This is a genomic window from Streptococcus parasanguinis (assembly GCF_019929185.1).
GTDB classification, from domain to species: domain Bacteria; phylum Bacillota; class Bacilli; order Lactobacillales; family Streptococcaceae; genus Streptococcus; species Streptococcus parasanguinis_O.
Map to the genome: position 1 here is coordinate 1 of NZ_JAHZPC010000008.1, position 57,671 is coordinate 57,671.

A 57,671-nucleotide genomic window follows, 5' to 3' on the forward strand; every position below is an offset into this window, starting at 1 on the left:
CCTACTCAACTGTGCGGAGGTGGGACGACGAAATCGAATTCTAACGAATTACCGATTTCTGTCCCACTCTCTTTTTTATTTTTGTTTCAATTCTGTTCGCAGGGCTTCTTGCTGCTCTTTTGTCAGATGAACGCCCTTACTTGCAACAATCTGGCTAGAGACTTTGTTGGCAAATCTTAAGGCTTGCGTCATATCTAAGCCTTCTAAACGAGCGGATATGAAGGCTCCCACATGGCTATCTCCAGCGCCTACTGTATCGACGACTTCTGTTGGAAAACCGTCTGCCTCATACCAGTTGCCATCATAGGCAACCGCTCCTTTTTCACCCAAGGTGACAATGACTAATTGTCCCGTTCTCTGATACAAGTATTCGATGGCTGGCTGGATCTCTCTGCATCCTGAGAAAGCCAGTGCCTCAGCCTCATTAACATGGAGAATCGGATGCAGATCATAAATTGCTTCCAGTCGATCCTTTGGAATCAAGAGTCCACGTGGCCCAGGTGCGAAAATCACCTGGCCCTCTAGTTGCGAAACAGACTGGACTAATGCAAGACCAGTTGGCTCCTCGACTTCAAGGCCACACAAGTAGATGTATTCAAACAAATCTGTCTCGATCTCTTTTAGCCACTCTGCTTGGAAGCTATACTCCACTCCGTGGTCCGATAAGAAGGTCCTCTCACCATCAGACTCTACAAAGCAGTAACAGCAACCATTGGCCCCTTCTAATGAGATGTTAGAGGAAATCCCTAATTGTTTCAACTCTCTCCGAATAAAATCACCATATATTCCAGAACCGACTGGCGAGACAAACTGGTAGGGTTGCGACAAAAAATGAAGGATATTAACGACATTAAAGGCACAACCTCCCACAGACCATTGCTGGTGATCAATATGGGCATCTCCTTCACGACTTGGCAAACGATCCAAGTAAATCATCACATCACAAACTGTAGAACCAATAATTAACGCAGCTGTCATCTTTTTCTCCTTACTTTGCCTTCTATTATACCAGAGGAAAGATAAAAAACAACCAACCCCATGTGGAGTGGTTGCTTCTCTTTTTAGTCACGATAAACAGGTTGAGGGCCAAAGGTTTGGGAAACCGGCATGATTTCAATCCGATTGACATTGACATGCTTGGGCTGTTGGATCAACCAAGCTACGGTGTTAGCAATGTCTTCAGGCTGAATGGCATGGGCATCACGATAGAGGGCTTCTACCCGTTTTTCGTCTCCTTTAAAGCGAACAGAAGAGAACTCTGTCCCTTCACAAAGACCGGGTTCAATATTGCTGACACGAATCTTCTTGCCAGCTAGATCCGCCCGAAGATTGAGGGAGAATTGCTTGACAAAAGCCTTGGATGCCCCGTAAACATTGGCCCCTGGATAAGGCACAGTTCCTGCTGTAGAGCCCAAATTAATAATATAGCCATCATTTCGTTCCACCATCTGAGGCAAGATTTTCCTTGTCAGATAGGTCAAGCCGACAATATTGGTCTGAATCATGGTCAGCCAGTCTGCGACCTCTGCTTCATAAGCTGGGGCGAGGCCTAGAGCCAAGCCAGCATTATTAACCAAAACATCCACTCTCTCCCAAGCTTTTGGTAAACAGGCAAGTGCATGATCTACCTGAGAAAGATCCGTCACATCCATTTGCAGGGGATAAAAGGTTTCTCCCAACTCTTCTTGGAGGGCCTGTAATTTTTCAATGCGTCTAGCTGATCCGATCACACGGTATCCATCTGCTACTAAGCGACGGCAAATCGCTTGACCAAAGCCAGCTGAAGCTCCTGTTACTAAGATCGTTTCTGACATGTCATTACCTCCATGGATTGTAAAAACGTCCCTGATTGAGAAAGATCAGGACAATACTCAAGACCAGAACAGCCAAGGCTGATAGAATCATCCCATAATCTTTCATTTCCATGGCTTGATGAGAATACCAGGTCCGCTTTTTATTTTTACCAAAGCGACGTAATTCCATGGCCGTAGAAATGCTGTCAATTCGTTCAAGTGAGCTAAAGATTAAGGGAGAGATGATTTGTAAATTGCCTTTGATCCGCTGGATCAGCTTGGCCTTTTTGGACAATTCCACCCCTCTAGCTTCCTGAGACAATTTAATCGTTTGATATTCTTCTTGTACGTCAGGAATGTAACGCAGAGTCAAGCTGACAGAATAGGCAATCTTGTATGATACGCCAATTTGGTTGAGGCTTGAAGCAAACTGACTAGGATGGGTCGTCATCAAAAAAATCAAGGCTAGAGGTATGGTACAGACATACTTAAGAGCTAGATTAAAAAGATAAAAGAGTTCCTGCGAGGTGATACTATAGGAACCCCACCCCTTCATCAGTACCGTTTTTGCCCCATAGATCTCTACACCATACTGAGGGGCAAAGAGATAGACCATGACAACATTTAACAGTGCAAAAACAAGAGCAAATACAAGTACAAATGAAATATCCCGAAATCGAATTCGAGCTGTAGAGAATAACAGCAAGGCGCCCACACCAATTCCTAGAAGGAGCCGAGTATCATAACTCAACATGGCGGCAAGAGATACAAAAAGAAGAAAGAGTAACTTACTCGCACCTGAAAGGCGATGAAGAAAACTCGTCCCCTCATGGTAGCCGACTAATCGATGATTCATGATCTACTCCTTTCTGTTGCATATAAAACTGCGTTAGCGCCAAGGGATCCATTCCTAATCGATTGGCTAAGGCAAAAATCGAAGTTTCTTTGAGATTAGCCTCTTGTAAAATATCCGGATGAGTGAACAGCTCTGCAGGTGAGAGATCAGCTAGAATTTGTCCGTCTGATACCACAAGTGCACGATCAGAATAATCCAACATCAGTTGCATATCATGGGTAATCATGACAATGGTATGGCCTTTTTCTTGCAAGCTATCTAGAAATTCCATGATGTCAGTGTAATTGCGCTGGTCCTGACCTGCTGTCGGCTCGTCCAAGACCAAAATTTCTGGTCCTAAAACTAGTATAGAGGCGATGGTCACCCGTTTCTTTTGCCCATATGAGAGGGCAGAAATCGGCCATTTACGAAACTCATAGAGACCACAAGTTTTCAGTGCTTGATAGACACGCTCCTTAATATCTTCTTCCGATATCCCCCGCAAGCGCAAACCTAGAGCGACTTCGTCAAAAATCATATTGGTTGAAATCATTTGATTGGGGTTTTGTAGGACATAGCCTACTCGCTCAGCCCGTTCCTTGACACTCTCCTGCTTGATATCTTCACCTCTAGAGGTGTATTGCCCATCTGTGGTAATGAATCCACAGATGGCTTTCGCAAGAGTTGATTTCCCTGCCCCATTCTTCCCGACAATCGCTAAGCGCTGCCCTTTCGGAATCGTGAGGGATATATTTTTTAAGATCGGATGATTTTCTTGATAGGCAAAGGAAATCTGTTCCAACTTCAATAGTTCTTCTGCTTCACCAGTTTTAGTAAAGGTCGCTTCTGGAATGGAACGATTCACACCAGTAAGCTCGATATCTTCTAGACGATCTAGATGCTCCAATTGATCAATATCCTGTCCTAGCTGGCGAAGAGTTGTTAAATACAGAGGTTCTCGAATACCATTTTCAGCTAGAAGTGTCGTTCTCAACAACTCATCTGGTCGACCATTAAAGAGAACTTGTCCTTGATTGATCAAGATAACCCGATCGACAGGACGATAGAGTACATCCTCTAAACGGTGTTCGATAATAATGGTGGTCGTCCCCTGTTCTTCATGAATCTGATCAATCAGATCAATAATATCCTGACCCGACTTGGGATCTAGATTAGCCAGTGGCTCATCAAAGAGCAGGATCGGACTTTCGTCAATCAGAACACCTGCTAAGCTGACCCGTTGTTTTTGCCCACCGGACAAATCTTGTGGCCGATGATCCAAGAGATTCATCAAATCTAAGCGTTCTGCCCAACTCTGCACACGCTCTTTCATCGTTCCCAGCTCCACCATGTCATTTTCAAGGGCAAAAGCCAAGTCTTCTGCGACACTCAAACCTATAAACTGGCCATCTGTATCTTGCAAAACCGTACTGACCAAGTGAGATTTCTCATAAATACTGAGATCAAAGGCTTCTTTCCCCTGAATGAGGAATTGCCCACTACTGGTTCCCTTATAGATATTGGGGATAATCCCATTTAAGCACTGGCCAATAGTTGACTTGCCAGAACCAGATGGCCCAACAATCAGAACCTTTTCCCCCTTATAAATGGTTAAGTTGAGATTTTTCAAGGTTGGTTCAGACTGTGCCTTGTATTGGAAGGAAAAATCCTTCAGTTCAATCATTGCTTCTTTCATTTAGTTTGCCTTTTCCCAAAAGAGCGCAAATTGGATGGCTAACTCCGCGATGCGATCCTTGCTATCTAAATCTTCATGACTAGATAAGGTTCGGATATCCCATTTTTCTTCCGAGAGGTGGTCAGCTGCATAGAAGAAATGGCAGAGCTCAAAGCCCCTATAAGCTGCTAAGGCTGCCACTGCCGAACATTCCATATCCACACAGATGGCTCCCGCTTCCTTTCGTCGCTTCATCTTGTCAATGGTTTCCCGGTACGGTGCATCTGTCGTCCACACTTTTCCTGACTGATAAGAAACCTTGTGACTGTCCAGAAAGGCTTGGAAGAGAGAGAGGTTTTTCTTGTTTACTTCCACTTCATCACTAGCCGGAAGATAGTGGTAACTGGTCCCCTCGTCGCGAAGAGCAGCCGTTGGAATGATGATGGAAGTCGCTTCGATATCACGGTCTAAAACCCCACAGGTCCCAAAGAGCACCAGTTTTTCCATCCCAAATTGAATCAAATCCTCTATAATCCCCACACAGGAAGCAGCCCCAACGGGTGCATTAAAGGCAGCAATTTGTTGGTCTTCAATAGTGATCCCATAGACCAGGACTTCAAAGTTGGCCATGGAGGTTCTTGCAATGACCTCATGATCGTAATTCTCAAGGAGGCGCGCAAAAGTTACTCTTGAAAAGCAAGAGATGACTACTTTGGGAAATCCTTCAATTGGTTGGTGTAAGTCTTGTGGATTGATAATCGCCTGTCGATTGGCATCAAATTCTTCTAACAGCATTTCGTGCACCTCTTTCATTCTACTTCTAGGCCCCTATTATACCATAATTAGCCTAGTCATTGGTTTTTGATCAAAGGAAGGGCATAAAAAAGAACCGCTCCCAGACGTTAGATTTTTCGGATCAAATGTCTGAGGGATAGTTCACTGCGATATTGTTACTTGTTTTCCAATTGCGCTAATTCTAGCAACCGCTCTTTGGACAATTTTTTGATTTCAATTTGACTAGCATCTAGCAGCTGGAATTCATCTGGCTCTAGCGCTTCTATAAGTTTCTTCAGAGCAAGAGAGCCAATTGGATGGTAATTTTCTGGCTTATCCGGATCTCCATCGATCGCAACCAATAGAACTCGCCAATCAATGATACCCGCTAAGCCCACAATTTCTACATATTCTGCAGGAACATGTGGCACGCTTGGCAAGACCGTATCCGTATCTTCTGTCAAGCTATAGCTAGCTAAAAATGCTCCTGTCTCCTCCTGTTGATAAAAACGGACTTGACTGAAATAAGCTGCACTATATTGAATCTTCTTGATAAAGGCAGAGTAGGCTTCTAGTGGATGGACATGGTTCAAGACTTCCTGAACTGTATCCCGATCCAAATAGACTGGATGAGCGAAGCCTTGTACTTCAAACTCTTTTAGATCTTTTTCTTTCGTCAAATTACCCAGCGTTTCTAGGATAACGACTTCATAATCAAAATGGAAAATAGAATCGGGAGTATAGCTCACGCTATCGCTGGCCACAATCTCCGTTCCTAATACTTCTGCGAGCCGACTAAGCCATCGAAGGGCCAACTGCCAATCTTCTTCTATCGCAAAAGAGGGCACCTGAATCTGATAAGACTCTTCCTCATCAAAATAGCGTAACTGCAGAGGAAGACCGCTCTTACCAAATACGATACAGTTCAAGCCTTCAAAATCATTTAAGGGACGATGAAGGGTGGCAGGATCATAGTTGTAGGTTGTCAACCCTTCCACTAATTTAAGAACTTCCTGTGCTGCGAGTACTTTCTGATAGCCAAATAAGCTCTTTTTATTTTTGATTGAAAACACGATACTCATTTGTTTTCTCCTTTGTGAAATCGCTTACCTAAAGTATAGCACAATTTTCAATCAATTTCCATATAAAAACAGCCTGAGCTTTCAGGCTGTTTGTTTCCATTATGCAGGTGCCCCATCAAGTGTCTCACCGATAAGGGCCAAACGCTCAGCAACCTCTGCTTGTGACAAGTTGTGTTCTTCAACATAACGATTGCGAGGGTGAACCCGGCACTCATGCGAACATCCGCGAAGGTACTTGTCTTCGTTTTCTTCTGAAGTCAAGATCCGACGGTTACAGAAAGGATTTCCACAGTTGACATAGCGTTCACATGGTGTTCCATCAAACCAATCTTTTCCAACTACACTTGGATCGACATGGTTGACATCGACTGCAATCCGCTCGTCAAAGACGTACATTTTCCCATCCCACAGTTCGCCTTGAACTTCTGGGTCTTTCCCGTAAGTGGCGATTCCGCCATGCAATTGACCAACATCTTTGTAGCCTTCACGCACCATCCAGCCAGAGAATTTCTCACAGCGGACTCCACCTGTACAGTAGACGACAACGCGTTTGTCCATGAATTTTTCCTTGTTATCACGGACCCATTGTGGCAATTCACGGAAGTTGCGGATGTCTGGACGAATAGCCCCACGGAAGTGACCAAGATCGTACTCGTAGTCATTCCGAGTATCAAGGACAACGGTATCTTCGTCGAGAAGAGCTTCTTTAAACTCTTTTGGAGACAAGTAAGCACCTGTTGTTTCAAGAGGATTGATGTCATTATCGAAATTATCATCCTCTAAACCAAGGTGGACAATCTCTTTCTTATAACGGACAAACATCTTCTTGAAAGCTTGCTCTTCTTCCTCATCAATCTTGAACCAGAGGTCTTCCATCCCTGGAAGGTTGTGAACGTAGTCCATGTATTTTTGTGTTGTTTCGTAGTCACCAGAAACAGTTCCATTGATTCCTTCGTCAGCGACTAGGATACGTCCTTTGAGGCCGATTGATTTACAGAAGGCCAAGTGGTCGGCTGCAAATTGTTCTGCATTTTCAATGGGGGTATAGAGGTAGTAGAGTAATACGCGAATAGGTTTTGCCATAATATTCTCTTTTCTAAGATTAAATTATCAGAATTTTTCATTCAACTATACCAGTATACTCTCCCAAGAAAACGAATGCAATTTATTTGACTGAAAAATAAAAGCCTGGTTTCCCAGACTTTTATACGACGAAACCAGGGTTCCAACTTCCTACTCTTCCTTTTCCATCTGATCCAGATAGGCTTCATAGCGTTTTTTCTCTACTTTTGCAAGGAGCATTACAAGGGTATTCATCCCCCATACAATCGGAAGATTCAGGAGAAATGTGATAGGAAGCACCAGCAAAAATTTTGAATGGAAGGGATTGGACTGATAGACAGCTTGGTTTAATTGAAAATTTTGGGCCCAGATGAACAAGGAGAGAATAAAGGTTACTGCTACAATTCCCGTCACATTTAGATAGCTATAACTGATAAATCTCACACCCAATCGTTGACAGCGAATCGAATAATACAATCCTGAGACGATGAGTAAGGCTACCACCATGATTGGACTGAGCCCCACCTTAGATGTAAAAATGGATCCCACAGTAAAAACAGTTAAGGCAAGGAAAAGAAAACCAGCCGTCTCAGCACCAGCCTTATTAGCTAAGCCTTCTTCTCGTTCATCTATGATTTGTTTGTTCAGCAAGTGTAATCTCATCTCTTCCTCCTTATTCTTCATCCTCTAACTCTGCCTCGATCTTCTCTTGTTTTTTCCGATTGATAAGAGCAAGTGGTTTTTCAAGCAGATCTGTCAGGATGGCAAAAACGATGATTTCTAATAAAATTTTGATCAGATACTTGGGACTCAAGATAAAGCTCGTTGCCTCTCGCTTTCCAATCACATCCATGGCTATCATCAGCACAGCAAAGACTAGACCTGACCCAAGGCGACTCAACCAGCTATCTTTTTCTAACACATCTCGGATATCAATCCCTGAACTGATCCTTCTTAGCAGAGCATAAGCCCCCATGGCAATCAGAAGGAACATCTCAGGGAGATAAGCGACTAGGTCTAAGTCCAGGATACTGGATTTCACAAAGGCAGATAGGGCAATAAAGCAGGTCATGCCAAGGACAAGTTCTCCTGCGATTTTTCCATCCAGTAGCATGGTCCGTTCATCTTTTACAATTGGTTCTTTTTTTTGTTTCATATGTTTCCTCTTTCTATTATTAAAACTGTTACTCCCAGAACAGTTGATCCAGCGTCTTATCCAAGGTCTTACAGATGGCAAGGCAGAGGCTGAGGGTCGGATTGTATTTCCCTGCCTCGATCAGGCCAATGGTCTGGCGTGTCACCCCAATGGCATCTGCAAGATCCCCCTGGGTCATATCATGTTCGACCCGGGCCATTTTTAATTTGAGATTTTTCGCCACAGGCTTTTCCTTTCTTATTTTTATAGCTCTATTATACACTATATTTTCTATTTTGCAATATATATCTTACATTTTGTAAAAAATATTTTTTACAAAACAAAAAAAGCCTGGTTTCCCAGACTTACTCTTCTGCACATTTAATCTTTGGTCAAACTTCCATCTTTTGTTTGAGTCCGTGCATAAGCGATCAAGAGAAGAGAACCTGCAACAGCCACTGTTAATGCATTAAAAGAACCCGCAACAACACCTTGTAGGAAGACTTTATTGGCACTTTCCTTGTAGATCAAGACATCTCCAACCGGAGCAATCAAGCCCCAGATCACAAGGTTGGATACGATTTGAACGATGTTAAAGACAATTAATTCTTTCTTTGTCACTTCCCCTTTGAATTCACCGATTTGTTTGCGGAAGAAACCAACAAAAAGTCCAAACAAACCACTTGAAATGATCCAAGTCCACCAAAGACCACCTGACATAGCATCCTTAATGGCATGACCAATCAAGCCGATTAAGAAACCGACAATCGGACCAAAAACTACACTAAAGAGAGCTTGAAGGGCATATTGCAACTGAATGCTCGTATTCGGTGCAGGTGCAGGGATTTGCAACATAGCAATCACGACAAAGAGGGCTGCTCCAACCCCAATAGCTACAACATCTTTAATTGAAAATAATGATTTCTGTTTCATTCTGATATCTCCTATTAATTTTCCATTTTTCTAATCTCGATATTCCAAGAAGCCCCAACTCCTACATTATAGGCCTTAGCAAAGGATCCCTGGTTGATGGCAAGACCAACACGGTAGAGGGAATTGATATAAAGGATTGGCTGTCCAATCCGCACGTCGGCGAAAGACTTGCCGTAGGTTACTTGGTTTTGGTAAACCAGCATGTCATTGTTATAGATGGTCACTTCAAAGCGTTCCCCAAATTCAGGTTTCAAATGATTGAACTCTTCTCGGGTAATCGAAGTCCAGAGAGAACCAAAGCGCACATCCAAGATGTCAACTGCTCCTTTGACAAGATTGTCCTCCATAACCGTTTCCACCACTGGGATTTCTACAATGTGTTCGACACTGAGTTCTGGTCCCACTTCCTCAAAGCTGATATGGCCACTGGCTAACTTAGCTCCTGTATAGGCATAGACATCACGCCCATGGAAGGTATAAGAAAACTCTGTATTGGCCCGGCGGTTCTTCACCTCTGAAATCTCACGGATAGCAACAATCCCTACATGTTTCTTGATAAAAGAGAGAGTTCCATTATCCGGAGTGACAATGTATTGATTTTTCGCCGTTTTAGCTACCACACTCTTTCGTTTGGAACCGACCCCCGGATCGACCACCGAAACAAAGGTCGTCCCTTCTGGCCAGTAATCTACTGTCTGAAAGAGACGGTAACTCCCTTCAAAGATATTGTAGGGGGTAATATCATGAGTTAAGTGGTGAATTTTAAGGGTTGGCGATTCTTCTAAAGCAACCCCAATCATAGCGGATACTGCTCCATCCACCAAACCAAAGTCTGACTGAAGAACTAGTAAATTATTGTGCATCTTTATCTCCTTTTTTGACCAATAATGGAAGAAGGATTTTCGATAGTCCCCATCCTAATCCAGCACCCAGTATGACTGTGAGGACAAACCAAGTGATGGTCGCTAGATCTGGTGATACCATCACCCGATTGACATAGTCTATCGATTTACCACGATCCAGTAACGACATGCGGTAACTGGCTGGATAGAACCACATCATAAGAATGGGCCCTGTTGTCGCAAAGGCAAAAATAACAAAAGACAAGGCATTTCGTAAATTCGAGCGAAAACGACCACTTGAGGCGACCATCTCCGCAAAACTTCCGGCGATCAAGGCTGGAATAAAGGCACCTGCACCATGACGCGAAAAGAGGAAGAAGGATCCGATCACGCAGCCAACTATAAAGATAGATCCAACTCCTTTTATTTTTTCTAGATAATAGCGGTAGATCGTCCCGCTAAACAGGGCTGAAAAGGCAGGAGCATAAAACATATTTCCTTGATGATCGACCAGATTTCCAACTAAGACCCCCAGTCCAATCGCAAGAAAATAGAGGAAAGTGAAGGCTCCAACTTGTTTTATTTGATTCACATTTATTCTATTCATTGGATACTGATCCTAACGGTGGCTAATTTTCTTCGAAAGGAAGTCCCCGATAAATTGGACCAGAACGATCAGAATCAGGATCAATAAGGTCGCCACAAAGATGACATCATTGTTAAACATATTTTTCCCGTAGTTGATGGCCAAGGTTCCTAATCCTCCAGCACCAACGGCACCCGCCATGGCGGTTTCTCCAATCAAGGAAATGATGGTCACTGTTGTCACACGGATCAAATCAGGAAGCCCTTCACGAAGGTAGACACCGACAATATCCCAGAAGGTTGCCCCACTGGCTTGTGCTGCTTCAATCACGCCTCCATCCAACTCGGACAAGACTACTTGGACTTGGCGGGCAAAGAATGGAAAGACAGCCAAAGACAGCGGAACAAGGGCTGCTGTAGGACCAATGGTATTTTTCAAGAGCAAGTAGGTCAAGGGATTAATAAAGGCCAACAAGATAATGAAAGGAATGGCGCGGAACAAGGAAGTAATCTTATCCAAAATTTGGAAAACGATTCTATTTTCGATGACACCACCTGGACGGGTCAAGACTAACAAAAGTCCTGTCACCAAACCTAAAAATCCACCAATAATGAAGGAAATAACGGTCATGTAAAGAGTCAAGTAAATAGCGGTTCCCCATCCATACTGGCCAGACCACCCTAATTTATAGACATTTGGTAAATATGTTTGAATTAACTGGATCATGCTTTTCTCCCATCTTTCACAATAGTCACGGAAACTCCTGCATTTTCTAACTCAGCTTTGGCCGTTTCCAGATTTTGATTTTCACCTGATAAGATGACCACCAATTCTCCAACAGGCGTGTTATCAAGGATCTCGATGTTCCCAAATAAAATGTTGGCAGATACTTGGTACTGCTTGTAAATATCATTGATGATGGCTGTATCTGTCACAGAACCTGCATACTTGAGATGCGCCAAAATCGAATCATCAGGCAAGTTCTTAACAATCGCTTGTTGATTGATTTTTACCATGGCTTCATCGATTCCTGTTGCAACTGTGATAAAGTCTTGCGTCAAAGCATTTTTCGGATTCGAGAAGATATCTAAAACAGACCCTTCTTCAATCAGTTCGCCATTTTGCATGACAGCTACCCGGTTGGCAATATCTTTGACAATTTGCATCTCATGGGTGATCAAGACAATGGTTAAGCCAAGTTTTTTGTTTAACTCTTGCAACAAAGCTAGAATTTGTTTGGTCGTCTTTGGATCCAGGGCTGAAGTTGACTCATCTGAGATCAAAATCTTTGGATCGTTGGCAAGGGCACGCGCAATCGCTACCCGTTGCTTTTGACCACCAGACAATTGTGCTGGGTAATTCTCTGCACGGTCAGATAGACCAACCAGTTCCAACAATTTCGCCACTTTCTCATTCTTTTGTTCTTTGTTTAATTTAGAATGTTTAAGAGCAAAGGCTACATTTTCTGCGACAGTCATTTGAGCCATCAAGTTGAAGTGTTGGAAAATCATTCCGATATCCCGACGTTTCTCCCGAAGGGTAGCCGGTTTTAAGGTCACCTGATCTTGATAAATCACATCACCATCAACAGTGATGGTTCCGGCACTAGGCACTTGCAAGAGATTGATCACCCGAACCAAGGTCGATTTCCCAGCTCCGGAATACCCTACAATCCCATAGATATCGCCTTCATTAATATGAATAGTCACATCTTTGACGGCTTGGATCTGACGTTTCTTTTGCTGGAAGGTCACATCAATGTGGTCCAGCTGAATCATTGCTTTACTCATAACTTGCTATTAACTCCTTTATCAATTCAATATGGGTATAATAATCGGCGATTTTCACATTTTCGTCGCCCCCATGATCACGGCTATTGGCATTGCCAATTCCAAAGGCTGCCATCGGTACCTGTAAAGCCTCAAATACCGTATGCATGGGCCCTGTCCCCGCTGTTGTTGGAAGAATAGAAACTCCTTCTGGATAGAAATCTTTGGCCAACCGAATGACATTTAAAATCGATGGGGCACTCATATCACTTCGGTAACTCATTTCACCGAGAGTATAGACCAATTCGACCTGATCATAGCCATTTTTCTTCAATTGCTGCTTGATCTTTTCTAAGACATCCTTGGGATCCAGTCCAGGAACCAAACGCACCTCCATCTTGGCACGTGCCTCTGCCGGAAGAATCGTTTTAACACCTTGTCCTTGGTAACCAGAGCCAAAACCTTCAATATTCAGGGCTGGTTCAAAATAGAAACGGCGTAGGAATTCTTTTCGGTCTTCCTTCAAGATTGGAAGGCTTAGACCATAGGTTTCCGCTACATCTTCTGGTCCTTTGTTGGCATATTGCTCGATCAAAGCTAGCTCGCGTTCATTGGGTTCTTGGATCTGATCGTAAATCCCATCCACCAAGATTCGGCCTTCTTTGTCACGAAGACTGGCGATAGCATTTAACAAATACCAAGAAGCAGAGTCCACCACGCCACCATAGCTGGAATGGATATCCACTTCTGCACTCTTCACCACCATATCAAAAGTGACGATCCCCTTGCTACCACCGGAAATTTCCAACTGACCCTGATTATTTCGTGTGCCTTGTTCCCAGACTAGGAGGTCTGCCCCACGCAAGTGTTTCTTGTGTTTGGCCAAGTATTTATCCAAGTCAGTCGATGCAGACTCCTCTGCCCCTTCGATGATAAAGGTGATATTGACTGGCAAATCGCCACTTTCACGAATGTATTTTCGAAGAGCTGTGAGACGAGCTGTGATATGCCCCTTGTCATCATCAACCCCTCGACCGTACATGGTTCCATAATGAACAGATAAGGTGAAGGGATCTCCCGTCCAAGGTTGATCTCCATCAGCTGGTACCGTATCATAGTGGTTATAAAAAATGATGGTTTTGGCTTCAGGATATGGCGAGAAAAATTTGGCAATCACAAAAGGTGCTGTATAGCTATCATCCACTTCGACTTTGGCTCCTGCAGCTGTAAAAATTTCTCCCAAATAGTTGGCTACTTCCTTGAGACCAACTTGTTGGGCAAAGATGGATTTTTTTGAAATCAAGGTTCGCAACACTTCAAAATAATGTTGTGCGACCTCATCATTTTCAAATTTACGGATTTGTTCCGCTTCTGTTGCAAAAGGCATGCATTCCTCCTAATACACGATAAGAGGTAGAGAATTGCTTCTCCACCTCCTTCATACACTTGAGATCAAATCTTAGAAGACTGGTTGGTCCATTCCTTCTGAAGATTCTTCGATCACTTTCTTCACATTGTCTTTGTGATAGGCTTTGATGATTTCTTTGATTGCTTTTGCTTTATCAGATTTTTCCCAATCTTTCTTAGCAGCGATCACGTTGTACCATTGTTTTGAGTTGTTGTCTTTCTTTTCAACATAGATAGCTTTTTTGAAATCAACGCCTGCTTCACGAACGAAGGTATTGTTGATGACTGCAGCATCTACTGATGGAAGAGCAGATGGTGTTTGTGAAGCATCCAATTCAGAAATCTTCAAATCTTTTGAATTTTCTTTGATGTTTGACACGTTTGCCAATTGTCCATCCTTAGTATCCAATTTAATCAAACCTGCTGATTGCAAGACATACAAGGCACGGCTTTCATTTGTTGGGTCATTTGGTACAGCGATTGTTCCACCTTTAGGAATTTCTTTAATTGAAGTGTATTTGTTTTTACCGTTTTCTGTACCAGAGTAAAGACGGATTGGAGCGATGTACGTATCTGCTACTGCAACAAGGGCCTTGTCGTTTTTAGAGTTCCAGTTATCAAGGAAGTTGTAGTGTTGGAAAGCATTGATATCCACGCTACCATCTTTTACAGCCACGTTTGGTTGTGAGTAGTCTGTAAATTGAGTGAATTCCAATTTGATCCCTGTTTTAGCGTCATCCAAGTTCTTTTGAACTTGATCCCAACGAGCTTTTTCAGTGTCGCTCAAAGTCATAACACCCACTTTTACAGTTGTTTCACCATCTTTGCTAGATGATTTTGAAGAACCACATGCTGCAAGAGCAAATGTTGCAATAGCTGCAAGAGCTGTTAAACCAAGAATTTTTTTCAATTTCATTTTGAAGTCTCCTTTAATTATATATTATTCTTTAATATCTTTTGCTTCTGGTAGATAAACTCCACCAAAGTATTTTTTAGACAGTTTTTCAAGGGTTCCATTGTCATAGAGTTCCTTGATACGTTTGTTGACAAATTTTTGAAGGTCTTTATCTTCTTTTGCAATAATTGGATACACATAAGGTTGTTGGTCGCTTGGAAGCTCGATAACCTTCAAGTTGTCATAGCCTTGATCACGAATGATAGTATCTACTGAGATCCGTTCGAAGATCTTGTAATCTGTACGACCATCCGCTAAATTAGCCATGATGGTTTGAATGGTTCCATCTGTGTATTGCAAGTTAGTTGGATTATCTGAATGTTTTTTATTGTAATCTTCTAATTGTTTAGCAGTAGATGTTCCTTGAACAACTTCTGTTTTCTTGCCACCAATGTCATCCAACGATTTAATAGAAGAATCTTTTGGTACGACCAACACTAATGGATTACGAGCATATGGATTTGGATAGAGGTATTTTTCTTCCCGCTCTTTTGAGTAACTAATGTTGTTGGCACCGATTTGGAAACGGTCACTATCTAAGCCAGCAAAGACTGAAGACCACTCTGTTTTGTTAAAGTTTACTTCATATTTGTCTGAACCTTTGAAGATTTCACGCAAAACTTCGATTTCATAACCGGTTAGCTTGCCGTCTTTTTCTTCGTAAGAGAATGGTTTGGTTGTTCCAACAGTCCCAACTTCAATGGTTTTCTTACCACTGGCTGATTTACCAGATGAACATGCTACTAAAGCACTGGTTGCAAGGACTGCAACTAATCCTAAAGCAGAATACTTAATCACTTTTTTTAGATTCATAGGATCTCCTTATTCGTTTCAGGCACATAAAACGCCATTTTAAAAGTATTTTTTAATTTTATCAAAAAAGCATTTACTTGCCTAATATATATTTTTTATGGAGGTGATAGTTTTTCTTTATCACACTTCTTTGGCCTTAAAATATCGCAATAAAGCTTGCGCATTTTCAACATAATAGGGAACCGATACCTCAAAGGCTGCATCATCGATGGTCATGTGATCATGATGGAGGTCTGGCGCATCCGGCTCTCCATTCGAACCGATAAAGGCAAAGACTCCAGGAATTCGCTCTTGGTAAAAGGCGAAGTCTTCTCCAGCAGTAGAAGGATTTGCTGGAATCACTTCAGCCAAACCTTGTGAAGCTTCCCAAACCACCTGCGTCAATTCCTCATCATTAAAGGTAACGGGCGGGGTCACACCCCACTCAAAAGCCACATCTACTTCCAGACTTTCTGCAATGTGTCGAATGATAGAAATAAAATGTGCCTTCAAGTCTCTTTGCACACTCGGATTAAAGGAACGAATGGTTCCTTCAAAATAGCCTGATTTTGGGAGCACATTCCAGGTTGAGCCCACATCCAGGTGCGTAATGGACAAAACAGCTGTTTCAAAAGGAGAAACGGTCCGTGAAATTAATAATTGTAAGTTCTGAACCATGGTTGTGACAGCCGTTACAGTGTCAACTCCCAAATCCGGTCTCGCAGCATGGCTACTAACCCCTGTCACGGTAACCTTGAATTTCTCAACCCCTGCCATCATAGCTCCAGCATTCAAGGCAAGTTGCCCTGCTTTTAGCTGGGGAATGTTGTGAAAACCAATAATTCCTTGAACATCCTCCAACAGTCCTGTTGCCAAAACATCAGAAGCACCTTCTGAGATTTCTTCTGCTGGTTGAAAGATCAAGCGTATGGTTCCTTCAAGCTGATCTTCTTTTTCCTTGAGAAGAGCTGCTGCTCCTAGAAGACTGGTTTGATGAAAATCATGACCACAGGCATGCATGACGCCTGGATTCTGACTTTGGTAGGGCAGATTCGTTTGTTCCAAAATTGGAAGGGCATCGATATCTGCTCGAAGTGCCACTACCGGTTGGCCGGAGCCAATTTCTGCAATCAGACCAGTTTTTAATCCACTCTCTAAAATACGAATCCCCAACTCTTCTAAACGCTCTTTTAGAAAGGCGGTTGTCTGGTATTCTTGACCAGACAATTCTGGGTGTTGGTGGATATAGTGGCGAATCTCTGCTAACTCTTCATAAGAAAAAGACACAAGCCTTCATCTCCTTTCAAACTTAAAATTATTTTATCACTAATAGGTGTTTCCGTCTAATTCTTGTTTCTTGGGTTTTGATATAGTTTCAAACTATAGACAAAAACACTCCTAGATTCCTATCCTAGGAGTGCCAACTTCAGCATTAAGAAAGATTTCCCTCGAATTTTTCCATAAAGCTATCACTATTGTAGGCTTTTTCTACTTCCCATTTGCCATCTTTCTTAACAAAGGTCAACTGGTAGTCGTACCGATCCGGCGTCGTCAAGGGACGATCTGCAAGAGAAGCCATCATTTCCTCTCTATAGGCTTTATTTTGAGCCTGATTCGCCTCGATGATACCTGGATAGTCTTTTCGATGTTCTTGATAGAAGGTCTGCATGTGGTTTAAAATCGTCTTTTCCATGCTGACTGTCTCAGGATTCAAGCTAATAACTACCTTGTCTGGGAAGTATTGTTTGACCTTATAGGTTAATTTCGCGCGCTTAGCATTTTCCTTTTCATAAGCATCGATAAACTGGTTCACTTCTTCTTCAGAGAATTGGTAATCATGTAGTTTACGAGTAAAGTCAGCCGCAAATTTCGCACGGAAATCACTGGCTTCCTTTTTCAAATCAGTTCCCAAAACAAAAGCGTCATCCTTTTTGACCTTTCGTTGGCCACTGAAGTAAACTTGATTGATGTATTCATCTGCTAGAATAGTGGAAGCTTCCACCTTGTCCTCATACTGAGAAGAATCCACCGCAAATTTTAAAGGCTTGGATTTTTTATCAGAGCTATAGGTTTTTCGTTCATACTGCACTTCGTACTTCTTGCCTTTTTCGACTGGGAAGACAATATAGCCGGTTAATTTTTTATCCTGGGCCAACTGATCACTCTTGAGCAATTGGAAGGCTTCCGTTTGGTCATAAATTCCTGACTGCAATTTGACCTTGTTATTCTCCGCATCGTAAATGGTGATATCTGAATCTGACACGTTAATAGATTCTTTAGCAACATTCTTAAATTCTAATTGAAGGGCCAAATAAGTGCCGTTTTCTGAGTCATTGAGGACAGGCGGTTTGATGTATTGCCCTCCTTTTAGGCTCAGCTCTACTTGACCGTCAGATGCAGAGCTTTTCGCTGCTTTTTCTGTCTTTGCTTGCTGCGAATTTGTCTTTTGAGCACTGATTCCACAAGCCGCTAAACTCAAGGTCGCTACAGCAAATAGGGTCCATTTAAAAATCTTTTTCATCCTCATCTCCTTAAAAAAGTTTTGTTCTATTTTAACATCTTTTTCTAGCGATGTATACGCTATATAGTGATAACTCTCCCTCAGAGGGCGAGGATTACAAAAAGGCCAAGACCTTCGTCTCAACCTTTTAACTAAAATATGATTGGTTTTGGTTTTACAAGATTCCTTTTTCTTTTTGAATCATGAGATCCTTGAGGGAAATCAAGAGGACCGCAAGGAGGATCATAGCCATTCCGATAAAATCAATGGCAAAGAAATGTTCATTCATAATGATAAAAGAAAAGAAAACTGCTGAAATAGGTTCCATAGCTGCAAGAAGACTTCCTTTAACTGCACCGATCAGACTCGTTCCTTTCAAAAAGACAGTATAGGCAAATATGGTCCCAATCACCACCAAGCCAACTAAGCCCATCAGATTGTCCATGCTATATTGGCCATGAAAGAGTCTTCTTCCTGTGAAGGGAATCATCACAAGTCCTGGAATGAGCATACCGATACCAATCACCAACATACTTCCCCATTTTTGAATTAATTGAATCGGCAGAATAATGTAGAGGGCATAGGCAAAGGCAGAAACCAGTCCCCAAACTAGTCCTTTAGGAGTGATGGCTAATTGATTTAGTTGACCATGGGTTGCAATGAGAAAGGTCCCTGCGATCGCTAAGACCATGGAAATGACCTCAGATACTGTCGGAGCTACTCGGTCCTTAACACAAGAATAGGCCAAAACTACAATGGGACAGAGATATTGAAAAACAGTTGCCGTACCTGCATTAGTCGCATCAATCGCTTCTAGATAAGTCAATTGGGTCATTAACAACCCTAAAAAAGCAAATAAGAGCAAGGGAAGGTAGGACGAGCGGTCTCTTAGAAAGGCCTTTACTTTTTCCTGGTCTGCTAGATAAGCAAGAAGCAGCAGCACAGCCCCTGAAAACACTAAACGAATCGTTGTCAAACCAATTGCTGTAAATCCATGAGCCAGTAGGTACTGGCCACAGGCTCCTGACAAGCCCCAAGCGATCCCAGCGATCAAGGTCATGAGTGTTCCTTTCATCGTCTTTGACATAGTCCCCTCCTAAATCTGTTCCTTACTTTTATTGTATCATAAAAGGCCGAAACGAAACGTTTCAGCCTCATATATTTCATATAAATTTATTCGCTTATTCAGGTTGAACCAAGATCTTGATTTGAGATTTATCTTGTGTTAATTCAACAAATCCTTCTTCAACGATATTTTCCAATTTAATTTTCTTGGTAACCAATTTTTCAGCAGAGAAGTAGCCTTGTTCCATCAATTCCAGCACTTTAGGGAAGATATGACGGTAGGCAATAATTCCTTTGAGAGATTTTTCTTGGATAGCAAATTCATTTGGATTGATGCTGGCTTCACGTTCCCAGATAGATACGACCATACATTCCCCAGCTTTATGAACAGCTGCAAGGGCTTGACCTAAAACAACTGGAACTCCAGTAACTTCATAAGAAACATCTGCTCCACCACCTGTTAAACGATGGATGGCTTCGACGATTGTTTCTCCTTCTTCTGGGCGAACAACGATTGCTCCCAATTCTTCTGCTTTAGCTTGGCGTTCAGGAGACAATTCAACCGCATAGATTTTTGATGCTCCTGCTGCACGAAGGGCTTCAACGATCAAAAGACCAATTGGGCCTAAACCAAAGATAACGGCTGTATCCCCAGCTTTCAATGCAGATTGACGAACGGCATACACAGCAACAGCAGCAGGTTCTGTAAGAGCAGCTTGTTCATAGCTCAAGCTATCTGGAATCACATGAACCAAATCTCCATCAAGGACACAATATTTGGCAAAACCACCATCTGCAGCAAGGCCGACAAAGTTCAAGTTTGGATCAAGGTTATAGTCACCGATTAGGTTATGTTTTGCCAAAATTGGTTCAATCGTCACGCGATCCCCAACTTTGACACGAGTCACATCACTTCCGACTTCTACAATTTCACCAGAGAATTCATGTCCCAAAGTAACCGGTGCTTTTTGACCAGAATACACATGTTCTTCAGTTGGGATGAAGATCGGTCCATCCAAATATTCATGCAAGTCCGTACCACAGATCCCTGTGAACTTAACTGCCACTTTTACTTGATGTGGTTGTACTTCAGGTACTTCCACTTCTTCGATACGAACGTCTTTTGCTGCATGCCAGCGAGCTGCTTTCATAGTAGCCATATGATGATCTCCTTGTTTTCACCTTTTTTGTTTTCTTTTCAGGAAACTTTATATTTAAAATTGTAAACGTTTTCCTTTTGTTTGTCAAGGAAAAACTGAAGATGAAAAAGAGCAGCCATTTGACTGCTCCTTCTTATTTCTTCTTGATTCGTGAATTTTCAATTCTCCAGCCTACCATCCAACCAAGGACGAGGAGATAATTTTCAAGCGCACCGATCCCATTGACTGGCAAATGATAGTTGAGATAAGCAAATAAATGATTCGTCCCAATTCCAATCCCACCTAGGATCAAAGCCAATAGAACCGTCCGAAGGTAAAACCAATCGTATTTGAGATTGACAGCAATGAGAATCACAAGAACTGCCACATTCCAAATCCCAATCTCCCGCTGCCAACCGACAGAAACACCATATCCCGAATGACTTCCCATATAAGATGGAAAGAACAGCTGGAAGACAATCGCTCCAGACATGGCGATGATAACCAGGACAAATAAGACTCTTAAAAATTTGTTCATGTAACTCCTCCTAATGCCAGTTGATATGTAATGGTCTTTCCTATTCTAACACAATTTTATGGATAGTAAAAACCAACCTCTCGGCTGGTTCTTTATCTATTACTCTTCTTTCAACTTCGCCAATTCTTGGGCAAGTAACTTGAGGGCTACTTGTGGGTTGGCTTGGCCTTTGGTTGCTTTCATGAGGAATCCTGTGAAGGCCTTGTCCGCGTTCCGTTTCCCTGATTTAAAGTCGGCTACGGCTGCTTCATTATCTGCGAAGACTTGGTGGATGATAGGGATCAAGACTTCAGGATCTGAAATCTGTACCAAACCAGCTTTTTCTACGTATTCACGTGCGCCACCACCGTTTTTCGCCAAGTGAACAAAGACTTTCTTGGCAATCTTAGAAGAAATCGTTCCATCTTCGATGATGGCAATCATTTCGACCAAATTTTCTGGTGTCAATTGGATTTCTTCCAACGTTTTGCCTTCTGCATTCAAGAATTGTGCCACTTCACCTTGGAGCCAGTTAGAGACTTGTTTGGCATCGCCACCAAGGACCACAGCTGCTTCAAAGAAGTCAGAAGTGACTTTCGTCGCTGTCAATTGGTTGGCATCATAGTCAGACAACCCAAGCTCTGCCACGTAGCGAGCCCGACGGTCTTTTGGAAACTCTGGTAACTCCGTACGCATTTCCTCAATCCACTCATCTGAGATTTCAAACAAGGGAAGATCTGGTTCTGGGAAGTAACGGTAATCCGCCGCTCCTTCTTTGACACGCATAAGAATGGTACTCTTGTTGGATTCATCGTAACGACGCGTTTCTTGACGAATGACACCACCTGAACGCAAGATTTTCGCTTGGCGCTCCACTTCGTATTCAAGACCTTTACGCACGTTTGAGAAAGAGTTCAAGTTTTTCAACTCCGTCTTGGTACCAAATTCCTCTTGACCGTATGGGCGAAGGGAAATGTTGGCATCCACCCGCATCGATCCTTCTTCCATCTTGACGTCTGAAATGCCAGTGTATTGGATGACTTCTTTGAGAGCTGTCAAATAGGCGTAGGCTTCTTCTGGAGAACGCATATCTGCTTCAGATACGATTTCGATCAATGGAACCCCTTGACGGTTAAGGTCTACATAAGAGAAACCGTCTGTTCCGTGCGTGTTCTTACCAGCATCTTCTTCCAAGTGGGCCCGTTCAATCCCAATTTTCTTAGTTGAGCCGTCTTCCAATTGCACTTCAATCCAACCGTTGTAACCGATTGGCTCGTCAAATTGCGAAATTTGGTAGGCCTTTGGATTATCAGGGTAGAAATAGTTCTTCCGGTCAAAGTGCATGTGCTGATGGATATCCATATTCAGCGCCAAAGCAGCCTTGATACCAGCATCCACAACACCCTTGTTCAAGACAGGAAGCACCCCTGGGAAAGACCAGTCAATCACATTGGTATTGGCATTTTGCTCGTTCCCAAAGTGAGCAGAGGTTGGTGAGAAAATTTTTGAGTTTGTATTCAATTCAACGTGGACTTCAAGTCCGATGACTGTTTCAAAGTTCATTAATTGTCACCTCCGAAAATAAGGGGTTGTTGCTTGTGGTAATCCGTCGTAGCTTCAAAGGCAGCTGCAGCTTGGTAGATAGTTTCTTCAGAATACTTAGGACCAATCAACTGCAAACCAACTGGAAGACCTTGCGCAAAACCTGCAGGAATCGAAATTCCTGGAAGACCTGCCAAGTTGACTGGAATGGTCAAGAGGTCAGCCAAGTACATGGCAACCGGATCATGGTTGAGCGAATCCAAATCAAAGGCTACACTTGGAGCTGTTGGTCCAAGGATGAGGTCGTAATCCGCAAAGACTTTTTCGAAGTCTTGGATAATAAGGCTACGAACTTGACCAGCTTTCTTGTAGTAAGCATCGTAGTAACCAGATGACAAACTAAAGGTACCCAGCATGATCCGGCGTTTAACCTCATCACCAAAGCCTTGGCTACGAGTGTTCACATAGATGTCATCCAAGTTCTTGGCATCTTCCGCACGGAAACCATAGCGAATCCCATCGAAACGTTGCAAGTTTGAAGATGCTTCAGATGAAGCGATGATGTAGTAAACGGCAACCCCATATTTAGAGTGTGGAAGGCTAACTTCTTCGACAGTTGCTCCCAATTTTTCAAAGTGTTTGGCCGCATTAAGGATGGTTTCTTTGACTTCTGGGTCGATCCCTTCCCCAAGATATTCCTTCGGAAGGGCAATCTTCATGCCTTTAATGTCTTGCCCAATTTTAGAAGTAAAGTCTGCTACACGAACAGGTGCAGAAGTTGAATCCTTGGCATCTTCACTGGCAATGACATTGAGCAATTGGGCATTTTCCTTAACCGTTGGTGCAAACGGTCCGATTTGGTCAAGCGAGCTACCAAAAGCAATGAGACCAAAACGGGAAACTGTTCCATAAGTTGGTTTGAGACCAACAATCCCGTTAAAAGCAGCCGGCTGGCGGATAGAACCACCTGTATCTGAACCAAGGGACAAACGGACTTGACCTGAAGCGACAGAAGCTGCTGAACCACTAGAAGATCCACCAGGCACCTTGCTGTGGTCCCAAGCATTCTTGGTTGGCCCATAGTAAGAAGTCTCACCAGATCCACCCATGGCAAATTCATCCATGTTGGTCTTCCCGATGACAATCATATCTTTTGCTTTGGCATTGGCAACAGCTGTCGCATCAAAGATTGGCTCGTAGTTATAGAGCATTTTTGATGCTGCAGTGGTCAAGATGCCATCTGTTGAGATATTGTCTTTGACTGCGAGTGGAATCCCTGACAAGAGGTTGTCTGCATCGATTCCTTTTTCATCAATGGCCTTAGCTTGCGCAAGGGCAGCTTCTTCGGCCACCGTTACAAAGGCATTAACCGCTTCTTCACGCGCCTTGATATCATCAAGCGTCGCTTGTGTCAATTCGGTTGCTGAAATTTCCTTAGAGACAAGGAGGTCGTGCAACTCTTCAATGGTTTTATGGTTGAATGACATTAGGCATCTCCTCCATCTTCTAGGATAGCTGGTACCTTGATGTAATAGTTATCTTTTTCAGGTACATTTTTAAACAAGCGGTCACGGTCCGTCCCTTTTTCAGCAACATCCGGACGCAATACGGTCTTGCGATCCGCCATGGTTGTTGTTGGGGCAACACCTGTTGTGTCCACTTCTTCCAACAATTCCACCATGTCGACAATTTTCGATAAGGTTGTCGCAAACTCAGCTGTCTCTTCTGGAGAGAATTTCAATTTTGAAAGATTGGCAACGTGGGTTACCTCTTCTTGCGTAATTTTCATCTTGCTTCCTTTCGTGAAATGATGATTTTTCAATACCCTCTATTTTACCATAATTTAGCCCAATTTGCTTGCCTTAGAAAAAATCTGTAGGACTTTTTTGTCGCTACAGATTCTTCATTTATATTTCTTTTCCGCCGAATTGCCCCATCTCCATCAGAGTCTCTTTCCAGACTTCCTGGACGTTAGAATCGAGGTAAGAAGAGGCCAAGTCATAAGAAGCCTGATGAAATGGGGCGAGGTCGCTTTCAAAGAGCTGGACCAGCTTGTCCGCCAACTCTTTCACCAGCTCTTCTTCTGGCACTGTCTCGCTATAAGGTACCAAAAAGCCATTTTCACCCTCTTTTATAAAAGTCGGATTGCCATAACGGGCATCAAAGCCCAGCAAGGCCAAACCTGCTCCAGCCGCCTCCATCAAAGTCAAACCAAAGGTCTCCCACTGAGAAGTGGTGAGGTAGGCTTGGTAGCAAGGATAGATCTGCTGAAGATCCGCATGACCGCGTAGGTGAATATAATCTTGTGCTGCAAGCTCCTGAATCAGGTGGCGCAAGTTGTCCGCTTCTCCACCCTTCCCATAAATATCAAACTGAAGGGCTGGGAGTTGTTCATGAGCTTTGGCCACTACTCGAATGGCCAAATCGATGCGTTTTCTTGGATCCAAACGGGAAGCTGTGAGCACACTAAAGTGAGGCCGATCTCCTTGTGGTTCCGTCAATGTTTCCAAATGCCCTACTGGAATGCTATAGATTGGAATTCCTTGGCATCCTTGTTTAGCAAGTGTCTGCTCCAAGACTTCTTTTTGAAGATCCGTTGCCGTGATAAAATAATCGAAGCGTTTGGCATACTTGAACACATAATAATATTCATAATTGAGATGGCCATTTTCAAATTCATGCTCCGAATGAAACACCATAGCGAGCTTTGAAGGAGCAGCTTTCTCCAACAAAGGACGGGCAAAATCCATGCGCGAAGCCCGATCAAGCAAAATCAGATCTTCTTCTTTTAGCGACAGCTGCGACAAAAAACGTCTCATCACTTCTGTATGGTTGGTTAAAATCTCAGGCCCCAGTTTATAGAGCCAGCTTCCACCGAACCTCGATTCTTCAAAAGCGATAGTCCCATCTTGATGGTGATAGGTCCGTCTGACAACACTACCATACTGAAAATACTCTGTGACAAGTTTACAAGCTCCATAATACTCTCGCTTGATCCTATTTCCAGCCAAAAGATAGTCTACATAGCGGACACAGTTTGGATGATAGGGATCCAGATGAAAGGTCAGGGCGTTTCCATCCGCAAATTGGTAGCGAATGACTCTTTCCGTTTTTTCAACAACATCCAGACGCGTCAGTTGAAACTCCATTTGCAAGGCCCCTACCGACTTTTGAGGGACCGTAGTCTGTTGATCCGTAAAAGCTAAATGGGCAAAAAGCAGTTCCTCATCCCGGTGCCCCAATGAGAGGTAATAGGCCAATTTTTCTGGAGTGGGCCAAGTGGTAAAGACAAACTTCGCTGCCACTCCCAGACCCCGGAGCATCTTTGCCCGAGAGGCCTGTGCAACATCGACCCCATTGGGTTCAAATCCCACTAATAGATTAAAGGTATAAATGGTCATGCGGTCCCTCCCTCTAATCGCTTAAACAGCTCTTCCAAAGCTTCTTTTTCAGGTAATTTCAAGATTCGTGCTTGCTCTCTTACCAATTCTTTATAGGTTTCTGGCTGCTGGAGCAACGTATCTAGTTGCTGTTCCATTTCTTCGACTGTATCTGTGATCGTGCTCAAGTCTTTATAGGCTTCCTGATGCACCGTGCTCTTCAAACCAAATAAGACTTGCCCATTTTCAAGAGCATGAAGACTACTACTCCATACTTCTTCTCCCTGGTTGCAATCCAGATAAATTGAGCAGCTGGATAACAAGTCCTCATATTTGTCCAGCGAAATCCCTGGATAGAGGCGCACATTGGAGCGAGTCGCTAAATCTGTCAATTTTGGACCCATAGCCGTCAAAGCAGCAATGTGAAAGGTCACTTGTGGGAATTGATGGGCCAGTCTAGATAAACCTTCAACCTCTTGAGAAGCCGTCATGACCAGGGCTTCTGGTTGAAAACTTTCCTGTTCCACATCTACCAGCCCTGACAAGGCTGTGATTCCGTCTTTTTTCTCTCTCAACAGACCATCTTCTACCAACAAAATCTGACTGACTTGTTCTTTGATCTCGTCTAGATCATTAGCGTCACTGGCACAGTATGCGAGTCTTTCCTTTGGTTTCTCTTTCACAACATCTAGCAATACCTTATCCATCAAAAGAATAGCTTCATCTTCCGGCAAGACTTGTTCTAGGACAGCTCTTTGCAGCTCTTTCTTATTGGCATACAGGCGATCCCGTCCCTTAGGAGTTTGAAGCAAAAAGGTTCCTTGTGAGACAAAGTGAAGCAAGACTTCTTCTTGTTGACGGTTCAAATAGATGTCTAAATATGGTTGGCCAGCTTCCGTAAGGAGACTCTGTTTGCTTCTCCAGCCATAGCGGTTGTAGACATCAATGGATACGATCTCTTCTCCCTGACCAAACCATTCCACTCTGTCAACTGTTCGAGACAAGATATCCTCTCGCAAAACCACGTTGGCACGACGTTCCTCCCCATCAAAAAGATAGGTCGTGATCCCTAGTGTCCAACATTCCCATAATTCTGGAACTGCTAGATTATTGAAAAATAAAGGTTTTCCAATTTTTGATACTGGGTCTTTTTGGGTAAAAAAGGTCGCAAGACTCTCTGTCTGTTGGTCCAAATCTGTTTCCAGATTAGTCACAAATACCCGGTAGGGCTGGCCAAGTTTGTCCAAGTATTTTTGCAAACGATCCAGCTCTCTGGTCTGCTCTGATGCAATAATGAACATGCTGATCCTTTCTCATCAATAAGGGGTTAGTCTATCGTTTCAATAAAACGGAGGTTGGTCACCACGCGCTCATAGGTTTCTGACCCTTGCAAGCCTGCTTCCTCTAATTTTTCAAGGGCCCGTTTCAAGCGCGTTTTATAGATATAACGATGCCAGGTCAAATCATAGCCCAACATCCCCAGTAGAGCCAACTTCTCCTGCTTAGCTTCCATCTCATCGACGACTCGCTTTTCTGTCCACACCTGGGACAGAGTATCTGAGCGGCCCACACGATACCAATAAATACATTTCTCTGTATGAATCACCCGATTGGCTTTTAAGAAGAGTTTGTACATCAGGAAGTTATCCTCGACATTTTTTCCAACCGGAAAACGAAGCCCTTCAAATAAGCTACGCTTATAGAGCTTCATCATGGCACAAGCCCAGGCCATATCTCTGGTCTCCTGGATGGCATCGTGGTCCATGATCTCTCTCCCCTCATAAAGGGTCTCTGAATAATCGTCGTCCGTTACCTTGATCAAGTATTTGCTACTACTGTCATCATAGAGGTTATAGTTGGCTACGGAAACATCCGCATTATACTTTTGAAGTTGGCGATAGAGCACTTCTACATAGTCCTCCGTCACCCAGTCATCTGGATCAATAAAGGTGATGTAATCACCAGTCGCTAGCTCAATCCCTGTATTCCGAGCAGCAGATAAGCCCCCATTTTCTTGGCGAACGTAGCGGATGCGCGCATCCTTCCTAAAAAATTCTTTACAGATCTCTTCTGATTGGTCTGGCGAACCATCATTGACCAGGATAATTTCAAGGTGAGGGTAAGTCTGATGGACAACCGTTTCCAAACATTGTCTCAAATAAGCTTCTACATTATAGATGGGAATGATGATACTCACTACTTCATTTGTTTCCATGCTTCTTCTCATTTCTCTTTAAATAATCGCGAATCGCTGCCACCATCTCTTGCACCTGATCATCCGCAAATACTTGATTCTCTCCATTCTCCACATGATTGGTTCCTTCAAAAGAGAAAATCGGTAAGCCCAATTGATGAATCCTTTGCGTCATCTGATCCACCTCATCATAGGGATTGATATCCAGATAGAAATCCAATTTTTCTAGGACTTTTCGACTGGTCAAGGGATCAAAAGAGGGATAAAGAAAGAGGTTAGGGTAGCGTTCTAATTGCACCAAGTTAAAGCCAAAATGGCTATGGGCAAGAACATGAATCGCGACATCTGGCAACTCTTTTAACAACGTCTCCAACTCGTGGATATCTGCTGTATGGGTATAAATAGCCGCATGATAAGGAAAAGTTCCCACTAGATCCTGATAATTTTGCTTCAAAATCGGTTTTCGAAGCAAAATTTCCTCCCAAGAGAGGGCATAATAAAACCACCATTGTTCACGAAAACGATTGAAGCGTTTGGAGGTCCATGGTTTATTATGAGAGGTGTAATGAATGACCGCAGGAATCCCTTGGAAGGCATCATACCAGTCCAAATCCCCATAGAGATATTGATCCTTATCAGACCCTACTTGTAGATTATAGGTCCAAGGTAATGGATACCAAACATCTTTGAAATACAGATTCAAAATTCCTTGATCTCCGTAGACATGCTGATGGTGCTCGCGAGTGAGGTCAAAAAGAGCCTCTGTTACTTGGTGCTCTTGCCACCAAGTCTTATCAATCACCAAAAGCCCAGCATTAAATCCATCTATCGTCGTTGGCTTATCTACCACCGCGCCCAGTCCATAACCTTTTAGATCGACCTCAAATAAAGGCGATAAATCCTGTGTAAAGATCATGTCACAATCCAGATAGAGGATCCGTTCTTCCTCCACAAACTCTGGAATAGCGTAACGGAAATAGGTCGCATAGTGAATATGGTCACTTGGAAGCGAGAAGGATTGGAATTGCTCGGGAGATATCCGACAATTGATCACCTCTGAATCCAACTGGCGCAAGCGCTGATTCATGATAGTAAACCACTCTGTTGGTAGATCCTCATTTAAGACATAAATTTTCAACTGATCCTGATGGGCACACAGTGACTTCATAGCGGTTTCCAACTTTTCCATATAAGATAGATCCGCTGAAAACACGACAGCTTTTTTACTCATAACTCCCCCTTATTTTCTTCCATTAGAATACCATTTTCAAGAGAGGAAGACAATTTCTAGGCCCCAAAAAAGAGGCCTAAACAAATGTCTATGACCTCTTTTACAATGTTTTCTTATTTAGTATCTAATACAGCTAGTGCGCCGTCTACCAAGCTTGCCCCTAAGACATGCTTGAAATGATTCAAGGCAAACTGGTGATTTTCAGGAGTGAGCGACGCCACTGCAGGTTCTACGACTTCGATCTGGTAGCCGAGATTGTAGGCATCAACCGCTGTATGAAGGACACAGATATCAGTCAAGACACCTGTCAAAATAACGGTATCTACATGGCGTTCCCGCAGGCGGATATCTAGGTCCGTTCCTGAAAAAGCAGAATAATGACGTTTATCCATCCAAAAGACGCGTGGATCCGCTTTATGCTCCTGATAAAAATCTGCCAAAGGGCCGTACAAATCACGTCCGCTGGTCCCAATGATATTATGAGGTGGGAAGAGCTTGCTTTCAGGATGAAATGGATCCTCTACATCATGCGCATCAATGGCAAAAAAGACATAGGCTCCTTGGTCAAAGGCCAATTGGGTCACCTGAGCAATGGTCTCAGAAATGGCTTGTGCAGGAGCACCTGCCGTAAGCTTACCATCATCTGCTACGAAATCGACAGTGTAGTCAATTGAAATCAAAGCTTTAGTCATTAGTAATCTCTTTTCTTAATTTCCTCAAAGATATCTGGAATCAACACTTTGAGATAGGTTCCCTTCATTCCAAGAGAACGGCTTTCAATAATACCAGCTGACTCCAATTTCCGGAGTGCATTGACAATCACAGAGCGGGTGATACCAATCCGATCTGCAATAATAGAAGCAGTCAACTGTCCCTCATTTCCTTTCAATTCACTAAGGATGGCAGAAACAGCACGCAATTCAGAGTAAGACAAGGTATTGACAGCCATATTCACCGCTGTCCGACGACGAATATTCTTCTCGTCTTCCTCGCGTTGGTAGTTCAACATTTGAATCCCTACCACGGTACTCGCAATCTCAACCAAGATCAAATCATCATCCGCAAACTGTTTATCATTGCGCCAAATGATCAAGGAACCCAATCGAATCCCAGAAACATGAATAGGCGCAATGGTCGTCAAGCCATCAGGAAATTCAGACTTGGTTTCGACCGGAAAGATACTCAAATCATGGTCCACATCTAAATTAGCTTCTGTATCGTAGACCAAACTAGCTGCCTTGGCATAATCTTCTGGTAATTTTTTATTTTGAAAGAAAGCTTCTACCCGGTCATTGTTGGTCTTGTAACGCATGAAATAACCAAGAAGGGTTCCCTTGCTATTAATGATACAGGCATTACAGTGGATAATATCCGCTAATTGCTGGGCAATATCATTATAAGGCATCTCGAACTGCAACTGTTCATCAGTCCGTTTCAAGATGGATGTAATTTTACGTGTCTTTTCTAATAAGTTTGCCATAATAAACCTCGCATATAGTCAGCTCAAGTATATCATATAAGTGTGGGAATTTCAATCAAATTATCTGAAAATTATTTATTTTTTCTACAATTATGCGCAATTCAGAAAAATGTCGATTCGATGACATGGATTTTATAAAATGAATCAAAAAAAGATTGAAGACTTTCCTCTTCAATCCTTTATCTAATTAACGTTTGTATTGTTTCAAGAAACGAGTCATTTTTTCTTGAATTTGAGCTAACTCATCGACACGTGGAAGGTAAACGATCCGGAAGTGATCTGGATCTTTCCAGTTAAAGCCGCGGCCATGAACCAAGAGAATCTTTTCTTGCTTCAAGAATTCTAAAACAAATTGTTCATCATCATCCACGCGGTACATGTCCCGATCAATCTTAGGGAAGATATAGAGACCAGCCTTTGGCTTAACAGCTGAGAGGCCTGGAATATCATTAATAGCTTTGTAGATAAAGTTGCGTTGTTCGTAGATTCGACCACCTGGAAGCAAGAGTTCATCCACGGATTGGTAACCTCCAAGAGAGGTTTGCACAACTTGTTGAGACAAGACATTTGAACAAAGACGCATATTGGACAACATGTTCAAGCCTTCGATATAGCCCTTCACATGATGCTTGGGTCCGGATAGAACCATCCAACCAACACGGAAACCGGCAATCCGGTGAGATTTTGACAAGCCATTCATACTCACACAGAAGAGATCAGGCGCTAAACTTGCAATAGCCGTGTGTTTTTCCCCATCCATGACCAAACGATCGTAGATTTCATCTGCGAAGATAATCAAGTTATTTTGTCGAGCGATCTCTACAATCTCAAGTAGGATCTCATCTGGATAGAGGGCACCTGTTGGGTTATTCGGGTTGATGACAACGATAGCTTTAGTGTTTGAGGTGATTTTCGACTTGATATCTTCAATATCTGGATACCAGTTTGCTTCTTCATCACAAAGATAGTGAACGGCATTCCCACCAGCTAGGCTGACGGCTGCTGTCCAAAGAGGATAGTCCGGCATGGGAACCAAGACCTCATCCCCATTGTCCAAAAGTCCTTGCATGGACATGACGATCAGCTCACTCACTCCATTCCCAAGGTAAATATCATCAATATCCACATTTGGAATTTTTTTCAACTGGCAGTACTGCATGATTGCTTTGCGGGCTGAAAAAATCCCTTTTGAGTCTGAATAGCCTTCACTATCACGCGCATTCATGATCAAATCATGGATGACTTCATCTGGAGCTGTAAAGCCAAATTCAGCAGGATTCCCCGTATTCAAACGTAGAATTTTTTCTCCATTTGCTCGCATGCGCATGGCTTCTTCCAAGACTGGACCACGAATATCGTAAGCGACATGTTCGAGTTTGCTTGATTTATTATATTCCTTCATATTCTGCCTCGATTCACGAAATTATCTCTATTATACCACTAGTTCAAATAGAGTACAAACCGAGGACTTTAAAAATTCTGCAAAAATATAGCAGAAAAGCGAGACTTTACCTTTACATTCTAGCTCAAAAGAGATAAAATATAAGTGTATAAAGAATAGGATTCCCTTCTATTCTATCCATGTTTTCAAGCTATAAGGAGGTAGGATTATGTCTCAAAAATACGAAAACATTATGGTCGCTGTCGACGGTTCTCATGAAGCAGAATTAGCCTTTGAAAAAGGGGTTAACGTTTCTCTTCGCAACGGCTCTAAATTGACTATTGCCCACGTCATCGATACCCGTGCTCTTCAAAGCGTCTCAACTTTTGATGCTGAGGTCTACGAAGAATTGCAAGAAGAAGCCAACGAATTGCTCAAGGGCTACAAGGAACGTGCTGAAAAAGTCGGCGTTCAAAATGTTGTGACTGTTGTAGAAATGGGAAATCCAAAAGTCCTCTTGGCCAATGATATCCCTAGTAAAGAAGGGGTTGACCTTATTATGGTCGGAGCTACCGGACTCAATGCCTTCGAACGTTTAATGGTCGGATCCTCCTCAGAATATATCCTTCGCCACGCCAAAGTAGACTTACTAGTAGTACGTGATAAGGATAAAACCATGTAAGAAAGAAAAAGTTATATTGAAAACTTTCCTTAGGTGAGTACGGACGTCAGCGAACTTCTTCGAAGTTCCATGACTAAGTTTTGAGCCTAAGGTCTCAAAACTCCCGAGTGCTAGAAACAATAGTGTTTCTAGCACTTGTCTCACGGTGGAAAGTTTTTCAATATTTTTTATAAATTTTAAAAATAAGAACATATTTCGACTTCTTTGTAGAGCACTTTACTTATCTTAGTAAAAAATAGTTTGTCTACATTCTAAAAAAGGTTTGGAACCTTTGTTCCAAACCTTTTTTAGTTGTCTTTTTTTGCTTCTTTTTGTTTTGCATGTTTTTCGTAGGCCTTGAGCTGGCGATCGAGTTCTTTTTTGATGGCTGGTTCTGGGGCGTATTTTTCTTCCCAATCATCTGGCTTCAGAATTTTGTGGGTTACTGGATCAAAGTGCGCCTTTCCATCTGGGAAAATCTTGCCCATATTGGCCCTGTGAACAATCTCAAAGACCTCTTCAGGATCGACCCCCATTAATACAAAGCTACCATAAGTCAAATAGAGGGTATCAATCAAGGCATCAACCTGCCCTACCATGGAGATCTCAGCTGGATGCTTGCTACGAACCTTATCTGCAGCCTTATCCAAGGCTTCGTGAAGAGCTGCCACCGAGCGGTCAAATTCTTCCTCACTTGTGCTAGCTGCTCGGACAAATTCTACCAACTCCTCTTGCTTGAACATGGTCCGATAAAGGGCGTCTTGAGGCTGCCAAACAACTGGTTTCTCCTGAGTTTCCCCATCCATCACACCATGGAAGGTTTTGACCTTATTGAAGTGATCATCCTTAGAAAGAAAGAGTTCTTTCTCTGAAAGAATACCAAAGTGTTGCAGGGCCTTTTGAATGCCATCCTTGCCATTACTAGTCGTGGTATGCTTGGCAATTGCCTTGACACTGGTCGTCCCATTTCCCATCGCAATAGACAAGCCAACACCTGACAGCATCTCTAAGTCATTATCAGAATCTCCAAAAGCCATCACTTCATCGATGTCAAAGCCAAATTCCTGACCAACGATGCGGATCCCTTCTAACTTGGAAATCCCTGGGTTGAGGACATCTGCTGCAAAAGGACTAGAACGTGTGAATTTCAGATGTGGAAACTCTTTTTCAATTTTTGCAGTCTCTTCTGGACTCGATAAGATCAACACTTGGTAGATTGGTTCTTGCGCTAGTGCATAGAGGGTGTCCTGATCTTGTGGGACGACCTTGCTAACCACTTTGTTAAATCCACGACTGACTGTACGGGCCATTTTGCGGGGCACAAAGCGACTGGACCAGGTTGAAATAGGACTCATCCCAAAACTCATAATCCGAGAACCAAATACCCCATCCTTGGTACCGAGAGCAATTTCCTTGCGGTGTTCTCGAGCATAGTCAATTAGTTGGTGCAGACTCTTTTTATCGATTGGGCTAGTAAACAGCACGCGGTCCTTGGTCAAAATATACTGACCATTATAGGTCACTGCAAAATCAAAACCATAGCGTTCCATAAACGGTTTGACAAAGGCCGGTCCCCGCCCTGTCGCAAGGCCTACATAGATCCCTTCTTCCTTTAAAGACTGAATGGCTTTTTCTGTTGATTTGAGGACCGCTCGACTATCATTGACCAAGGTTCCATCGATATCAAAAAAGACTGCTTTTATTTCCATGTCTACTGTTTCTTTCTTTTTATGATAAAATAAATTATATCATATATTCCAAGGAGCTTCACATGTTTAAGAAAATTTTAGCACTACATACCGGAGGGACCATTTCGATGGCGGCAGATGACTCTGGGGCAGTGATTACCAATGAAGTCAATCCCATGACCCAAGTCACTTCACCAATTGAAGGGATTGCAGTCACCTCAGAGGACTTCTTCAACCTTCCCAGCCCTCAAATGACCCCCCGTCACATGTTAGCCCTATATCAAAAAATCAAAGAGGAAGCTCATAACTATGATGGCATCGTTATTACCCATGGGACAGATACGCTGGAAGAAACGGCTTATTTCTTGGATACCATGGAGTTACCAGAGATCGCTGTGGTCATTACAGGAGCTATGCGAAGCTCCAACGAGCTAGGAAGCGATGGCGTCTACAATTTTCTGACAGCCCTTCGAGTAGCTGCCGATCCAAAAGCACGCGATAAAGGCGTCTTAGTCGTCATGAACGATGAAATTCATGCGGCTAAGTACGTCACCAAAACCCATACCACCAATGTCAGTACCTTCCAGACACCAACCCACGGTCCACTAGGTTTGGTCATGAAAAAGGAAATCCTCTTCTTTAAAACAGCCGAGCCAAGGGTGCGCTTTGATCTCAATACCATCGATGGGTTCGTTCCGATCATTGCTACCTATGCAGGGATGAAAACCGATCTACTGGACATGCTGGATCTTTCAAAGCTCGATGGCCTCATTATCGAAGCCTTTGGAGCAGGAAACATCCCTAAAGAAACGGCACATAAACTCCAAGAATTCATGGATGCAGGTCTTCCAATCGCTTTAGTATCCCGTTGCTTCAATGGAATCGCTGAACCCGTCTACGCATATGAAGGAGGAGGCGTCCAACTCTATCAAGCAGGTGTCTTTTTCATCAAAGAATTAAATGCACCCAAAGCGCGCATCAAACTCCTCATCGCCCTCAATGCCGGCCTAAAAGGACAAGAACTCAAAGACTATATCGAAGGGTAAACTAAGATATAAAGCCCGTAAAATGCCAAGTGAAAATAGGAAATTGTCGCCGAGAGCGAAGCTCACAAGAGAATTTATCTTTTTCACACAGCATTTAGGGCGTGTTCAATTAATAAGATACAAAGGGCGTAGCGGATACAGCCAAAATAGGGAGTAGGACAGAAGCTTTACAATTGTGGACGCTTCGTCGTCCTACCCCCACAAGGCTGATTAGGATTCTTCCGAGCTGATAGGCGAGAGAAGAATTCAATCAGCTACTGTGTCTTGGATTTAGTACTAATATATTTTTCTCTTTTTGACACAATCCGCAGCCCGTGTTCAATTCGTGTAACGGCAAGCACTATGGTGCCTTGCCTACACGACCCACTAACTCCTCAGGTGGATGGTATCGATCCACCTTCGTCCTGTCGCATTTCATCAAGATACAAAGCCCGTAAAATACAATCTTAAAGGGAGTAGAGTAGAATCTCAAGAATTTCCACTCTACTCCCTTTTTATATTTTAATCTAAATGTTCTTTCTTTTCTAAGTAAAGCGAGAGCAAATGCCAATCGGAGTGTTCGCGCCAATCTGGTGTGGCTACGATCTGGCTGGCAACTTTCCTTGCTTCTTCCAGAATGGGATAATCTTCTACCAAATCCGCCACTTGAAATTCTGGAATCCCAGATTGACGGGTTCCAAAGATTTCACCTGAACCTCGCATTTTCAAATCTTCTTCCGCTAGCACAAACCCATTGGTCGTCTCTGTCATAATTTTCATGCGCTGCTTGCCACTATCTGTCTTAGGATTGGCTACTAGAATAGCATAGGATTGCTTGTTTCCCCGACCAACCCGGCCTCGTAGCTGGTGAAGCTGGCTAAGACCAAACCTATCTGCATCCATAATGACCATAACGGTTGCATTGGGTACGTTGACTCCTACTTCAATAACGGTCGTAGACACCAAAACATCGACTTGGTGCTCTTTAAAGGCCTGCATGATGACATCTTTTTCTTCACTTTTCATCTTCCCGTGAAGAAGAGAAACGCGTGCTCGCTGACCAAAGAAGGCCTCTAGCTCTTCTTGAAGGGCAAGGGCGTTTTTCAGATCTAGCGCCTCTGACTCCTCAATCAGTGGAGAAATAAAATAAGCTTGAGAACCTTTGCCAAGTTCTTTGACTAACCAGTCGAGGACCACTTCTAACTGCTCATGCTTGACCCAACGTGTGATGATTTCCTTTCGTCCAGCGGGCATTTGATCAATGATGGACACATCCATATCCCCAAAGGCTGTAATAGCCAAGGTCCGGGGAATAGGGGTAGCCGTCATCATCAGGACGTCTGGATTTTGTCCTTTTTCTCGAAGGATACGGCGCTGGGAAACCCCAAAACGGTGTTGCTCATCGATAATGACCAAACCAAGATCTTGGTAGTGAACTCCCTCTTGAATCAAGGCATGTGTCCCCACAATCAATTGAACTTTTCCTGAGGCGATCTCTTCTAAGACTTCCCGTTTCTCAGCCGCCTTTAATCCTCCTGTTAGAAGGGCAATTGGCAAGTCTGGAAAAAGATTTTGCAAGCTTTCCTTGTGTTGCTCTGCCAAAATCTCCGTTGGAACCATCAAGGCTGCTTGCTTCCCAGCGCTTAAGGCTGCATACATAGCAAGACCGGCCACGACTGTCTTCCCGCTTCCCACATCCCCTTGTAAGAGGCGGTTCATATGATAAGGTGAGGCCATATCTGTCAAGATTTCATTCAAGCTGTTTTCTTGAGCTTGCGTTAGCTCAAAAGGAAGCTGTTTTTTTCGTTCTGCTAATTTTTCTGGATTCCAGGCCAAGGAAATCCCTTGGCTGGCATCGTGGTTTTCTTCTTTTAGCACTTGGAGTTGCAGCTGGAAAAAGAGTAGCTCTTCAAATTTTACCCGGCGAAGAGCTTGCTTGTACTCTGTCAGATCCTTAGGAAAATGCATAGCTTGCACTGCTTGGGAACGAGACATAAGTTGATAACGCTCTCGTAAGATTTGGGGGACGTTCTCTTCTAAAAGCTGGTCCAAGCCCTGGTCGAATGCTATTTTGATCAATTTCACCAGGCTGTTTTGGCTCACTCCTTGCGTCACTCGATAGACCGGTTGCAAATCATCTTCCACTTGAGCCAGGAGCTTCATCCCTGTCAAACTGCCTTTGGCCTTGTCCCATTTCCCAAAAATCGCCACTGTCTGCTGGACCTCGATTTTGTCTGCTAGATAGGGTTGGTTGAAAAAATTAACCGCAATCACTTGGTCTCCCTGTTTGATCGAAAAACGCAAGCGATTTCGTTTGTAGCCATAATATTGGACATTGGCTGGTGTTGCTACCACTCCAGAGATGACAGCTTTTTCCCCATCTTCCAACTCTAAAACATTGCGCGTTTTGAAGTCTTCATAGCGAAAGGGGAAATACAAGAGCAGATCTTCTAAGGTTTCAATCCCTAACTTTTTAAATTTTTCCGCCGATTTTGGACCGACTCCAGGCAGTACAGATAAGGGTTGGTGTAGATTCATTTCTCCTCCTTTCTTTTATAAAAAAGCAGGTCCATCCGGGAAAATCCCACCTGCTTCTTCTTATTCTTCACCTGTATAGTCACGAGGAATCCGATCACTCAAGAGACAGACCACTTCATAATTAATGGTCCCACGGTAGTCCGCAACCTCTGTTGCCGTAATTTCTTTTTCTCCATCTCGGCCAATTAGGGTAACCTTGGTCCCCAGAGGCAATTCTTCTGGAAGGCGAACAGTAATCTGGTCCATCGAAACTCGGCCTACAATGGGGCAAAACTCACCCTTGATCAGCACATGGAAATTTTGCATTTCCCGGATCCAACCATCCGCATAGCCAATAGGTATCGTCCCGATCCATTGGGGTTCTTCCGTCGTATAGGTTGCTCCGTAGCCAATATCTTGACCAGCTTCTAACTGTTTCACATGAACTAACTCACTCACCAAACTCAAGGCTGGCTTGATTTCATAAGGCAAGGCTAGCACAGAACCGCTCGGATTCAAGCCATACATGACATCTCCCAAGCGCACAGCTGTGAAAATCGTATCCGCATGCCACAAAGAGGTAGCAGAATTACTCGCATGGACAATGGGAGGAAGGGTTTCAAGAGCAACCAATACTTCTTTGAAAAAGTGATATTGCGCTTGAAATTTTCGATCATCTGCCTCATCTGCTGTTGCAAAATGAGTAAAGATCCCTTCAATTTCAGCTCCAGCTGCTAAGAGGAGGCGTTCAGCCTCTTTGATCTCTTCGATCCTTCGGAATCCAATCCGCCCCATTCCTGAATCCACCTTGATATGGACCTTCAATCCTGAAAGATCTGCTTCTTGTCCAAGCAATTGATCCAACCAAGCAAGACTCGCCACCGTTAAGCGGATGTCATGCTCTTTGGCTAGATTAACTGTTTCACTTGGCACAACTCCCAAAATCAAAATAGGGTGTTGCAAGCCTTCTTCACGGATTTCGAGGGCTTCATCCATATTGGAAACACAAAAACCATCTACCTGAGGCGCCAATTTTTTGGTCACCGCAACAACCCCATGACCATAGGCGTTGGCCTTGACGACTGCATATTTCAAGGCTTGACTTGGAATATGCTCACTGACTTGTTGCACATTAAAGGCAATGGCATCCAAATCGACTCTAGCAACAGTTGGTCTATGTTTACTTGCTTTCATTTTCTTCCTCCAAAATGACACTGGTCGACACTAGGTCTCCCTTATGACTGATCGAAATCCATACCTTCCCAGAAAAAGGAGACTTGGAAAAATAGGGAGCTCCGTGGGCATCATTTAAAATTTCTAAATCTTGAAAACCAACCCGTCCAATCCCTGTTCCCATTGCCTTTGAAAAGGATTCTTTGGCGGACCATCGGCCCGTTAAATATTCCATTTTCCGTTTTCCAGACAATTCCTCAAAGCGCTCTCGCTCAGCCTTGGTTAAGACTTTTTCAGCGAATCGGGTATTCTTCTGATAGGCTTTTTCAATCGCAGCGATCGATTCGATATCGATGCCATGTCCTTTGATCATCTTGTTTTATCCTTATTTATCGTTTCAGTATCGTTTTACTGACAAAAGAGAAGGGGCTAAAGAATCACTCCTTCCGCCCCTGCCTTTTACTTATTCATCGTTGCAATTTCTTTGACCAAGGCCTGTGTTTTTCCCCAACCCAGGCAAGGGTCTGTGATGGATTGACCATAAACCACTGGTTCATTTTGACGACCATCTTCTAGATAGGATTCAATCATGAAACCACGAACTAAAGTTGCCAAATCCTTGTTCCAAGCACGGTTCATCATGGTTTCTCTCACGATGCGTACTTGCTCTTCGAATTGTTTGCCTGAGTTGTCATGGTTGGTATCCACCAGGATGAAGGGATATTGCAAGCCCATTTCGCTATAGCGTTTTGCTGCCGCTAGCAAATCTTCATAATGGTAGTTTGGAATATTCTTACCACTTGCATCCAAGCCCCCACGAAGGATCGCATGAGCTAAAGGATTTCCTGATGTTTCCACTGCTTGGGCATTGAACAAAAAGTTTTGGGGATGTTGGGCTGCATAAATCGCATTGAACATGACAGAAAGATTTCCAGAGGTTGGATTCTTCATACCTGTCGGAGCAGAGATCCCACTAGATACAAAGCGGTGCTCCTGGTCTTCAACTGAACGCGCTCCAATGGCATGATAAGAAATTAAATCCTCAACATACGGAAGACTTGCTGGATAAAGCAACTCATCCGCAGTTGTCAAACCAGTTTCTGTAATCACACGGTAGTGGAGATGTCGAACCGCTTTCAAACCGTCCACAAAGCTTGGTGCTACATGTGTATCTGGTTGGTGCATCAAGCCTTTATAGCCATCCCCGTTTGTCCGAGGTTTAGCCGTATAGACCCGCATCACAATGAAAATCTGATCTTTGACTTGCTCTTGTAAGTCTGCCAAGCGACGGGCATAGTCCATCACAGCTTCTTCATTATCAGAAGAGCAAGGCCCGATCACAAGAAGGATCCGTTGGTCTTCTCCTTTGATAATAGCTTCCAATTCTCGATCACGCGCTTCTTTACGCTCCAAGGCTGGACCTTCCAAGCGGTAAAGCGAAGTGATCTCTTGCTCATCAATCTTATTGCTCTTCGTAATGAATACCATACGGCCTCCTTATGCTAGCTAGACCCATCCTCTTTCTATTCAGAGGAGCTCTTAAAATTTACGTCCGTGACAGTTTTTGAATTTCTTACCTGAACCACAAGGGCACAAATCGTTGCGTTTCACTTGTGACAAGTCAATATCTGCTGGAATATCTTGTTGTTGCGCTGCAATGTTGCGAGTCGCAGTTGTTGAAATGCTGTGTTCTGTACGTGGACGTTCTTGTTCGTGAATTTGGGCTTTCATCATAAGACGAGTCACATCAAATTCAATCGATCCGATCATATCGTTAAACATACGGAAACTTTCTGATTGGTATTCCACTACTGGGTTATTTTGCGCATACCCACGGAGTCCAACCGCATTTCGTAATTGATCCAAAGCATCGATATGGTCCGTCCACTTGCTGTCTACCACTCGAAGGATCAAGACTTTTTGGAATTCTTGCACAGACTCTTCGTCACGCAATTTCGCTACTTGGCTGGCATAGATTTCTTCTGCACGTGCATACAAGTAATCGATAACTTCCTTGTCAGATTTTCCTTCAATATCGCTTGCAGAAATGGTATCTTCCGGAACCAAATTGTATTTGGCAAAGTTCAGAATCGCTTCAACGCGTTCTTCCTTGCTTGAGTGGCTGGCTCCTTCAACAATCCGTTTGATGGTCCGTTTGATCATGGCCTTGATCTCAGGCGCCAAGTCACGGTTAGCTGTGATAACATCATAGCGTTCAGCGTAGATAATTTCCCGTTGTTCCCGCATCACGTCATCGTATTGAAGGACTTGTTTACGGGTATCGTAGTTGTTCCCTTCAACCCGTTTTTGAGCACCCTCTACCTGACGGGTGAACATGTTTGAACGGATGACCGATTCTTCTTCGCTCAACTTGAAGCGATCAAGCACTGCTTTGATCCGTTCAGAACCGAAACGACGCATCAATTCATCTTCAAGAGACAAGTAGAATTGAGATTCACCTGGATCCCCTTGACGTCCTGAACGTCCACGAAGCTGGTTATCGATCCGACGACTTTCGTGACGCTCTGTCCCGATGACACACAGGCCACCGAGTTCGCGAACCCCTTCACCGAGCTTGATATCGGTACCACGTCCAGCCATGTTGGTCGCGATGGTAACAGCGCCACGTTGACCAGCATTCATAATGATTTGCGCTTCTTTGTAGTGGTTTTTCGCATTCAAGACTTCGTGAGGAACACCTGCTTGCACCAACAATTGAGAAAGGTAATCACTGGTTTCAACGGCAACAGTACCAACAAGGACTGGTTGCCCTTTTTCGTGACGAGACTTGACATCTTCCACAACAGCCTTGAATTTTGATTTCAAACTTGGGTAGAGAAGGTCTGGATGGTCAATACGAGCAATCGGACGGTTGGTTGGAATTGGAATTACGCGAATGTTATAAATTTCACGGAATTCTTCTTCTTCGGTTTTCCCTGTCCCTGTCATCCCTGACAACTTCTTGTACATACGGAAGAGGTTTTGGTAAGTAATCGATGCAGATGTTTTGGTTTCTTCTTGAACTGGAACACCTTCTTTAGCTTCGATGGCTTGGTGAAGCCCATCAGAATAACGACGACCTTCCATGGTCCGACCAGTAAATTGGTCGACGATCAAGATTTCTTGATCTTCGCTGACCACATAGTCGATATCCAAAATCATGATGTAGTTGGCACGAAGGGCATTGTCGATAAAGTGAGTCAAGGCTACGTTTTCAATATCGTACAAGTTTTCAAGATTAAAGTAGCTTTCTGCCTTATCAATCCCTGAATCAGACAAACCGATGGTTTTAGATGGGACATCGATAATGTAATCGTCCTCTGTCAAGGTCTTCACATAAGCATCCGCCATGTGATAGAGCTGGCTCGTATCAGAAGCTGTCTGACCAGAAACGATCAACGGAGTACGAGCTTCGTCAATCAAAATCGAGTCTACCTCATCGACCAAGGCGTAGTTCAATGGACGTTGAACCATGTTTTCTGCACGAACAACCATGTTGTCACGCAGGTAGTCAAACCCGATCTCTGAGTTGGTTGAGTAAGTAATATCACAGAGGTAAGCTTCTTTTTTCTCAGCTGGAGATTTTGCTGCCAGGTTGATCCCTACTGAAAGGCCAAGCCATGAGTAAAGTTCTCCCATCTCTGTTGCATCCCGCTCTGTCAGGTATTCATTGACGGTAACAACGTGTACCCCTTTACCAGACAAGGCATTCAAGTATACAGGCATGGTTGCTGTTAGGGTTTTTCCTTCCCCTGTACGCATCTCTGGAACGTCACCATGGTGAAGGACGATCCCCCCCATGACCTGAACCTTGTATGGGAACAAACCAAGAACCCGTTTTGCAGCTTCACGAACAACTGCAAAAGCCTCGTACAAGAGATCATCCAAAGACTCACCATCTTGGTAGCGTTGCTTAAACTCAACTGTTTTCGCTTTTAATTCGTCATCCGACAAAGCCGCCATTTGGTTTTCATAAGAAAAGACCTTATCAGCCATTTTTTCAAGGCGTTTGATTTCGCCTCGATCATTTTCAATAATTGTTTTTACTAAATTTGCCATTTTTTTCCTTACTTTGATTTTTTCAAAATCTAAAATGTTCTTTTTATTCTAGCATTTTTTAAACATTTTTTCAAGATCAAGGCTGTATCTTACAAGACTTTCGAATGGGTTTTTTCGTGTGAGAAAATCCAAAAAGATGCCTGCTCAAGCAGACATCTTTTCTATATACGGTGTTTACTCAGACAAATGGTAAGAATAGCTTGCCACAACCACTTCTTCATGCCAACGAAGTGCGTACTTCAATTTCAAACTCATTTGGTTGTGGAGAATATTTTGCCAATGTTTTTTAGGAATGAATTGAGGGACTAAGACTGTGACAGTATTCCCTTTTTCTTTAGCTTCCTCAGATACTTTAGAGACAAATTCAACTGTTGGTTGAATAATATCCCGGTAGCTCGTCATGACATTTTCAAAGCGAATATGAGGGAAATAGTGCTTAAATTCTTCTGCTACCTCTGCATCTTTAACCTTGGTTTCTTCCGTTGAGACGTGCATGGCTATCACATCGTTTCCTAGGCTATTTGCATAACTCATCGCTCCCACACTTACCTGAGTGACATTTCCGACAAGGACAATCACGGTATTGCCCGCATAACTTGTCTTTTCGATCTTACCTCCCAAGCGCAATTGAGCCGCAACTTTATCATAGTGATTACGGATACTCAAGAACATCCAAAGCAAAAGACCAATAATAGGGAAGAAGGGCCAGATCTCACGCAGACGGAACAACAAGAGGATCAAGACAATCCCATAACAGATAGCTGCCCCAAGGATATTGGCAAGTGAATACTTGAGAAATCCTTTTTGATACTGGCGTTTCCAGTGGATCACCATCCCTGTTTGAGAAAGGGCAAAAGGAATGAAGACCCCAATGGTATAAAGCGGAATCAAACTTTCTGTTTGCCCATCAAAGATCAAGAGCAAGACAATCGCACCAATCGCCAAGGTCAAAATCCCATTGGAATAGCCCAGACGATCCCCTTTTTCCATATACATGTGTGGCATGTATTTGTTTTTAGCCATGTTAAAGGCCAACATTGGAAAGGCTGAGAACCCAGTATTCGCCGCAACTGCCAGGATCAAGGCTGTTGATAATTGGAAAACGTAGAAGAAGGCTTGTCCGACCGGAGAATTTCCTAAGATAGCTTGGGCCATTTGAGCTAGAGTTGTTACCCCTTTTGCTGGTACAACACCCACCCAGTAATTGAGGAAGGTAATCCCTGCAAACATGATCCCTAAAATCAAAGCCATGATGGTCAAGGTAGAGGCTGCATTCTTTGCTTTTGGTTTCTTAAAGAAAGGAACCGAATTGGAGATAGCTTCAACCCCTGTTAGGGAAGCTGATCCACTCGTAAAGGCCCGCAACAAGAGAATGACACTAACCCCTGAAATGGTTTGACCCACATGAGCAGTCGCGTTATAGGCCAATTGACCAGTCAAAATTTGGATCACACCATAGCCGATCAAGGCAATGGTACTGACAATGAAAAGGTAGACCGGAATCATCAAGGATGTTGCCGATTCGCGCAATCCCCTCAGGTTCATCAGCATCAAGACCAAGACCAACAAAATGGAAATGTGAAGATTATAAGGATGAAGAGAAGGGATCGCTGACGTGATAGCATCTGCACCGGAAGAAACAGATACTGCTACTGTCAGCATGTAGTCGACCAAGAGACTGCCACCAGCGATCAACCCCGCTTTCGGAGACAAATTCTCCGTAGTCACCATGTAGGCCCCTCCCCCTTGAGGATAGGCATGAATGACCTGGCGATAAGAAATCGTTAAACTGGCTAAGAGAACTAGAACCACAATCCCAATTGGAATGGACCACCAAATGGCTCCTGCTGATACGGTCATCAAGACCAGGATTACTTGCTCTGGACCATAGGCAATAGAAGAAAGTGCGTCACTAGAGAGCATGGCCAAGGCCTGCATTTTCCCTAACAGCCCTCCTTCACCTTCTGCACCAGATTTCAACGGACGGCCAATAAACCATTTTTTCAATGTTGAAAACATAAAAAACTCCTTGAAAAAAAGATCATGAGGCCGGGAATTCCCTGCCTCTTTTTCATAAAACAGGGGTTATTCTACTCCTTTTTTTCAAGACTGTCAACCGAAATTGTGAAAGTTTCATAATTTTTTCATTCTTTCCTTTCCTTCTGCCTCCCATAGATAGGACCGTTTCTTTTCAATTTTTTCTAAGCAAAAAACGAGGCTGGGACAAAAATCCTAGCCTTTCAATTATTTTTGGATTGTCGAGCAAGACGCAGTGGTTGAGTGGGCTCTACTACGCTGATTTCATCAGCTTTTACAGCCCTACTCAACTGTGCGGAGGTGGGACGACGAAATCGAATTCTAACGAATGACCGATTTCTGTCCCACTCTCACTTTTTTATTTCGGTTGATTTTCTACATAAGAAGCAATGACATCCGAAGTGTACTGGGCTGTACCAGCCCCAAACTTGTCGATGTTTCCCTTGAATTCTGGATTATAGACATAGCCTTTGCCAATATGGCCAAAAACCTCTATAGAGCAGTCAAATCCATAGGTTCGAATCGCGTCTAACAGTTTGGCTGCTTGATCTTGGTTTTCATTTGCTGATACGGGTAGACCATCTTTGAGATTTTGCGACAAAGTTTGAAAAACTTGGTTAAAGGCTCTTGTTGCCTCATCTTCTCGACCTTTTTGGCGTTCAAGCGCTTGGTTCATGACTTCTTGGCCATACTTGTCTACCGCCTCTTGATGGTATTTTTGAGTATCTTGGTAGCTAAATCCAGTAAATTTTTCCTCAATTGTCATTTGTCTTTCTCCTTTTTGTTCTTGAATGGTTTTTTGCAAGGTGGAAATCAAGGTATCTAGACGTTCTCTTTCCTGAGTTAAATAGGTTAACTGCTTGGTTAAATGGGGCAATAAGTTAGACTTTTCTTCGGCTAAGAGTTCTGCTATTTGGTCTAAAGAAAATCCTAGATACTTGTAGTAGAGAATCACCTGTAATCGTTCTAAATCTTCTTGACTGTATGTCCGATAGCCATTTTCAGATTTCACAGGAACTAGAAGTCCTATCTTATCATAGTGGTGCAAGGTCTTGATAGAGACACCTGACAGCTCTGCAGCTTTTTTGATATGGTACATGATTTCCTCCTTGTACTCAATAAAAATCAAAGAGCAAACTAGGAAGCTAGCCGCAGGTTGCTCAAAGCACTGCTTTGAGGTTGTAGATAGAACTGACGAAGTAAGTAACATATATACGGTAAGGCGACGCTGACGTGGTTTGAATTTGATTTTCGAAGAGTATTACAAGGATAGTATAACCCCTCCCCTTAGGTCAGAGTCAAGACTTAACATAAAAATAGTTTTATTTCAGAAAAAAAGCTTGAGTAGTTCCATTGCGTTTTACTCAAACCCTTTGTTTTTATGGGTGACTTACAATCAATTCTAAACCTTGCCCTTCCAAAGTCCAAGATTCAACATCGCTTGGCAAGATAAAGTGACTTCCTTTTTGAATAGGATAATCCTTTCCATCTACAGTCAATTTTCCTTCTCCAGTTAAGACGCTCAATAAGCTGTAATCAGCGGTCTTTTCAAAATCAGCTTTTCCAGTCAGTTCCCACTTATAAACCGTAAAGAAATCACTTGCAACCAAGGTCGTCATCCGAAGATCATCGATCACAACTGTATCTGGATGGCTATTAGCTGGCTCCCCAATATTCAACACATCAATTGATTTTTCTAGATGAAGCTCTCGCAAATTTCCTTGAGCATCCTTGCGGTCAAAATCATAAACCCGGTAGGTGGTATCACTCGACTGTTGGGTTTCAAGAATCAAGATTCCAGAACCAATGGCGTGCATGGTTCCACTTGGCACATAGAAGAAATCTCCAGCCTTGACTGGAACTTTTGTCAGCAAGGCATCCCAGTTTTTATCTTCGATTTGCTGGCGGAGTTCTTCTTTTGACTCGGCATTGTGTCCATAGATAATCTCTGATCCTTCGTCAGCCGCAATCACATACCAACACTCGGTTTTTCCAAGTTCTCCCTCATGCTCCATGGCATAGGTATCATCCGGGTGCACCTGTACACTAAGCCAGTCGTTAGCATCCAAAATCTTTGTTAATAAAGGAAAGACAGGCTCTTTACGATTGCCGAATAATTCTCGGTGCTCTTGATAGAGCTGATCCAATCCCATTCCTTCGTATGGACCATTGGCCACTTTAGAAACGCCATGCGGATGGGCCGAAATCGCCCAAAATTCACCGACATGGTCACTCGGAATGTCGTAACCAAATTCCTCTTTTAGACGTGTTCCTCCCCAAATTTTTTCCTGCATCACTGAATGTAAAAATAATGGTTGTACCATAATATCCTCCTCACATTTCATGTTTCTATTATACAAAAAAAAGAAAGCTTTTGAAAGCCCTTCCTGATCGTTTCCTTTCTCGCCAGAAACTTTATTTTTGTGTATAATGAAAGGGATGACACTAAAAGAAAATATTATCCAACTGGCACATTCTATTGGGATTTCAAAAATTGGATTTACAACTGCTGATGACTTTGCTTATTTGGAAAAATCGCTCCGCTTGGCCGTTGAGGAAGGACGGAATTCTGGATTCGAGCATAAGAATATTGAAGAGCGCATCCACCCCAAATTAAGTCTCTCCTCCGCAAAGACGATCATCTCAATCGCTGTCGCCTACCCCCACAAACTCAAGCAACAACCTCAAAAAACAGCCTATAAAAGAGGAAAATTCACGCCCAACAGCTGGGGATTAGACTACCATTATGTCCTTCAAGACAAGCTCAACCGCTTAGCTGCTGGAATTGAAGAAATGACGCAAGATTTTGAATACAAAGGCATGGTCGATACTGGAGCACTGGTTGATACGGCTGTCGCCCAACGAGCTGGAATTGGCTTTATCGGAAAAAATGGCTTAGTCATTTCAAAAGAATACGGTTCTTACATGTTTTTGGGGGAATTGATTACCAATCTCGAAATTGAACCAGATCATCCTGTCGACTATGGTTGTGGAGACTGTCGACGTTGTTTAGATGCATGCCCAACCTCCTGCCTAATCGGAGATGGCTCTATGAATGCAAAACGCTGTTTGTCTTTCCAAACTCAGGACAAGGGCATGATGGACCTAGAATTTCGCAAGAAAATTAAAACGGTCATCTATGGATGTGACATCTGTCAGATTAGCTGCCCTTATAACAAAGGGCTGGATAATCCCTTGGCAACAGAAATCGATCCTGATCTGGCTCATCCAGAGTTGATTCCTTTTCTCGAGCTGTCAAACGGACAATTTAAGGAAAAATTCGGGCATGTTGCTGGAAGCTGGCGAGGCAAGAATATCCTCCAGCGCAATGCCATTATCGCACTAGCCAATGCCAATGACCGCTCAGCCATCCCTAAACTCCTGAACATCATCGAGACCTCGCAAAATCAGATCCATATTGCAACGGCTATCTGGTCTTTAGGGCAACTGCTCCGTGAAGTCACTCCAGACCTTGTTGAGCTCTTACTGAATATCAAACATCCGACTAATGCTATCATAGAAGAACGAACTGCTTTCTTTGAAAAATTCGGCATTCAAGCAGTTTCACAGCTACAATGAAAAAAACACTAAGATTGTAACCTTAGTGTTTTTTTAGTTCCTTCAAGAAATACCAGCTCCCCATTTCTACATGGTTAAAGCTAATCTCGTTAGAGTAGACTTCCTTGTAGCCATTTTTGGTATAAAAATAGACATTTCCCTTCGTATTGGTATAAAAGGCTAGTTTTTCTCCTTTAACCTCTTCCAAGAAAGGCTCAATTCCCTCTGTCATAAAGCGACTGCCATAGCCCTGCCGTTGGTGTTTAGGGGCGACAGCGAGAAGCATTAAATACCAATCAAAGTCTACATTTTGCTCCAATTCCTTATCCGTGTCCTCCATAAATTTAAAGTAGGCCAACATATTCTTCAAGGAAATAAACTTGAGCAAACCCAATCCCCCATTTAAGAGATAGGCTCGAAAAGGAATCGGTCCCTTTTGTAACAAGGCAACTGCATAAATTTCATCGTTCTTTTCTGCTACAAGGCAAATATGGTGCTTGAGAAAAACCTTTACCAAGATGCGCATCATTGCCTCAACAAAGGCAGGATACTTCTTGGGATCACGTACCAAATCCTTGATGACTTTTAAAAATAGATACTCCTCAAAGGCTGTACTGGCTACTCGAACCACCTGATCCAGATCTGCTTTTTCTGCTTTTCTGTACTTCATCTTCTCTCCTATTCTAAATCTACCTTCCAGTATACACTATCTTTCACCCTTACACAAAGGTCAATTTTTAGGAATTTGTTCATTCAAACCAGCAAAAAGAGTCCTCCCCAGACGAGCCCCAATCCCCAAGCAACGAGAACGTCCTTGGGATAATGAACCCCTCCAAGAACTCGGACAAGGGCTAATAGAAGAGATAGGAGCATCGAGCACATTCCAAACGGAAGCGACAACTGACAGACACACATAGAAATAATGGTCGCCGAAAATACATGTCGGCTAGGAAAGGAATGTCCGGATGAATTCTTTTCTAATAATGGTTGAATCTCCCACTTCTCATAAGGTCTCGGAACATTGACCCAATGACGAAAGATGCTAAACAAGACAAAACCCGAAGCAGGGATCCAGATAAAAGGCCAGATTTCTCCCATTGAAGTTTTCTTAAAAAACAGCCAACAAAAGACCAGGCCGTAGATGCCTGGCATGGCGAACGTCAGGATTCGATTCATCCTTTGAAGAACCTGCACACGACGTGGCTTTCTCGTAAAAGGCAGGGTTAGCCAACGATAAAATTTCAGATAATCTTGAAGATTGGGCTTCATGTTGGCACTCCTGTCTATCATCTCGTTTTTGTACTACTAGTATACGCGATCCTAAGAAAGCCTGTCAAGCCAGGCTTCTTTTTTATCCTCTCTTTCTTCTTTTTAACATTAGAAGCGATCTATTTTTGACGCTTTGTCATTTTTCTGTACCTAAGAATCGTCTTTCCCATCCCTTCTTCCAGCATAAAAAATAGGATAGAAGCACATAGAATTGCCTTCTATCCTATTTTTTTACTTTACATTTCACAAGCCTTGTATCTTGATTTCATGCTACTTCTTCTGTGAATTGGCTATTATAGAGATCAGCATAGAAGCCATTTTGGCTCATGAGTTCTTGGTGGTTGCCTTGCTCGATAATATTTCCATCTTTCATCACGAGAATCAGATCCGCATTACGGATAGTGGACAAGCGATGGGCAATGACAAAGGAAGTTCGGCCTTCCATGAGTTTGTCCATGGCTTTTTGAATCAACTCTTCTGTACGGGTATCGACAGATGAGGTTGCTTCATCCAAGATGAGGAGCGGAGCATCCTTCAAGAGGGCACGCGCAATGGTCAAGAGTTGCTTTTGACCAACGGACAAGGTCACTGAATCATCTAATACAGTATCATAGCCATTCGGCAAGGTCCGAATAAAGTGATGGACCCCAACAGCTCGGGTTGCCGCTTCGACCGCTTCATCTGAAATATCGGTTTGATTGAAGACCAGGTTTTCTCGAATAGTGCCTTCAAAGAGCCAGGTATCTTGCAAGACCATCGAAAAGGCATCATGAACTTCTTCTCGGCTCATGGCCTTAGTATCCACACCATCGATGGTAATTTTACCAGCTTGAATGTCGTAAAAACGCATCAAGAGATTGACCATGGTGGTCTTACCAGCACCTGTTGGACCAACAATAGCCACCTTCTGTCCTGGCTTCGCTTCAGCTGTAAAGTCATGGATAATAGTCTTATCTGATGAATAGCCAAAACGCACATGTTCAAAGGTAACATGACCTTCGGGTGTTTCCAATTGACGTGTTTTTTGGGATTCGTCTTCCATTTCTTCTTCGTCTAAGAATTCAAAGACACGCCCCATAGCAGCACTGGCTGATTGCAATTGGGTAATTCCTTGCGCCATTTGACCGATTGGTTGGGTAAAGATGCGGACATAGGTCATAAAGGCCACAATGGTCCCGATGGTAATGTCTCCATTAATGGTGAGGACAGCCCCAACGATACAGACCATGACATAGCCGAAATTCCCTACAAACTGCATCAAGGGCATCATGATCCCAGAGAAGAATTGGGATTTCCACATGCTATGGTACAAATCTTGGTTGATGGCATCAAAATGATTTTTGGCTTGGTGACGGCCATTGTAGGAAATGACGATATTGTGGCCACTATAGATTTCTTCAACATAACCTGAAACTTTGGCAAGGTTGTCCTGTTGTTGCTTAAAGAGAGGCTGGCTCTTGACCATAATAATGCTGGAAAGAGCAAAACCTGCAAAGACGGACACAATCGCTGTCACCGCCAAGTGCCAGTCCGTCTTAAACATCATAAAGATGGAGCCAATCAATAAGACAATAGAAGAGACCATTTGAACCAAGCTTTGGTTAAAGGATTGGGTCATCAAATCCACGTCATTGGTCACACGAGACAAGGTATCTCCTTGTTCATGGCTATCAAAATATTGGAGGGGCACGCGATTGATCTTCTCAGCAATAGCATTGCGCAAGCGTTCTGCAAAGCGCTGAATCATCGTTGAGATAATGAAACTACTGCTGTAGGACACCAGTGCTCCAACTCCATAAAGGATGGCTAAGGTCAGGGCAATCGAAGTGATCTTATCAATATCAATGGCGCCTCCCATCCCTTTTGTAATGGTATCTGTAATTTCTTTTAACTTATCCGGTCCAATAACCGTGATAATACTCGATACGACCGAAAAGAGGATAGCAACTAGGAAAAATAGGTGGAAGCCCTTCAAATAGGGAGAAAGTTGTCTCCAAAGGGACGATTCTTGTTTTGTTTTATGCATGTTCCAACTCCTCCTTAGACAATTGTGAATAGGCAATTTCTTGATAGACTTCATTGGTCGCAAGCAATTCCTTGTGGGTACCTTGACCGACGACCTTCCCTTGATCCAAGACCAAAATCAAATCCGCATCCATAATGGTCGAAATCCGTTGCGCAACGATCAATTTGGTCGTATCTGCCAACTTTTCTTTTAGGGCTTGTCGCAAGATCCGATCTGTTTTATAATCCAGGGCTGAGAAGGAATCATCAAAGATGAGGATCTCGGGCTTGCGTGCAAGGGCACGCGCAATCGCCAAACGTTGACGTTGTCCTCCAGAGAAGTTGCTTCCTCCTTGCGCTACTTCTGTATCCAAGCCCTTCTCTTTTGCGGCAACAAACTCTTTGGCTTGGGCCAATTCAAGAGCTTTCCAGATGGCTTCATCCTCTAATTTTCCTTGGCTACTTTCCCCAAATTCCATATTGGAGCGAATCGTGCCACTAAAGAGCACTGCTTTTTGTGGAATGTAGCCGACTTTATTGTTCAATTCTTGGTGGCTATAGTCCTTGACATTCACCCCATCCACTAAGATCTTTCCTTCTGTCGCATCGTAAAAACGCGGGATTAAATTGACCAAAGTGGATTTACCAGAACCAGTTGATCCGATGAAGGCAACGGTTTGTCCTTTCTGAGCTGAGAAGGTCACGTGCTCAATCACAGCACGGGAAGTCCGTCCATATCGGAAGGAAACGTCTTGAAATTCTACTGTACCTGCTTGGCCTGTTGTTTCTTTTGACTCACTTGGGAAGGCTACAGACGGTTCAAGAGCCAAGACCTGATTAATCCGTTTTGCGGATACCAAGGCACGAGGAAGGATAATCAAGATGGCCACCATCATCATAAAGCCAATGACAACCTGCATGGCGTAAGAGGAGAAGGTGATCATATCTGAGAAGACCTTGGTCCGATCCGCTAATGCAGGACTGGCGAGGATCTTTGTAGGATCTTTTGGCATGGCGATATCATTGATCAAGTGCGCCCCAATCCAGTAGATAGCCAGGGTCAACCCACTTGATACCACTGTCATGACAGGGTTCATCAAAGACATCAACCGATAAACAAAGAGATTTAGACGGGTTAAGCCCTTGTTTTCAGCCTGGAATTTCTCATTTTGATACGCTTCCGCATTGTAGGCGCGAACCACTCGCACCCCAGTCAAACTCTCCCGTGTCGTCGCATTCAAAGCATCGGTCAAACCTTGAACCTTTTGCTGGCGCGGAAAGGCAATAAGAACCAGAACAGAGAGCAGAATCAAGACCATCAAGACCGCAATCCCAACAGACGTTGTCCAGGCACTGCTCTTCCCCCAAATCTTGGTCAAGGCCCAAATCGCCATAATGGGACCACGCGTCACAACTTGCATCCCCATCACAATCATGATTTGCAACTGGGTCAAATCGTTGGTCGTCCGGGTCAAGAGAGAGGGAACGGAGAATTTCTTGATCTCGGCATCAGAGTAATCCATCACTTGATGAAAAATCACTCCTCGAAGTCGCGTCGTAAAGCTGGCAGCGACTCGTGATGCTAGAAAGCCCACAAAAACTGCCATCAGAAAACTCCCAAAGGAGAAGAGCAACATCTTGCTCCCTGGCTCCATGATATCAGAAACCTTGGTCCCCTCCTTAGCTAAGAGGGTCGTGATATCAGATAAGTATTCAGGAGTCTTTAAATCCATCCAAACCGCTAGACAGATAAAGACCGTACTAAGGGCAATCATGCCCCATTCTTTGGCGGTTAAGCGCCGAAATATATTGATCATTCCTCGCTCCTTTTTTTCATATTCTCATAAAATTGCTGCATAACCTTGAAAAAGATAGCCAATTCTTCTTCTGATACACCCGCTACTAGACTCCGTTCTACCTCTTCAAAGAATTGCTTCATGTCATTCAAATTGGCTTTCACACTGTCTGTTAGGTAGACATACTTGGCCCGTTTATCGGTCGGACTAGCCTCTAAATAAATAAACCCATTTTTCTCCATTCGCTTGATCAGATTACTGGTCACGGATTTTGTGATATGAAGTTCCTGTTCAACATCCCGAATCAAGGTCACTTTTCCCTCCTTTTCACGATGAGATAAGAATCTCAATACCTGACCTTGTGGTCCTGCGCTAAATTCAAACCCACGCTTCTTAGCTTCTCTTTCCACCATGAGGTGAATGAGATGGCCAATTTTTTTTAATTCTTGTAATGGCTTTTCCATCATTCCTCCAAATAGTTCTCATAAGAACTTTAAAGTTGCTATGAGAACTATTTTAGTACAAAAAAGATCCCTGTCAAGAAAAAAGTTTCTATAAGAACTAAAAAAATGGAGCCCAATCGACTCCATTAATGACTTCTAGATAATAATGCCTTCTAGATGATCCATTTCGTGCTGACAGATCTGGGCTGGAAAACCTGACAATTGAATTGTTTTTGCTTTCCAATTCACATCTCGATAGGCCACTGAAATCTCCTCATAACGAGTGGTCGGCCGACACCCCATCAAGGACAAGCATCCTTCCTCTGTTTGGTAAGGCTTTTTCTTTTCAAGGAGAACCGGATTAAACAGGACCAGATTTTCACTTCCCATTCGGATGATAATCGCCCGTTTTTTCACCCCGATCATATTAGCCGCTAAACCGACACACTCAAGGAGATGAGCATTTAAGGTGTCCTGCAAATCCAAAGCCAAGGTGCGATCCTCAGGTGTCGCTTCTTCTGACTTTTGACCCAAGAATAAGACATCCTTTACAATATTCTTTTTCATTTCTTCCTCACTTCTTGATAGATAGATGAAAGAAGTGAGTGGGACAGAAATCGGTAATTCGTTAGAATTCGATTTCGTCGTCCCACCTCCGCACAGTTGAGTAGGGCTGTAAAAGCTGATGAAATCAGTGTAGTAGAGCCCACTCAACCACTGCATCTTGCTCGACAATCCAAAAATAATTGAGAGGCTAGGACTTGTGTCCCAGCCTCCTCGCTCTTGTTTCTAACCTCTAAGAGACAATTGCTTCTTATTTTTTAAGCTTCTCGCTCACTTGTTTTGCAAGAACAAAGTTCCCCAAGGTCGCTGAACCATTGCCAGCAACTGCAGGTGTCACAATATAATCTCTCACATCTGGTACAGGGAGGTAACCGTTCAAGAGGGCAGTAAATTTCGTGCGAACACGATCTAACATATGTTGTTGAGCCATGACTCCTCCTCCAAAGACAATGACGTCTGGGCGGAAGGTAACTGTCGCATTCACTGCTGCTTGTGCGATGTAGTAGGCTTGAATATCCCACACATTGCTGTTCAGTTCAATGTTTTCCCCACGAATACCTGTACGAGCTTCGAGACTTGGACCAGCCGCAAAACCTTCCAAACAGCCATTGTGGAAAGGACAAACACCCTTGAATTCTTTTTCCACATCCATTGGGTGTTGAGCCACATAGTAGTGTCCCATTTCTGGGTGTCCAGCTCCCCCGATAAACTCACCACGTTGGATGACACCAGCTCCGATTCCTGTTCCGATTGTATAGTAAACCAAGTTTTCGATATGGCCACCCGCGTTATTGCGTGCGACCACTTCTCCATAGGCAGAGCTATTCACATCTGTCGTGAAATAGATTGGTACATTCAAGGCACGACGGAAAGCCCCAACGATATCTACATTGGCCCAATTTGGTTTTGGAGTCGTTGTGATAAAACCATAAGTGTTTGAATTTGGATCAATATCAATTGGTCCAAATGAACCAATCGCAAGCCCAACTAAATCCTCAAATTTTGAGAAAAATTCAATACACTTATCAATCGTCTCAATTGGCTTGGTTGTTGGAAATTGTACTTTTTCCACCACATTATAGTTTTCATCACCAACCGCACAAACAAATTTTGTACCGCCAGCTTCCAAACTTCCATATAATTTTGTCATGTTGGCTCCTTTTTTATTATGAAAAATATCCTGTATTTATTATAGCATATTTTGTAGTCAATCTTTTTCTCTTCTCTATAGAAAAAGCACGCTTTTTTTGAGAAATAAAATTCAAGGACTGGAGAGAATCTGACCAGTCCTTGAGAACTTATTGTTTCGATTAAGCTTTAACTTCAATGATCGCATCACCCTTCGCAACAGATCCAGTTGCAACAGGTGTGACAGAAGCAAAGTCAGCTGTGTTAGTGACGATCACCATAGTTGTGTCTTCAAGACCAGCTGCGGCAATTTTTGCAGAATCAAATGTACCAAGGATATCACCAGCTTTGACTTTATCACCTTGAGCTACTTTTTGATCAAATCCTTCACCGTTCATTGATACCGTATCAATCCCAACGTGGATTAAGATTTCAGCACCATTAGCCGTCTTCAAACCATAAGCGTGACCAGTCGCAAAGGCAATGGTTACTTCAGCATCAGCTGGTGCATAGACAACACCTTCAGTTGGTTTAATGGCAATTCCTTGTCCCATCGCACCACTTGAGAAGACAGGATCATTCACATCAGCAAGCGCTACTGTACTACCAACGATAGGAGTTACAATCACTTCATCCGCAAGTGTTGCTTCAACTTTTTCAGAAGCAGCTGCTACTTCTTTGGCTTCTGCTTTTTCAGCAGTTTCTGCTGCTGCTACATTTCCTTCTGCAGCAAACACATCTGCTGCTTTTGTTTTACCGTAGAAGTAAGTCAAGGCAAAGGCTACCGCAAAGGCAATCACTTCACACAAGAGATAGAATGGGATTGACGTTGCATTGATTGAAAGGAAACCAAGGAAACCTGCTGATCCAAGGGAAACAGCAACGACTTGGAGAAGACCCGCAAAGAGGGCACCAACTGCTGAACCAATGAGGGCACAGAAGAATGGGAACTTGTATTTCAAGTTAACCCCGAAGAGGGCTGGTTCGGTGATCCCAAGAAGGGCTGACACACCTGCAGAAGATGCAAGACCTTTGGTTTTTTCGCTCTTCGTCAAGAACAAGATGGCAAAGGTTGCAGCACCTTGCGCTACGTTGGCCATTGATGCAACGACAAAGATGAAATCTCCATGACCCGCACCTTTTTGCCATGCTGAAAGTAATTGCGTTTCAATAGCTGGGAATGATTGGTGAAGCCCCGTCATAACGATCAATGAGTAAGTTCCACCAAAGACAGTCATACCGATAAAGCTTGTTGTGTTGTACAACCATACAATAGCGTCTGTGATTCCGTTTGAAACCAAGAGCATCACTGGCCCAACAACTGTAAAGGTAAGGAAACCAGTAATCATCACAGAAAGCAATGGAGTAAAGGTAAAGTCAACCGCAGATGGCAATTTCTTGTGGAAGAATTTTTCCAAATGTGCCAAGATCCAGATCGCTGCTAAGACAGGAATAACTTGGTAAGCATAGTTTGTTTGTGCTACATTGTAACCAAAGATATCCCAGAATTTAGTGGCCCCACCAAGATCTGGTGTGGTCATGATCATACCGATCGCAGCACCCAAGAAGATGTTTGCTCCAAAGCGTTTTGCCGCAGAAATACCAACCAAAATTGGCAAGAACATAAATGGTGCAGCTGACATCAATTGGATCATAGCTGAAAGACCCTTGATAGCTGGG

Annotated in this window: 53 protein-coding genes (1 of these 53 running past the window's edge); 3 read left to right on the plus strand and 50 right to left on the minus strand. The window is 43.3% G+C overall.

Annotated elements, in window-relative coordinates; genetic code table 11:
• Positions 1-75 precede the first annotated feature (75 nt).
• The 33 genes from K1I56_RS06035 to K1I56_RS06195 form a co-directional block, all read right to left on the minus strand.
• A complete protein-coding gene (locus tag K1I56_RS06035) occupies positions 76-978 on the minus strand; it encodes a carbohydrate kinase family protein (protein ID WP_223325525.1) in 903 nt (300 codons plus the stop codon).
• Between the two features lie 83 nt (positions 979-1,061).
• The gene (locus K1I56_RS06040; RefSeq protein WP_195412161.1) at positions 1,062-1,814 is read right to left on the minus strand and encodes an SDR family oxidoreductase; all 753 of its coding nucleotides are present in this window, start codon (positions 1,812-1,814) and stop codon (positions 1,062-1,064) included.
• 4 nt (positions 1,815-1,818) lie between these two features.
• A complete protein-coding gene (locus K1I56_RS06045; RefSeq protein ID WP_195915700.1) occupies positions 1,819-2,649 on the minus strand; it encodes an energy-coupling factor transporter transmembrane component T family protein in 831 nt (276 codons plus the stop codon).
• Complete coding sequence (locus tag K1I56_RS06050; protein WP_049518316.1) at positions 2,621-4,324, minus strand: ABC transporter ATP-binding protein; 1,704 nt, start codon at positions 4,322-4,324, stop codon at positions 2,621-2,623. Before K1I56_RS06050 ends, K1I56_RS06045 begins: the two co-directional genes overlap by 29 nt.
• Positions 4,325-5,098: a nucleoside phosphorylase gene (locus tag K1I56_RS06055; RefSeq protein WP_223325526.1), complete on the minus strand. Its 774-nt coding sequence runs from the start codon at positions 5,096-5,098 to the stop codon at positions 4,325-4,327.
• 155 nt (positions 5,099-5,253) lie between these two features.
• Complete coding sequence (locus K1I56_RS06060) at positions 5,254-6,159, minus strand: DUF4299 family protein (RefSeq protein ID WP_223325527.1); 906 nt, start codon at positions 6,157-6,159, stop codon at positions 5,254-5,256.
• Positions 6,160-6,258: 99 nt separating this feature from the next.
• Positions 6,259-7,242: an oxygen-dependent tRNA uridine(34) hydroxylase TrhO gene (gene trhO / locus K1I56_RS06065; protein ID WP_223325528.1), complete on the minus strand. Its 984-nt coding sequence runs from the start codon at positions 7,240-7,242 to the stop codon at positions 6,259-6,261.
• A gap of 150 nt (positions 7,243-7,392) precedes the next feature.
• Positions 7,393-7,884 (minus strand): DUF6773 family protein, encoded by a 492-nt coding sequence (locus K1I56_RS06070; RefSeq protein WP_223325529.1) that lies wholly within the window; start codon positions 7,882-7,884, stop codon positions 7,393-7,395.
• Positions 7,885-7,894: 10 nt separating this feature from the next.
• On the minus strand, positions 7,895-8,377 hold the full coding sequence (locus K1I56_RS06075) for a DUF6773 family protein (RefSeq protein ID WP_049492393.1): 483 nt from the start codon (positions 8,375-8,377) through the stop codon (positions 7,895-7,897).
• A gap of 28 nt (positions 8,378-8,405) precedes the next feature.
• Positions 8,406-8,600, minus strand: a complete 195-nt coding sequence (locus K1I56_RS06080; protein WP_003005328.1) for a helix-turn-helix transcriptional regulator — start codon at positions 8,598-8,600, stop codon at positions 8,406-8,408.
• A 137-nt stretch (positions 8,601-8,737) separates the two neighbouring features.
• Entirely contained in the window at positions 8,738-9,289 is a 552-nt protein-coding gene (locus K1I56_RS06085) for an ECF-type riboflavin transporter substrate-binding protein (protein WP_049472837.1), read from the minus strand.
• Between the two features lie 14 nt (positions 9,290-9,303).
• On the minus strand, positions 9,304-10,152 hold the full coding sequence (locus K1I56_RS06090; RefSeq protein WP_049498675.1) for an SAM hydrolase/SAM-dependent halogenase family protein: 849 nt from the start codon (positions 10,150-10,152) through the stop codon (positions 9,304-9,306).
• Positions 10,142-10,738, minus strand: a complete 597-nt coding sequence (locus K1I56_RS06095; RefSeq protein ID WP_223325530.1) for an MptD family putative ECF transporter S component — start codon at positions 10,736-10,738, stop codon at positions 10,142-10,144. The genes K1I56_RS06090 and K1I56_RS06095 overlap by 11 nt, the downstream gene beginning before the upstream one ends.
• Before the next feature lie 12 nt (positions 10,739-10,750).
• Positions 10,751-11,443 (minus strand): methionine ABC transporter permease, encoded by a 693-nt coding sequence (locus K1I56_RS06100; RefSeq protein ID WP_003008487.1) that lies wholly within the window; start codon positions 11,441-11,443, stop codon positions 10,751-10,753.
• The gene (locus K1I56_RS06105) at positions 11,440-12,507 is read right to left on the minus strand and encodes a methionine ABC transporter ATP-binding protein (protein WP_223325531.1); all 1,068 of its coding nucleotides are present in this window, start codon (positions 12,505-12,507) and stop codon (positions 11,440-11,442) included. The genes K1I56_RS06100 and K1I56_RS06105 overlap by 4 nt, the downstream gene beginning before the upstream one ends.
• On the minus strand, positions 12,500-13,873 hold the full coding sequence (locus K1I56_RS06110; RefSeq protein ID WP_223325532.1) for a M20/M25/M40 family metallo-hydrolase: 1,374 nt from the start codon (positions 13,871-13,873) through the stop codon (positions 12,500-12,502). The genes K1I56_RS06105 and K1I56_RS06110 overlap by 8 nt, the downstream gene beginning before the upstream one ends.
• A gap of 72 nt (positions 13,874-13,945) precedes the next feature.
• Positions 13,946-14,809: a MetQ/NlpA family ABC transporter substrate-binding protein gene (locus tag K1I56_RS06115; protein ID WP_024056431.1), complete on the minus strand. Its 864-nt coding sequence runs from the start codon at positions 14,807-14,809 to the stop codon at positions 13,946-13,948.
• Positions 14,810-14,833: 24 nt separating this feature from the next.
• A complete protein-coding gene (locus tag K1I56_RS06120) occupies positions 14,834-15,661 on the minus strand; it encodes an amino acid ABC transporter substrate-binding protein (RefSeq protein WP_021153751.1) in 828 nt (275 codons plus the stop codon).
• Positions 15,662-15,781: 120 nt separating this feature from the next.
• A complete protein-coding gene (locus K1I56_RS06125) occupies positions 15,782-16,927 on the minus strand; it encodes an amidohydrolase (protein ID WP_201089856.1) in 1,146 nt (381 codons plus the stop codon).
• Positions 16,928-17,072: 145 nt separating this feature from the next.
• Positions 17,073-18,161, minus strand: a complete 1,089-nt coding sequence (locus tag K1I56_RS06130; protein ID WP_223325533.1) for a DUF4352 domain-containing protein — start codon at positions 18,159-18,161, stop codon at positions 17,073-17,075.
• Between the two features lie 154 nt (positions 18,162-18,315).
• Complete coding sequence (locus K1I56_RS06135) at positions 18,316-19,227, minus strand: DMT family transporter (RefSeq protein ID WP_201089859.1); 912 nt, start codon at positions 19,225-19,227, stop codon at positions 18,316-18,318.
• Positions 19,228-19,321: 94 nt separating this feature from the next.
• Positions 19,322-20,365 (minus strand): 2,3-butanediol dehydrogenase, encoded by a 1,044-nt coding sequence (locus K1I56_RS06140; protein ID WP_023918955.1) that lies wholly within the window; start codon positions 20,363-20,365, stop codon positions 19,322-19,324.
• A 133-nt stretch (positions 20,366-20,498) separates the two neighbouring features.
• On the minus strand, positions 20,499-20,882 hold the full coding sequence (locus K1I56_RS06145) for a hypothetical protein (protein ID WP_223325534.1): 384 nt from the start codon (positions 20,880-20,882) through the stop codon (positions 20,499-20,501).
• Positions 20,883-20,981: 99 nt separating this feature from the next.
• Complete coding sequence (gatB, locus tag K1I56_RS06150) at positions 20,982-22,424, minus strand: Asp-tRNA(Asn)/Glu-tRNA(Gln) amidotransferase subunit GatB (protein WP_223325535.1); 1,443 nt, start codon at positions 22,422-22,424, stop codon at positions 20,982-20,984.
• On the minus strand, positions 22,424-23,890 hold the full coding sequence (gatA, locus tag K1I56_RS06155; protein ID WP_223325536.1) for an Asp-tRNA(Asn)/Glu-tRNA(Gln) amidotransferase subunit GatA: 1,467 nt from the start codon (positions 23,888-23,890) through the stop codon (positions 22,424-22,426). Before gatA ends, gatB begins: the two co-directional genes overlap by 1 nt.
• Complete coding sequence (gatC, locus tag K1I56_RS06160; RefSeq protein WP_002884769.1) at positions 23,890-24,192, minus strand: Asp-tRNA(Asn)/Glu-tRNA(Gln) amidotransferase subunit GatC; 303 nt, start codon at positions 24,190-24,192, stop codon at positions 23,890-23,892. The genes gatA and gatC overlap by 1 nt, the downstream gene beginning before the upstream one ends.
• A 118-nt stretch (positions 24,193-24,310) precedes the next feature.
• Entirely contained in the window at positions 24,311-25,804 is a 1,494-nt protein-coding gene (locus tag K1I56_RS06165) for a glycosyltransferase (protein ID WP_049473134.1), read from the minus strand.
• Positions 25,801-27,084, minus strand: a complete 1,284-nt coding sequence (locus tag K1I56_RS06170) for a glycosyltransferase family protein (RefSeq protein ID WP_223325537.1) — start codon at positions 27,082-27,084, stop codon at positions 25,801-25,803. Before K1I56_RS06170 ends, K1I56_RS06165 begins: the two co-directional genes overlap by 4 nt.
• A gap of 26 nt (positions 27,085-27,110) precedes the next feature.
• Entirely contained in the window at positions 27,111-27,998 is an 888-nt protein-coding gene (locus tag K1I56_RS06175) for a glycosyltransferase family 2 protein (RefSeq protein ID WP_223325538.1), read from the minus strand.
• The gene (locus K1I56_RS06180; RefSeq protein ID WP_223325539.1) at positions 27,985-29,208 is read right to left on the minus strand and encodes a glycosyltransferase; all 1,224 of its coding nucleotides are present in this window, start codon (positions 29,206-29,208) and stop codon (positions 27,985-27,987) included. Before K1I56_RS06180 ends, K1I56_RS06175 begins: the two co-directional genes overlap by 14 nt.
• A 113-nt stretch (positions 29,209-29,321) precedes the next feature.
• Positions 29,322-29,900: a cysteine hydrolase family protein gene (locus tag K1I56_RS06185; protein ID WP_031572912.1), complete on the minus strand. Its 579-nt coding sequence runs from the start codon at positions 29,898-29,900 to the stop codon at positions 29,322-29,324.
• On the minus strand, positions 29,900-30,688 hold the full coding sequence (gene codY / locus K1I56_RS06190; protein ID WP_024054997.1) for a GTP-sensing pleiotropic transcriptional regulator CodY: 789 nt from the start codon (positions 30,686-30,688) through the stop codon (positions 29,900-29,902). Before codY ends, K1I56_RS06185 begins: the two co-directional genes overlap by 1 nt.
• A 187-nt stretch (positions 30,689-30,875) precedes the next feature.
• A complete protein-coding gene (locus K1I56_RS06195; RefSeq protein WP_223325540.1) occupies positions 30,876-32,090 on the minus strand; it encodes a pyridoxal phosphate-dependent aminotransferase in 1,215 nt (404 codons plus the stop codon).
• A gap of 208 nt (positions 32,091-32,298) precedes the next feature.
• Here K1I56_RS06195 and K1I56_RS06200 point away from each other — a divergent pair, with 208 nt between their 5' ends.
• Entirely contained in the window at positions 32,299-32,751 is a 453-nt protein-coding gene (locus tag K1I56_RS06200; RefSeq protein ID WP_003008541.1) for a universal stress protein, read from the plus strand.
• Between the two features lie 287 nt (positions 32,752-33,038).
• Here K1I56_RS06200 and K1I56_RS06205 read toward each other — a convergent pair whose 3' ends face one another.
• Positions 33,039-34,439: a Cof-type HAD-IIB family hydrolase gene (locus tag K1I56_RS06205; RefSeq protein ID WP_070466477.1), complete on the minus strand. Its 1,401-nt coding sequence runs from the start codon at positions 34,437-34,439 to the stop codon at positions 33,039-33,041.
• 62 nt (positions 34,440-34,501) lie between these two features.
• Between K1I56_RS06205 and K1I56_RS06210 the strand changes: the two genes are divergently transcribed.
• A complete protein-coding gene (locus tag K1I56_RS06210; protein ID WP_223325541.1) occupies positions 34,502-35,464 on the plus strand; it encodes an asparaginase in 963 nt (320 codons plus the stop codon).
• Positions 35,465-35,965: 501 nt separating this feature from the next.
• Here K1I56_RS06210 and recG read toward each other — a convergent pair.
• From recG to manA, 8 genes are all read right to left on the minus strand, one after another.
• The gene (gene recG, locus K1I56_RS06215) at positions 35,966-37,981 is read right to left on the minus strand and encodes an ATP-dependent DNA helicase RecG (protein WP_223325542.1); all 2,016 of its coding nucleotides are present in this window, start codon (positions 37,979-37,981) and stop codon (positions 35,966-35,968) included.
• Between the two features lie 60 nt (positions 37,982-38,041).
• The gene (gene alr, locus K1I56_RS06220) at positions 38,042-39,154 is read right to left on the minus strand and encodes an alanine racemase (protein WP_223325543.1); all 1,113 of its coding nucleotides are present in this window, start codon (positions 39,152-39,154) and stop codon (positions 38,042-38,044) included.
• Positions 39,141-39,506 (minus strand): holo-ACP synthase, encoded by a 366-nt coding sequence (acpS, locus tag K1I56_RS06225; protein WP_223325544.1) that lies wholly within the window; start codon positions 39,504-39,506, stop codon positions 39,141-39,143. The genes alr and acpS overlap by 14 nt, the downstream gene beginning before the upstream one ends.
• 86 nt (positions 39,507-39,592) lie before the next feature.
• Positions 39,593-40,621 carry a 3-deoxy-7-phosphoheptulonate synthase gene (locus tag K1I56_RS06230; RefSeq protein ID WP_223325545.1) on the minus strand — a complete coding sequence of 343 codons (1,029 nt, stop codon included), beginning with the start codon at positions 40,619-40,621 and terminating at the stop codon, positions 39,593-39,595.
• 51 nt (positions 40,622-40,672) lie between these two features.
• The gene (gene secA, locus K1I56_RS06235) at positions 40,673-43,192 is read right to left on the minus strand and encodes a preprotein translocase subunit SecA (protein ID WP_223325546.1); all 2,520 of its coding nucleotides are present in this window, start codon (positions 43,190-43,192) and stop codon (positions 40,673-40,675) included.
• A 174-nt stretch (positions 43,193-43,366) separates the two neighbouring features.
• Positions 43,367-45,211 carry an APC family permease gene (locus tag K1I56_RS06240; protein WP_223325547.1) on the minus strand — a complete coding sequence of 615 codons (1,845 nt, stop codon included), beginning with the start codon at positions 45,209-45,211 and terminating at the stop codon, positions 43,367-43,369.
• Positions 45,212-45,587: 376 nt separating this feature from the next.
• Complete coding sequence (locus tag K1I56_RS06245) at positions 45,588-46,328, minus strand: MerR family transcriptional regulator (RefSeq protein ID WP_223325548.1); 741 nt, start codon at positions 46,326-46,328, stop codon at positions 45,588-45,590.
• A 280-nt stretch (positions 46,329-46,608) separates the two neighbouring features.
• On the minus strand, positions 46,609-47,553 hold the full coding sequence (gene manA, locus K1I56_RS06250) for a mannose-6-phosphate isomerase, class I (protein ID WP_223325549.1): 945 nt from the start codon (positions 47,551-47,553) through the stop codon (positions 46,609-46,611).
• A gap of 115 nt (positions 47,554-47,668) precedes the next feature.
• Between manA and queG the strand changes: the two genes are divergently transcribed.
• A complete protein-coding gene (gene queG / locus K1I56_RS06255) occupies positions 47,669-48,808 on the plus strand; it encodes a tRNA epoxyqueuosine(34) reductase QueG (RefSeq protein WP_223325550.1) in 1,140 nt (379 codons plus the stop codon).
• Between the two features lie 22 nt (positions 48,809-48,830).
• On the opposite strand, the gene K1I56_RS06260 is transcribed toward queG, so the two are convergent.
• The 8 genes from K1I56_RS06260 to K1I56_RS06295 form a co-directional block, all read right to left on the minus strand.
• On the minus strand, positions 48,831-49,457 hold the full coding sequence (locus tag K1I56_RS06260; protein WP_014713799.1) for a GNAT family N-acetyltransferase: 627 nt from the start codon (positions 49,455-49,457) through the stop codon (positions 48,831-48,833).
• Positions 49,458-49,540: 83 nt separating this feature from the next.
• A complete protein-coding gene (locus tag K1I56_RS06265; protein ID WP_223325551.1) occupies positions 49,541-50,056 on the minus strand; it encodes a phosphatase PAP2 family protein in 516 nt (171 codons plus the stop codon).
• 265 nt (positions 50,057-50,321) lie between these two features.
• Positions 50,322-52,082, minus strand: coding sequence for an ABC transporter ATP-binding protein (locus K1I56_RS06270; protein WP_150906479.1), 1,761 nt, complete (start codon positions 52,080-52,082; stop codon positions 50,322-50,324).
• On the minus strand, positions 52,075-53,877 hold the full coding sequence (locus K1I56_RS06275; protein WP_223325552.1) for an ABC transporter ATP-binding protein: 1,803 nt from the start codon (positions 53,875-53,877) through the stop codon (positions 52,075-52,077). The genes K1I56_RS06270 and K1I56_RS06275 overlap by 8 nt, the downstream gene beginning before the upstream one ends.
• The gene (locus K1I56_RS06280) at positions 53,874-54,320 is read right to left on the minus strand and encodes a MarR family winged helix-turn-helix transcriptional regulator (RefSeq protein WP_061591490.1); all 447 of its coding nucleotides are present in this window, start codon (positions 54,318-54,320) and stop codon (positions 53,874-53,876) included. The genes K1I56_RS06275 and K1I56_RS06280 overlap by 4 nt, the downstream gene beginning before the upstream one ends.
• 135 nt (positions 54,321-54,455) lie before the next feature.
• On the minus strand, positions 54,456-54,866 hold the full coding sequence (locus tag K1I56_RS06285; RefSeq protein WP_151190929.1) for a peptide deformylase: 411 nt from the start codon (positions 54,864-54,866) through the stop codon (positions 54,456-54,458).
• A gap of 247 nt (positions 54,867-55,113) precedes the next feature.
• Complete coding sequence (gene scrK / locus K1I56_RS06290) at positions 55,114-56,013, minus strand: fructokinase ScrK (protein ID WP_049474068.1); 900 nt, start codon at positions 56,011-56,013, stop codon at positions 55,114-55,116.
• Positions 56,014-56,173: 160 nt separating this feature from the next.
• Positions 56,174-57,671 carry the 3' portion of a sucrose-specific PTS transporter subunit IIBC gene (locus K1I56_RS06295; RefSeq protein ID WP_223325553.1) on the minus strand. It continues 446 nt past the right edge of the window, so only the last 1,498 of its 1,944 coding nucleotides appear in the window; the start codon falls outside the window, past its right edge; the stop codon is at positions 56,174-56,176.

Bases quoted from the DNA above. Each gene is read 5' to 3' on its own strand.
- K1I56_RS06095 (WP_223325530.1), bottom strand. From the start codon at position 10,738: ATGAATAGAATAAATGTGAATCAAATAAAACAAGTTGGAGCCTTCACT.
- K1I56_RS06145 (WP_223325534.1), bottom strand. From the start codon at position 20,882: ATGAACAAATTTTTAAGAGTCTTATTTGTCCTGGTTATCATCGCCATG.
- K1I56_RS06055 (WP_223325526.1), bottom strand. From the start codon at position 5,098: ATGCTGTTAGAAGAATTTGATGCCAATCGACAGGCGATTATCAATCCA.
- scrK (WP_049474068.1), bottom strand. From the start codon at position 56,013: ATGACAAAATTATATGGAAGTTTGGAAGCTGGCGGTACAAAATTTGTT.
- K1I56_RS06105 (WP_223325531.1), bottom strand. From the start codon at position 12,507: ATGAGTAAAGCAATGATTCAGCTGGACCACATTGATGTGACCTTCCAG.
- K1I56_RS06100 (WP_003008487.1), bottom strand. From the start codon at position 11,443: ATGATCCAGTTAATTCAAACATATTTACCAAATGTCTATAAATTAGGG.
- K1I56_RS06050 (WP_049518316.1), bottom strand. From the start codon at position 4,324: ATGAAAGAAGCAATGATTGAACTGAAGGATTTTTCCTTCCAATACAAG.
- K1I56_RS06060 (WP_223325527.1), bottom strand. From the start codon at position 6,159: ATGAGTATCGTGTTTTCAATCAAAAATAAAAAGAGCTTATTTGGCTAT.
- K1I56_RS06070 (WP_223325529.1), bottom strand. From the start codon at position 7,884: ATGAGATTACACTTGCTGAACAAACAAATCATAGATGAACGAGAAGAA.
- K1I56_RS06185 (WP_031572912.1), bottom strand. From the start codon at position 29,900: ATGACTAAAGCTTTGATTTCAATTGACTACACTGTCGATTTCGTAGCA.
- recG (WP_223325542.1), bottom strand. From the start codon at position 37,981: ATGAATCTACACCAACCCTTATCTGTACTGCCTGGAGTCGGTCCAAAA.
- K1I56_RS06200 (WP_003008541.1), top strand. From the start codon at position 32,299: ATGTCTCAAAAATACGAAAACATTATGGTCGCTGTCGACGGTTCTCAT.
- trhO (WP_223325528.1), bottom strand. From the start codon at position 7,242: ATGGCAAAACCTATTCGCGTATTACTCTACTACCTCTATACCCCCATT.
- K1I56_RS06115 (WP_024056431.1), bottom strand. From the start codon at position 14,809: ATGAAATTGAAAAAAATTCTTGGTTTAACAGCTCTTGCAGCTATTGCA.
- manA (WP_223325549.1), bottom strand. From the start codon at position 47,553: ATGGTACAACCATTATTTTTACATTCAGTGATGCAGGAAAAAATTTGG.
- K1I56_RS06120 (WP_021153751.1), bottom strand. From the start codon at position 15,661: ATGAATCTAAAAAAAGTGATTAAGTATTCTGCTTTAGGATTAGTTGCA.
- codY (WP_024054997.1), bottom strand. From the start codon at position 30,688: ATGGCAAACTTATTAGAAAAGACACGTAAAATTACATCCATCTTGAAA.
- alr (WP_223325543.1), bottom strand. From the start codon at position 39,154: ATGAAAGCAAGTAAACATAGACCAACTGTTGCTAGAGTCGATTTGGAT.
- K1I56_RS06110 (WP_223325532.1), bottom strand. From the start codon at position 13,873: ATGCCTTTTGCAACAGAAGCGGAACAAATCCGTAAATTTGAAAATGAT.
- K1I56_RS06130 (WP_223325533.1), bottom strand. From the start codon at position 18,161: ATGAAAAAGATTTTTAAATGGACCCTATTTGCTGTAGCGACCTTGAGT.
- secA (WP_223325546.1), bottom strand. From the start codon at position 43,192: ATGGCAAATTTAGTAAAAACAATTATTGAAAATGATCGAGGCGAAATC.
- K1I56_RS06270 (WP_150906479.1), bottom strand. From the start codon at position 52,082: ATGCATAAAACAAAACAAGAATCGTCCCTTTGGAGACAACTTTCTCCC.
- K1I56_RS06090 (WP_049498675.1), bottom strand. From the start codon at position 10,152: ATGCACAATAATTTACTAGTTCTTCAGTCAGACTTTGGTTTGGTGGAT.
- K1I56_RS06280 (WP_061591490.1), bottom strand. From the start codon at position 54,320: ATGGAAAAGCCATTACAAGAATTAAAAAAAATTGGCCATCTCATTCAC.
- K1I56_RS06285 (WP_151190929.1), bottom strand. From the start codon at position 54,866: ATGAAAAAGAATATTGTAAAGGATGTCTTATTCTTGGGTCAAAAGTCA.
- K1I56_RS06210 (WP_223325541.1), top strand. From the start codon at position 34,502: ATGTTTAAGAAAATTTTAGCACTACATACCGGAGGGACCATTTCGATG.
- K1I56_RS06165 (WP_049473134.1), bottom strand. From the start codon at position 25,804: ATGACCATTTATACCTTTAATCTATTAGTGGGATTTGAACCCAATGGG.
- gatB (WP_223325535.1), bottom strand. From the start codon at position 22,424: ATGAACTTTGAAACAGTCATCGGACTTGAAGTCCACGTTGAATTGAAT.
- gatA (WP_223325536.1), bottom strand. From the start codon at position 23,890: ATGTCATTCAACCATAAAACCATTGAAGAGTTGCACGACCTCCTTGTC.
- K1I56_RS06140 (WP_023918955.1), bottom strand. From the start codon at position 20,365: ATGGCTACTATGAAAGCAGCTCGCTGGCATGCAGCAAAAGACGTTCGT.
- gatC (WP_002884769.1), bottom strand. From the start codon at position 24,192: ATGAAAATTACGCAAGAAGAGGTAACCCACGTTGCCAATCTTTCAAAA.
- K1I56_RS06085 (WP_049472837.1), bottom strand. From the start codon at position 9,289: ATGAAACAGAAATCATTATTTTCAATTAAAGATGTTGTAGCTATTGGG.
- K1I56_RS06170 (WP_223325537.1), bottom strand. From the start codon at position 27,084: ATGTTCATTATTGCATCAGAGCAGACCAGAGAGCTGGATCGTTTGCAA.
- K1I56_RS06040 (WP_195412161.1), bottom strand. From the start codon at position 1,814: ATGTCAGAAACGATCTTAGTAACAGGAGCTTCAGCTGGCTTTGGTCAA.
- K1I56_RS06240 (WP_223325547.1), bottom strand. From the start codon at position 45,211: ATGTTTTCAACATTGAAAAAATGGTTTATTGGCCGTCCGTTGAAATCT.
- K1I56_RS06075 (WP_049492393.1), bottom strand. From the start codon at position 8,377: ATGAAACAAAAAAAAGAACCAATTGTAAAAGATGAACGGACCATGCTA.
- K1I56_RS06135 (WP_201089859.1), bottom strand. From the start codon at position 19,227: ATGTCAAAGACGATGAAAGGAACACTCATGACCTTGATCGCTGGGATC.
- K1I56_RS06265 (WP_223325551.1), bottom strand. From the start codon at position 50,056: ATGAAGCCCAATCTTCAAGATTATCTGAAATTTTATCGTTGGCTAACC.
- K1I56_RS06035 (WP_223325525.1), bottom strand. From the start codon at position 978: ATGACAGCTGCGTTAATTATTGGTTCTACAGTTTGTGATGTGATGATT.
- K1I56_RS06230 (WP_223325545.1), bottom strand. From the start codon at position 40,621: ATGGTATTCATTACGAAGAGCAATAAGATTGATGAGCAAGAGATCACT.
- K1I56_RS06275 (WP_223325552.1), bottom strand. From the start codon at position 53,877: ATGATCAATATATTTCGGCGCTTAACCGCCAAAGAATGGGGCATGATT.
- K1I56_RS06180 (WP_223325539.1), bottom strand. From the start codon at position 29,208: ATGAGTAAAAAAGCTGTCGTGTTTTCAGCGGATCTATCTTATATGGAA.
- K1I56_RS06245 (WP_223325548.1), bottom strand. From the start codon at position 46,328: ATGTACCATATCAAAAAAGCTGCAGAGCTGTCAGGTGTCTCTATCAAG.
- K1I56_RS06045 (WP_195915700.1), bottom strand. From the start codon at position 2,649: ATGAATCATCGATTAGTCGGCTACCATGAGGGGACGAGTTTTCTTCAT.
- K1I56_RS06175 (WP_223325538.1), bottom strand. From the start codon at position 27,998: ATGGAAACAAATGAAGTAGTGAGTATCATCATTCCCATCTATAATGTA.
- K1I56_RS06260 (WP_014713799.1), bottom strand. From the start codon at position 49,457: ATGAAGTACAGAAAAGCAGAAAAAGCAGATCTGGATCAGGTGGTTCGA.
- K1I56_RS06205 (WP_070466477.1), bottom strand. From the start codon at position 34,439: ATGGAAATAAAAGCAGTCTTTTTTGATATCGATGGAACCTTGGTCAAT.
- K1I56_RS06195 (WP_223325540.1), bottom strand. From the start codon at position 32,090: ATGAAGGAATATAATAAATCAAGCAAACTCGAACATGTCGCTTACGAT.
- queG (WP_223325550.1), top strand. From the start codon at position 47,669: ATGACACTAAAAGAAAATATTATCCAACTGGCACATTCTATTGGGATT.
- acpS (WP_223325544.1), bottom strand. From the start codon at position 39,506: ATGATCAAAGGACATGGCATCGATATCGAATCGATCGCTGCGATTGAA.